Source organism: Methylobacterium sp. Leaf112 (assembly GCF_001423295.1).
Classification (GTDB): Bacteria; Pseudomonadota; Alphaproteobacteria; order Rhizobiales; family Beijerinckiaceae; genus Methylobacterium.
The window spans coordinates 1-44,412 of sequence record NZ_LMNG01000014.1 but is presented as its reverse complement, the minus strand read 5'-3'; the positions used below and the strand labels follow the sequence as shown (position 1 = coordinate 44,412).

The following is a 44,412-nucleotide window of genomic DNA, read 5'->3' as shown; positions in this document are numbered from 1 at the left end:
TGTGCGTCCGTCAGCCAAAACTCGTCCATCCGATCCTCCTTCGTCACAAAGGAATCACGGACACTCCTGACAAGCCAAATTTATGGGTCAGGAGCCTAGTACGCGACGGGCCTTGCGGGCCGCGCCGGGGCCTCACGGGGTCGGGACCCCCAGGGCGGCGGAGCGATACTCGCGCGGCGTCAGGCCGAAGCGGTCCTTGAAGCGACGGCTGAAATGGGCGGAATTGGAGAAACCGCAGCCATACGCGATCACCGCGATGGCGAGGTGGCCGCAGGCGGAATCGCTCAAGCGCTGTCCGGCGGCCCTGAGCCGGCGCTCCCAGATCCAGTCCGAGATGTGCTGCCCCTGCCTGTGGAACAGCTCCTGCAGCCGGCGCAGGGAGAGGCCCATCGCGGCGGCGAGCTGGCGGGGGTCGAGGGTCGGATCCGCGAGATTCTCCTCCACGTAGGCCTTGGCGCGCTGGATGATGACGGTGCCGTAGAGATCCTGCGGCAATTCCTGTGCGAGACGTTCGGCCAGGCTCGCCACGATGAGATCGACGCCGATCTTGGAGAGGCGACCGGCCGTCTCGGGGGCGAGATCGTCGGTCATCTCCGACAGGCCTTGGAAGAAATTCGCGGCCAGCAGGGCGCCCGGCGATGTCGGCCCGACCGGAAAAGCCGTGTAGACCTTCGTCGGGCCGAGAAAGTCTTCGAGGCGCTCCCGCGGCAACTCCAGGACGAGCGACCGATCCGTGTGGCTCGACAGGTGGACGTTGGGTCGCCCGCCGAGCACCATGATGTCGCCGGGCCCCTGCACCGCGTCGCGGCCATCCTGCGAACTCTTCGACCGGCCCGCGAGCTGGATCAGGACGAACACCGTCCCGGCGTCGTCCCGCCGTCGCAGCGTCGCCGGCGTCACCTCGGTCCGCAGCCCGCTCTCGGCGACCCGGGTGATCCGAATGTCCCCGACATCGGCGGTCTCGATCCGTCCCTGGAACGGCCGATCGTCGATCTGTTTCTGCTCGACCGGACCGATGCGGTCGAGGAGCATCTCCTGCCACAGCCGAAACCTCAGATGCGGCGCGATGGTTTCCGTCGTGAGCACCGTCCGCATCAACACGTCATTCCGGAAAATTCCCGCACACGGTGCTGAGAATCCTTCGCCGCGCGGATGAGATCCAATCGAGCGGCCAGCCGGCGATAGCACCGACCGCCCCCAAACCACTGGCGGACGCCCGGCCGATGATTGCGGCACGGACAAGACGTTCCTCCGGCCCACGACCGAAGGACACACGGATCGCTCACCGCTATTGGACCGGATCTCGTTAAATCATCATCGCGGCGAAAGTTGCGCGTCATCGAACTTATGTATCAGAAATTGAGTCCAGATTCATGCGGAAGCTGATCACTAGGGGATCGTGATCTTCCCCGCATCATAAAAATCGATCCGCACCTGCACAGGGGCGATCCTTCCCGGGCCGGAGACCGGAGAAGCAGCCCGCGAACCCGCCGGGAGGACCGGCCCCGGGCCGGCCCGAAGCCACGCACGCCCGCGCCGGGACAGCCGCGCGGCAGGTCTCCGATCGATCCGAGGCCGGTGGAGCCGAGGCCAGGCGACCCCGTACGCGACACCACCCCACAAGCACAGCCACACTGCGTCGAGGCTACAATAGTTCACGTCTCACGCATCGAATTAATCCCGCACGACAGAAGCGCGATCATAAGAAATATTCTTCCCCATTCAGCCGATTCTTTGCAAATCGATAGGGCATTGATCGGATTGATTTAGCCTCGCAACGCATCTAACTCCTTTGCCGTCGCATGGCCAGATCGTGGAATCGGCCTTCACGAGGCCGGGGCGCGCGACGATCCTATGACCCGTCTTGGATTGCAGACCGTCTTGGGTTGCAGACCGTCTTGGGTTGCAGACCGTCTTGGGTTGGACCGCACGGGACAGGGCATGACACGCGTACGAACGAGCCTGCTCGCGGGCGTGGTGGGGATGATCGGGGTCCCGGCGGCGGCGGCGGAGCGGCCGGGCCGGGAAACGGACGAGGGCAGGACGGGCACGGACGCGCATGTCCGGATCTGCCCGACCCCCGGGACGGGGTTCTTCGTCATTCCGGGCACGGACACCTGCCTGCGGGTCTCCGGCCGGGCGCGGTTCGAGTATGCCTTCCAGAACGCCTACAGCCGCAATTCGGCCGGCGACATCAGCGGCTACCAGGCCCGCGCCCGCATCAACTTCGACGCCCGGACCCAGACCGATTACGGGGCCCTGCGCGGCTTCACCCGCATCGATGTCGGGAGCCGGACCGGGTTCGCCACCATGCATGCCGGGGCGTTCAACCGGATCGGCAACGCGTTCCCGGCCACCGGCGTCGACACCGCCGGCCGGGTCCAGCAGCAGGTGGCCCTGGACAAGGCCTTCGTGCAGTTCTCCGGCCTCACCGCCGGGCGGGCCTCGTCGTTCTTCGACTTCTACGCCCACGATTTCGAGTTCATCGTCGCGTCCATGGGCTCGAACATCCCGTCGACCAACCTCGCGGCCTACACGGCGAAGCTCGGCCGGGGCTTCTCCACCACCCTGTCGGTGGAGGATCCGCATTTCCGCCAGACGGCGGTCTATTCGACCCAGAACGCCCGGCCCCTGGTGCCGGGCCTCGACGGCGGGTTCGCGCCCCGGGCCGTGTCGCCGGTCTTCGTCGGGGCGAACCCGGACGGCACGCCCACGGGCATCGGCTTCGTCGAGTCGGCCCAGCGCAGCCGCGTGCCCGACATCGTCGGCGTGCTGCGCTACGACGACACCTGGGGAGCGCTGCAGGGCTCCGCCGCCCTGCACGAGGTCAGCCCCGGCGTGCTCGCCCGCGACGCCTATCTCGGCACCCATCTGGGCGCGCCCGCCACCGCCCTCAACAGCCGCGACGCCGGCCGCGCGCCCTCGGCCTATGGCTGGGCCGTGCAGGGCGGCGTGAAGGTCAACCTGGCCGCACTCGCCCCCGGCGACACGGTCTATCTCCAGGCCGCCTACGGCGAGGGCACCGCCCTCTACACCGGCCTGCCGGCCTATGTCGGCCCCTACGCCCAATCGGCGACGGCGATCCAGGGCGCGCCGTTCACCCAGTTCCTCAATGACGCGGTGCTGAACCCGCTCACCAATCGCCTCGAACTCTCCACGAGTGTCTCGGTGACGGCGGCCCTACTGCATTACTGGACGCCGTCCGTGCGCTCGGCGGCCTTCGGCTCCTACGGCGCCATGACGTTCGCGCCGGGCGCACGCGCCGCGCAAGGCCTCGCCTCGGGCGTCACCGGCACCGGGCCGGGCCTGCCCGGCACGCGGTTCTTCGAACTGAACCAGGTGCTGCGGGATTCCTACCGCTTCGTCGTCGGCGCCAACCTGATCTGGTCCCCCGTCAAGGAATTCGATATCGGCGTCGAGGCGATCTACACCCGCTACGGCATGCAATCCGGGCGCGTCCTCGACCTCAGCCGGTCCCCGGCCCAGAACGCCGCCTTCGTCAACAACCCGGCCAACCCCGTCGCGACCATCTCCAGCGTCGACGCCGTCCAGGTCCGGGCCCGGGTGCAGCGGGACTTCTGATACTGTCTCCGGATGATCCATTCGGGGACAGTATCAGGCAGCCCGCGCGGCGCCTGAGCGAAGCCCAAATCCGCATTGCGAAGCGATCAACCGGATTTGGTATGAGGCGGGAGTTCCGGGGCGCGTCCCGCAGGCCAGTCTTGTCCATGTGCGGTCCAGCACACGCTGCCGGAACCGGGCACCCCTGTGCTTGTTGAGCAAGCACAATCGAGACGGGCATCGGGTCTGTTCTTGACCGGGAGCCTGGAACTCAAATGAAGACGCGTCTTTCCGCCCTCGTCGCCGGCGCTGCTCTGGGTGCCGCCGCGATGTCGCCGGCGCTGGCCCATGACGGACAGTCGCGCTTCATGTCGTCTTCGCCCTACGCACCCGAGACCACCGGCTCCCTGTACGTCGACGAGCGCGGCCCGACCTTCCTCGGCTGCCCCGTGAGCTCGGCCGCCGACGGCAACGCCAACCAGCAGACCCGCCCGGTGATGCAGTACGGCCAGACCGCGGGCGGCTCGTCCTGCTGAACGAACGGGTTGCCGTACGCGGACCCCGCTTGATCGCGCAAGAGCGATAGGACGAGAGCGATAGGACGAGAGCGCTAGGACCGGACGGCCGTGGGAGAACTCGCGGCCGTCTTCGCGTGGGCCGCCTTACGCTTCGTCGCGCAGCTGCCGGCGGATGATCTTGCCCGTGGTGGTCATCGGCAGGTGATCGCGGAATTCGAGCAGGCGCGGATACTCGTGGGCCGAGAGCCGGGTGCGGACGAAGGCCTGGATCTCGGTCGCCAGGACCTCGGAGGGGGAAAAGCCTTCGCGCAGCACCACGTAGGCCTTCACGATCTCCGTGCGCAGGGGATCGGGCCGGCCCACCGCCGCGGCCAGGGCCACGGCGGGGTGGCGGCTCAGGCAATCCTCGATCTCGGTTGGGCCGATGCGGTAGGCGGCGGACGTGATGAGGTCGTCCTCGCGCCCGACGAAGTGGACATAGCCGTCTGCATCCCGCCGCGCCGTGTCGCCGGTCAGCATCCAATCGCCGCGAAACTTGCTTGCCGTCGCCTCGGGCTGGTTCCAGTACCGCAGGAACATCACCGGGTCGGGCCGCGCGATGCAGATCTCGCCGGGCTCGTCGGCGTCGCACTCGGTGCAGTCGGGCCGCCGGATCGTCACCCGGTGGCCGGGCACGGGCCGCCCGGTGGAGCCGGGCCGCGCCACGCCGGCCGAGGGGCAGGCGGCGAGCACGAGGTTGCACTCCGTCTGGCCGTAGGCCTCGCCGATGGTGAGGCCGAGGGCGGCTTGCGCCCAAGCGTAGGTCTCGGGGCCCAGCGCCTCGCCGGCCGAGGCGATGTTGCGGAGCTTCGACAGGTCGAAGCGGCCGCGCGGATCCGGCACCGTGCGTAGCATCTTCAGGGCGGTGGGCGGCAGGAACGCGGTGGTGACGGCGTGTTCCGCCATGAGCCGCAGCGCCGCCTCGGGCTCGAACCGCGCCGCCGGCTGCGCCACCACGGGCACGCCGAGGCGCAGGGCCGGCAGGGTGGCGTTGAGGAGGCCGCCGGCCCAGGCCCAGTCGGACGGCGTCCACAGGCGGTCGCCGGGGCGCGGCGGGAAGTCGTGCATCATCAGGAAGCCCGGCATGTGGCCGAGCAGCACCCGGTGTCCGTGGAGGGCGCCCTTGGCCTGCCCCGTGGTGCCGGAGGTGTAGATCATCAGGGCCGGATCGTCGGGCCCGGTGTCCACGGGGGTGAATGTCGCGTCCGATGCGTCGGCGAGCAGGTCGGCATAGGCGAGCGCCCCCTCGCCGGCGCCGTCGAGGCTGAGGACGAGTTCGAGGCCCGGCAATCCGGCGCGCAGGGGCGCGACCTTGGCGAGGCCCGCCGCGTCGGTGATCAGCGCCCGGGCGCCGGAATCGGCGAGGCGGTAGGCGAGCGCGTCGGGCCCGAACAGGCCAGCCAGCGGCAGCGCGATGGCGCCGAGCTTGTAGGCGGCGGCATGCGCCACCACCACGGCGGCCGATTGCGGCAGGAGCACCGCCACCCGGTCGCCCGGCTCGACGCCGCGTCGGCGCAGGGCCGCGGCGAGGCGGTCGGACTCCGCCTTCAGGGTGCCGAACGTGGTGGTGGCGACGCCCGCCGCCGTGACCGCCAGGATGGCGGGCCGGTCCGGCTCGCGCGTCCCCCAGACGTCGCAGACCTCCACGCCCATGTTGTACCGGGCGGGAATGTCCCAGGAAAAGCCCGCGACGAGGCCGGCATAGTCGGAGGCGGGCGCCAGCATGGCTGGGTTCAGAGCTTGTGGCCGGGGAAGCCGCCCGCATGGATGAAGTCGCCGATGGGGCGGCGCCCGTTCGGCACCTCCTTCTCGCGCTCCTCCTCGGTGAGGTCTTCGCGGGGCTTGGCGCGGCCGACCGCGTAGGCCGCCTCGACGTGGTTGCCCTCCGGCACGGCGAGCAGGGTCGCGGTGCGGGGCTTGTCGAACCCGCCCATGCCGTGGACGTGCCAGCCCTGGCGGATGGCCTGGAGCTGGAAGTTGGCCGAGGCCGCGCCGGTGTCCAGGGAATGGCTCGGCGTGGGCTTCAGGACATCGCCGACCTTCATGTGCGTGTTCGACACGAGGATGACCAGCGCCCCCGCATCCTTCGCCCATTTCTGGTTGCCCGGCACGAGAAGGTCGAGGAACGGCGCCCAATGGGGCGTGTCGCGCAGGGCATAGAGGAAGCGCCAGGGCTGGGAATTGTAGGAGGACGGCGCCCAGCGCGCGGCCTCGAACATCCGCAGCAATTCGGATTCCGGCACCGCCTCGCCGGTGAAGGCGCGCGGCGACCAGCGCTCGGTGAACAGGGGATCGATGGCATGGTCGGGCTGGCGCGGATTCACGGCAAAACTCCGGGGCGCGGGGAGCGCCGTTTCGCCTTTGCACCGGATGGGGGCCGGGTGCAAACCCCGGCCCCGTGGCCTTTGGTCCAAGGACTCCGCGGAGAGTCCGATCGAGGAGCGGCCTATTCGACGACCTTCGCGACGGGGCGGTCGTTGCCCTGCGCCGTCTCGTCGTGCCAGGCGCCCGCGCCGTCCTGATAGCGGATGCCTTCGGTCGAGCCCGGCACCTGCTGCTCGGCCGCCGCGGCCTGGGCCGCCTGGAGCGCCTCGTCGTGGCTCGGGAAGGTCTCGGAGAACACGTCGCCGACCTTGTAGGCGTAGCCGCCGTCGTGCTCGACGATGCGATAGGTGACGTCCGTCATGGGGTTGGTCCTCGTGTTGTCGGGGGCGAACCGATGCGGGCCGCGGGTGGTTCCCGGTCGGGCCTTTCCCGGCGGGTAGCCGGCGCTTCGGGTTTCGGCGAGGGCCTTCGCCGTCCGGGTGGCCGGATTCACACGGCGGATTCGCGAACTCCGTCGAAGTCACGGAGCCCAACCCCACCGGCGGAGCCGTCGAAGCTGCCCCATCGGAGCGTGTATTCAAAAGGCGCGAATCTTGCGTTGTCGAATTTCGATAGGCGTCGGGCGCGTCCCATGGACCGCCCGGTGCCCTCTGCGAGCCGCGCAACGACGCGTGGTGGCGGGCCGGATCGTTCGCGACGAATCCGGCGGCCCCGCAGGAGCCTCGAACTAGAAGAAGGACAAGCAATGGCCTATCTCGCGCCCGCGGAGTTCGTCACCAAGATGGTGGACGCCGGCGAATCCAAAGTCTTCATGTCGACCCGCGACACCGTGATCCGCGCCTACATGGCCGGGGCGATCCTGGCGCTGGCCGCCGTCTTCGCCGTCACCATCACCCAGCAGACCGGCATCCCCATCCTCGGCGCGGCCCTGTTCCCCGTCGGCTTCTGCATGCTCTACCTGCTCGGCTTCGACCTGCTCACGGGCGTGTTCGTGCTCGCGCCCCTGGCCCTGCTGGACCGCCGCCCGGGCGTCACTTGGCGCGGCGTGCTGCGCAACTGGGGCCTCGTGTTCGTCGGCAACTTCCTCGGTGCGCTCACCGTCGCCCTGATGATGGGCTTCGTGTTCACCTTCGGCTTCACCGCGCCGCCCGATCAGGTCGGCACCTTCATCGCGGGCATCGGCGAGCGCCGCACCGTCGGCTACGCCGCGCACGGCACGGGGGGCTGGTTCACGATCTTCATCCGCGGGATGCTGTGCAACTGGATGGTCTCGACGGGCGTCGTCGGCGCGATGATCTCGACCACGGTCAGCGGCAAGGTGATCGCCATGTGGATGCCGATCATGCTGTTCTTCTACATGACCTTCGAGCATTCCGTGGTGAACATGTTCCTGTTCCCGTTCGGCCTGCTCATGGGCGGCCACTTCTCGATCATGGACTACCTCGTCTGGAACGAGATCCCGACGGTCCTGGGCAACCTCGTCGGCGGCCTCGCCTTCACGGGCCTCACCCTCTACACCACCCACGTCCGCACCGCCCCGAAGCGGAACGTGGTCGGGATCGAGCGCCGCCACGCGGCCTGAGCGTGCCTCACAATACTCCCGGTCACGACCGGTTCTCGCGCCGAGCCCTTCGGTGCAGCGGGAGTTTTGTGAGAGACACCGAATCCGGCACGACCGTCCGGGCCTCGCAGCGCGGGGCCCGGCCCACCGTTCCTCGATGATTCCCGGACGATGCCCCAGGACCTGACGCTCTCCCTCGGCCAGCACAGCGAACGCGGCCGCAAGGAGACCAACCAGGATTTCCACGGGGCCGCCCTCCCCGCGCGCCCCGCCCTCGCCCTCAAGGGCGCCGTCCTCGCCATCGCGGACGGGATCGGCAGCAGCCCCGTCAGCCACATCGCCAGCGAAACGGCGGTCAAGAGCTTCCTGTCGGACTATTACGACACCCCCGACACCTGGTCGGTGAAGACCTCGGCGCAGCGCGTCATCGCGGCCACCAATTCGTGGCTCCACGCCGAGACCCGGCGCAACCGCCAACGGCACGACCCCGAGGGCGGCCGGGACCGGGGCTACGTCACCACCTTCAGCGCCCTCGTGCTCCGGTCGCGCACGGCCCACATCTTCCACGTCGGCGACGCCCGCGTGTCGCGGGTGTCGGGGCGCTCCCTCGAAGACCTCACCGAGGACCACCGCGTGGTCCTGTCGGCCACCGAATCCTATCTCGGCCGGGCGCTGGGCGCCGCCGCCCACGTGGAGATCGACCATCGCCGGGTCGGCCTCGAGCGCGGCGACGTCTTCCTCCTGACCACCGACGGCGTGCACGAGCACGTGCGGCCCGAGGCCATGGCGGCGGAGGTGGCCCGGCACGGCGACGATCTCGACCGGGCCGCCCAAGCGATCGTCAGGCGTGCCTACGAGAACGGCAGCGGCGACAACCTCACCGTCCAGATCGTGCGCATCGACGCCCTGCCCGACGGCGATCCGGCCGAGCATCTCGGCCGGAGCGCGGACCTGCCCCCGGCCCCGCTCCTCGACCCGCCGGCCCTGTTCGACGGCTACCGCGTCCTGCGCACTCTGCACGCGAGCCACCGCAGCCACGTCTACCTCGCCCTCGACGGGGAGACCGGCGCGCAGGTCGCCCTCAAGATGCCCTCGACGGACCTGCACGGCGATCCCGCGGGTTTGCGCCGGATGGTGATGGAAGAGTGGATCGCCCGGCGCATCGACAGCCCGCACGTGCTGACGGCCCCCGTGCAGACCCGCCCCCGCAGCCACCTCTACACGGTGATGGACTACGTCGAAGGCCAGACCCTGGCCCAGTGGCTGCGGGACAACCACGCGCCGGGCCTCGAAACCGTGCGCGGCCTCGTCGAGCAGATCGCCCGCGGGGTGCAGGCCTTCCACCGGCGCGAGATGGTGCACGGCGACCTGCGCCCCGCCAACATCCTCCTCGACAGCGGCGGCACCGTCCGCCTCATCGATTTCGGCTCGACGCGGGTCGCCGGCATCGCGGAGGATGCGGAAGGGGGCGAACCCGCCCTCGGCACGATCCAGTACACGGCGCCCGAGTGCCTCGCGGGCCACCCGGCGACGCCGGCCTCGGACCTGTTCTCCGTGGGCGTCATCGCCTACCAGATGCTCACCGGGCGCCTGCCCTACGGCGCCAAGGCGGCGCAGGCCGTCACGGAGGCGCGCGGGCGGCGGCTGAACTATGTCTCCGTCGCCGCCGCCCGCGCCGGGCTGCCGCCCTTCGTCGACGCCGCCCTGCGCAAGGCCGTGCATCCGAACCCGGCGCTGCGCTACGACGCCGCCTCGGCCTTCGTGGCGGACCTGCGCGCGCCGAACGCCGCCCTGCCGGGCCTGCGGCCGGCGGCCCTGCTGGAGCGCGACCCCGTCCTGTTCTGGAAGCTCGTCGCCCTGGCCCTGGCCGTCGCGGTGGTCTGGCTGCTGGCCCACCGGGCCTGAGCCCATCGCCGCCCCCCTAATGCCGGGTGACGGCCGCCCAGGGGAGGTTCGGCACCGCCGCTTCGCAGCCGGCGATGAGGGAGGCGCGGACGTCGTCGGAATCGTAGCCGCGCCCGTGCGGGAAGGCGACGATCTGCGCCGTCGCCTCGCCGGCCCGGCGGATCCGGGCGATCCAGGCCTCGGCCTCGCGGGTGAAGCGGACCTCGTAGGTCACGCCGTCCTGCTCGAAGGTGTGGGGCTCCATGCGGCGTCTCCTGTCCCGGATCCTCGCTGTCGCGCGTGCGACGTCCCGCGGGGCCTCGCCCCATATGGGCGGCCGGGGTATGGGGTCCAAGCCGTCGTCGCCGTTCGCCCCCGAGGTCCGCCCATGCGCCTGTCCGCCTTTCGTGCCCTGATCCTCGCGGGGCTGGCCTGCGGCTCGGTGTGCGGACCCGCGAGTGGACCCGCCGGAGCGCAGGGCCGCGGGCGCGCGCCGGCCCCCGACACCGTGCCGCCGAACCCGTTCGCGTCGAACTACCCCTCGCGGCCGCCCGAGGCGGCCCGGCCGCGCCCGCGCCGGGACCGGGGCGGCGAAGGCCTGCGCCCGCCGCGCGACATCCCGCTGCGCTGAGCCCCACCCTCCTCACCCCTTCCCCCCCTTGCGAGGCACCCATGCATCGTTCCCTGAAATCCGCCCTGCGGGCCGCCGTGATGACCGGGGCCGCCCTCCTCTCCCTCGGCATCGGCTCCCTCGGCCTCGGGCCCGCCGAGGCCGCCGACCGGACCCTGCGCATCGGCTACCAGCGCTCCTCGACCCTCATCGCCCTGCTGCGCCAGGATGCCGGCCTGGAGACCGCCCTCAAGCCGGCGGGCGTCACGGTGTCCTGGCACGAGTTCACCAGCGGCCTGCCGATCATGGAGGCCCTCAACGCCGGGCAGATCGACGTCTCGGCGGATGTCGCCGACACGGTGCCGCTCTTCGCCCAGGCGGCGGGGGCCAAGATCACCTACATCGCCCAGGAGGCGCCCTCGCCCGAGGCCCAGGCGATCCTGGTGCCGGGAGATTCGCCGCTCACATCCGTGGCCGACCTCAAGGGCCGGCGGGTCGCCGTGACCAAGGGCTCGGGCAGCCACTACCTGCTGCTGGCGGCGCTCGCCGAAGCCGGCCTCTCGTTCAAGGCCATCACCCCCGCCTACCTCACCCCCGCCGACGGCCGCGCGGCCCTGGCGAGCGGCGGCGTCGAGGCCTGGGTGGCGTGGGACCCGTTCCTGTCGGCGGCCCGCCAGCAATCGGGCGCGCGGGTCCTGCGCGACGGCGCCGGCCTGTCGCTCTACACGCGCTACTACCTCGCGGCCGACGATTACGTGGCAAAATCCGGCGACGTCCTCGGCATCCTGTTCGCCAAGCTCGCCGAGACCGGCACCTTCGTGAAGGCCGAGCCGGAGGCCGCCGCCGCCCGCCTGGCGCCCCTGTGGAAGATCGACGCCGACGTGATCGTGCGCGCCAACGCCCGCCGCAGCTACCGGGTCGAACCCGTCACCCGGGCGGCCCTGGGGGAGCAGCAAAAGATCGCCGACGCCTTCCGGGCCGAGGGCCTGCTGCCCCGCCCCGTCGACGCCTCCGCCCTCGCCATCTGGCAGCCGCCGGCCCGGTAGGCGGGGGGCCTCACACGGCGAGGCCGAGCTGGCGCGGGGCCTCGCCCGCGCCGGTGTCGAGGCCCGAGAGCGACACCCCGATCAGCCGCACGCTGCGGCGCAGGGGGAACACGTCGCGCAGGAGGCCGAGGCTGACCTGCGCCATCGCCTCGCGGCTGGCGACCGGCGCGCCGAGGGAGCGCGCCCGGGTGATCTGTTCGAAATCCGAGAACTTCAGCTTCAGGGTCACGGTGCGGCCGGCGACGCCCTTGCCCGCGCAGGTGGTCCAGACCTTGTCGAGGAGCGGCTGAAGCCGCTCGGCCAGCACGTCGAACGCGGTGGTGTCCTCCGAAAACGTGGTCTCGGCCCCCACCGACTTGCGGATGCGGTGCGCCCGCACGGGGCGCTCGTCGATGCCCCGGGCGACGCCGTGGTAATACCCGCTCGCGCTGCCGAACACGGCCTGCAACTCGGCGAGCGAGCGCGCCCGGAGGTCGCCGCCCGTGAGGATGCCGAGGCGCTTCATCTTGGCCTCCGTCACCGGGCCGACCCCGTGGAAGCGCCCGATGGGCAGGGCCTCGACGAAGGCCGGGCCCATGGCGGGGGTGATGACGAACAGGGCGTCGGGCTTGCGGTAGTCGGACGCGACCTTGGCCAGGAACTTGTTGTACGAGACCCCCGCCGAGGCGACGAGGCCGGTGCGGGCCAGGATCTCGGCCCGGATGGCGCGGGCGACCGCGGTCGCGGTGGGCAGCCCCCGGAGGTTCTCGGTCACGTCGAGATAGGCCTCGTCGAGGGAGACCGGCTCGACGATGGGCGTGTGCTCGGAGAACACCGCCTGGATCTCGGCCGACACCGCCTTGTAGACGTCGAAGCGTGGCTTGACGAAGACGAGGTCGGGGCAGAGCCGCCGGGCCGTCACCGAGGGCATCGCCGAGCGCACGCCGAACACCCGCGCCTCGTAGCTCGCCGCCGCGACGACGCCGCGCTCCCGCGACCCGCCCACCGCCAGGGGCCGCCCCCGCAGAGCCGGATCGTCGCGCTGCTCCACGGAGGCGTAGAACGCATCCATGTCGATGTGGATGATCTTCCGGGTGGGCGCGGTGCTGGCGTCGGTCGTGGCTTCGGTCTCGCGCGACATCGGCCCTCGCGTCTCGGGCGCGGCGAACTGTTCGGTCTTTGTTCTCTTGTTGTGGATCGGGGGGCGAGGGTCAAGGGTGGGGCGCGGGGGTCCCCGACCCACATCCTCATCCTGAGGTGCTCATCGCGAAGGGATAAGCCTCGAAGGAGGGCTCCAAAAGCCAGAGCGACCCTTGGAGCCCTCCTTCAACGCCGCCGACGCGGCACCTCAGGATGAGGGGGTTGAGAAGAATCAGGCCAAAGCCCCATCTGGGATCGCCATAACTCTCAGGATTGGGACTTTTCGCGGCCGCGCGATCCAAAGCAATCCCCCGCCTCCACCCCAAACATCACACCGGCGCCGGTCCAGGCGTACCCACCGTCCCACACGAATAACAGAACCGGTCGAAGGTGCTCTTGCGGTGGTCGCAGGCCGGGCAGCGTTCGAAGACGCCGATGCCGCAATGCGGGCAGAAATTGGCGGCCGGGTTGGCGAGGTCGATGGGCCGTTCACAGCCGGGGCAGACCTTCTTGGCGAGGCGGAGTTGGGCCTGGTCGGTGGCGATCTCCGTGCGGCGCTCGGCGTCGGGGCGGGCTTCCGCCGCCTTCTGGCGCTCGTTGTAGGCGTGGAGCGCGTTGATCGCCGTGCGGCCGACGAGGAACGTCACGATTACCCCGACGCCGTAATGCACGTAGCCGCCGTAGCTCGGCAGGTAGGGCACCAGCTCCACGAAGAACGCGAAGGCGGCGGCGAGGGCGAAGCCCCAGACGTAGGGCCAGTTGCGGGTGTGGCGGCGCCGGGCGAGCAGCCATCCGGCGAGCGCCAGCAGGGGCAAGGTGAGGGCGAGGCGGTAGCCGAACACCCGCAGCTCCTGGCCGTGCTCGGCCGCGTCGAGCTTTGTTTGGGCCGCGCCCCGCAGCTCGGCCTCGACGGCGTCCTGCGCGGATTCGCGCTCGGAGAGGTCGAGGGCGGTGCGGTTCAGGGCCTCCAGGCGCTCCTCCACGGCGCGCTCGGCCGCCTTCAGGGCGTCGAGCCCTTCCGTGCGGGCGATGAGGGCCGGGTCCTGGTCGACGCGCCGGGTGGCGTCGCGGGTCTTCAGCCAGTTGGCGAAGGTTTCGCGGGCGGCCTCCGAGGCCGAGCGCGCGGCGTCGAGGGCGAGCTGCGCCTGCTCGGCCTGCCGCCGGGCGTCGTCCTGCGCGCGGCGGATCGCCTTGAGGGCGTCCGTCGAGGCTCGGGCCTGCTCCCGGTCGAGGAACTGTTCGAGGGTGAAGCGGTGCTCGACCTGCGGCAGGTCGCCGACCACGAGGGCGCCGAGGCCGATGAGGAACACCGCGAAGGCGAGGGCCACGAGCCACAGCACGAAATTGAACCACCGTTCGGACAAGCGACGACCGGAACGCATGGGGAGACCTCGCGGGTTTTGGTGGGGGATGCGCGTCCGGCCGGGTTTCTAACCCGGCCGGACGCGCGCCTCGTTGCGGTGGCAGGATTCGAGGTCGCGGACCGAGCGGTTGTAGGTCTCGCCGAAGAGCTGGGCCGGCTGGCTCGGATCGCCCTTGGCGCGGATGTCGCGGGCGACGTCGCGGCCGTGCCCGATCACGCGGGCGACGGTGTCGGTGTAGCCGGTGCAGGACGAATTCGCCTTGGGGCTCAGGGCGTCGAGGGTCGCGCCGAGCTGCGCGTTGGCCGTCGACACCGCCGCGAGGGCGGCGAGGAAGGGCGCCACGTCGGCCTTCGGCCCCAGGGCCTCGAACCGCCGCACCGCCCGGCGCAGGGCGAGGCTGGTGGACAGGAGCCGGCGGGCGGGCGCGTCCTCGGGCAGCGCGGCGAGGCGCGCCTCGTCCCGGGCGATCTCACGCTCGAACAGGGCGGTGCCATAGGCGTCCATGGCCTTGGCGGCGGCCTCGACGCGGGGCACGAGGATCGGATGCTGCTCGCGGGCGAAGCGGTAGCCGTCCTCCTTGAACTCGCGGGTGGTCTGGTAGCGGGTCAGGGCCTTCAGGGTCGGGTTGAGGGCGCGCAGGGCGTCGCGCAGGCGCGCGGCCTCGGCGTCGATCTCCGGCACGGTCCCGGGCAGCGCGATCGCCGTGTCCAGTTCGTCCAGGACCCCGTCGAAATCGACGATGCCGAAATGGTACCAGGCGTTGGTGCCGAGCTTGGTCCCGAGCTTCAGGACCCGCTCGTTGTCGCGGCGGTAGTCCGCGAGCTGCCGCTCCAGGGGGTGGGAGCGGACGAGGTGGTTCTGCACCTCCGTGTAGGCGTTGGCCTTGGCCAGGACTTGGGCCAGGACTTGAGCCTCGGGGTTCGGGGGCGCGGGCGCACGGGCCGGCGCCCGTCCGGAGGGCGGCGCGGGCGGGGTCTGCAGCAGGGCCTGCGCGGCCGGGGCCAGGGCCGGGAAGTCGCACCGGAAGGCCTCGGTCAGGCTCCGGCGTACGGCCTCGTGGGCCTGGGCGCATTGATACGCCACCGTCGGGCGAGCGGACGCATCGCGCGCCACGGCACTCCGGAAGCTCTCCCGCAGGGTGTTGATGCCCTGGCGAATGCCGGGCCGGGCCGCCTCGGGCACGCCCGGGCTCGCGGCGCATCGCGCATACGCGTCGAGGAAGGCGTCGCAGCTCTCCACGCCCACGACGTCGACCGGCGTGATGGCCGCCGCAGGCCGGGCCGCGAAGCCGGCCAGGATCGCCAGCCCGCCCGCCACGGTTCGGGCCACGCGGCTGCTTGTCCGTCCGGGTCCGTGCATGCGTGGTCCTTGGATTGGGGGGCCCGGGGTCGGGGGCCCGGGGTGGGCGGCTTCGCCTGTCATGCGGACCCGGACCCGCTTGCGCAAGCTGTCGCACGCGCGGGGCATCGCCATCCGGTCGCCGATCCCTATTTCCCGAAGGGACTCATCACCGTACCGGACGAACCGTCGTTCGACCGAGCCGGCCCCGGCCGGCGGGCGGGCGCGGTCGCCCAGCAGGCGCCGCGACCATGCCCCTCCCCTCGCCGTCCCCCGCCGCCGCATCCCCGCCCCGCCTGTGGCGGCCCCAGCGCGTCCTCGTCACCCGCGCGGCCCGCGGGTTCGCCCATGGCCGGGCCATCGCCGAGCGCGCCGCCGCCCTCGGCGCCGAGGTGGTCGAACTCGCCGGCGATCGCCTGGTCGCCCCGAAGCACGACGACCCGCGCGCGGCCTACCGCGCCGCCAAGGGTACCCTCGCGGTGGTGGTGGCGCCCCCGAGCAAGCGCCGGCTGCAGCCGATCCCGCCCTCGGCCGACTGGCGCTTCGACCTCGCCGAGGGCTGCCACGCCCATTGCCAGTACTGCTACCTCGCCGGCTCGCTCAGCGGCCCGCCGATCACCCGCGTCTACGCGAACGTCGACGAGATCCTCGCCGTGCTGCCGGCGCATCTCGGCAGCGGCGGCGTCACCTCCGTGTCGCCCGAGCGCGCGCACGAGGGCACCACCTTCGAGGGCTCCTGCTACGCCGACCCCCTCGGCATCGAGCACCTCACCGGCAGCCTGTCGGAGGCCGTGCGGTTCTTCGGGCGCTGGGACGCGCCGGTGCAGCTGCGCTTCACCAGCAAGTTCGGCGACGTCTCGCCCCTCATCGGCCTGCCGCACGGACGGCGGGTGCGGGTCCGCATGTCGGTGAACGCCCAAGCGCTGATCCGCTTCGAGGGCGGCACCAGCCCGCTCCAGGCCCGCCTCGACGGGCTCGCGCGCCTCGCCCGCGACGGCTACCGCGTCGGGCTCACGGTGGCGCCGATCCAGCCCTTCGCCGACTGGCCGGCGGGCTACGACGATCTGTTCGCCCGCATCGCCGCGGCGCTGGCCGGAATCCCCGACCTCGATCTCACGGCGGAACTCATCACCCACCGGTTCACGCCCGGCTCGAAGACCGTCCTGCGCGACTGGTATCCGGGCAGCGACCTCGACCTCGACGAGGCGGCGCGCACCCGCAAGCTGACGAAGTTCGGCTCGACCAAGTACGTCTTCCCCGCCGAGACCATGCGGACCCTGCGCGCGTCCCTTACGGAGATGCTGGGGCGTCACCTGCCCATGGCGCGGGTCCTGTACTGGACGTGACCCGGGCTTTTCTTCCGGAACGCGCGGCTTTGCGGAAGGCCGCCGCTTGCCTGCGGCGAATCCCGTCATATAACAAGAACATATCATGAACTCGTGCGTTGTCCGACGCGATCACGACAGGGAGGGACCTCCATGGCCCGCTACCGCTTCCATGCGATGAACGGCTCGGACTTCGTGTTCGACGCCGTCGGCAAGGACATCCGCGCACCCGGCCGCGTGACCCGCTGGGCGGAAAGCGTGGCGCAGGACCTGATGGGCCGCCTCGACGGGGAGACGGACTGGTCCGCCTGGTACGTCAGCGTCCACGACCTCAGCGGCCGGCGCGTCCTCGTGCAGCCGTTCGTGCCCCCGCACGGGGATGCGCTCCCACGGGGGGCTTCACGCCGATCCCAGCCCGCCCCCCAGATGACGGCCTGACCCCCCGGGACGCCATGCGGCATCATGGGGGAGGCCGCCCGTCGAACCCGGGGCCGGGGCCGCCGGTTGGAACGCCATGAGCCAGCACAGCGCCGACCCCGCCCAGCAGATCATCGACGCCCGACGCCGCGAGATGGCCGTCGAACACCTGTTGTTCGGAACCATCCGGTTCCTCGCCCAGCGTCATCCCGAACTGCTCGACGATCTCGAATGCAGCCTCGATCATCTCTGGGACAAGGGTCCGGCGGACGAGCGCGACGACGAGGCCGTGCGCGAGGTCGCGCGGCGCTTCGTCGGGAGCCTCCGGGTCGAGCGCTGAGGGCGATTGGCTCCCCGAACGGCCGCACGTTCGAGCCGCCAAGATAATCCTTCATGAAACCAAGGGTTTTGGGGCGATAGACTTGCTGCACCCGAACGTAATACAGAACAGCATTCCTTTGACTTGATGCATGCGGCAAGGCGACATTGTCGATGGTTCGCCGCCGCACTGCTGGTCCGATCAGTGATCCTCCCATCGCGAAATCAGGCGTCCGGCGGCGAGGCCGATCCTGACCTTGCAGGTCTCGAATCTCCCGGTCGCACCGGGGGGTTCGGGAGACTGTGTGCGATCCCGGAGTGTCTCCCGTGCTGCGAAAATCCGCCTGCCTGTTCGCGTTCGCCCTGACCGTGCTCACACCCGCGTTCGGGGTCGCCGCGCAGGAGCCCGTGGCCGCGACCCAACCGAACGCCGCGCAGTCTACGGCGAGCCCCCTGGTCTCCACGGAATGGCTGGAGAAGAACCTCGAGGCGAAGAAGCTCCGCATCGTCGAGGTCAGCGTCGATCCGGGCGTGTTCGAGCGCGGGCACATCCCCGGCGCCCAGAACGTCGCCTGGCACACGGACCTCGTCGAGACCGTGAGCCGCGACATCGCCGGGCCGGACAAGTTCGCCGCCCTGGTGCGGCGGCTGGGCATCGACCGCGACACCACCGTGGTGCTCTACGGCGACAACAACAACTGGTTCGCCGCCTGGGGCGCCTGGGTGTTCGCCCAGTACGGCCTGACCGACAACGTCAAGCTGCTCGATGGCGGACGCAAGAAGTGGGAGGCCGAGAAGCGCCCCCTCGACACCCGCAACCCCGAGGTCGCGGCCTCGGCCTTCGCCGTCACGCCGGCTTCGCCGGCCCTGCGCGCCCGCCTCGCCGACGTGCTGGCGGTGGCCAAACGCGAGCGCGACGAACAGATCCTCGACATCCGCTCGCCCGACGAGTTCAGCGGCAAGGTGATCGCCCCGGCCGGGGTGCAGGAACTCGCCATCCGCGCCGGCCACATCCCCGGTTCGGTGAACGTGCCCTGGGCCAAAGCGGTGAACGCCGACGGGACGATCAAGTCTCCGGCGGAACTCAAGGCCCTCTACGCGGCGGCCGGCATCGACGGCACCAAGCCGATCATCACCTCCTGCCGCATCGGCGAGCGCTCCAGCCACTCATGGTTCGTCCTCAGCCGCATCCTCGGCTACCCGACCCGCAACTACGACGGCTCGTGGACCGAGTACGGCAACACCGTCGGCGTGCCCGTGGTGAACCTCGCCGGGACCGTCTGGGGCGGCAAGTGAGCGACGGCGTCGCGGCGCGCCCCCTTGCGCCGTCCGCCCCATCGAACGTCTCCGTCCGGACGGACGGGGGCGCCCCCCTGCGGGTCGCCGGGGCGCTCGCCATCGCGGGCGGCCTCGCCCTTGCGGCCCACACCCTCGCGGGCGAACCGGGGGGCGGGCGGCTCGCCCTGTCCCTGACCTTCGGCGCCCTGTTCGGCTTCGTGCTCCAGCGCAGCCGCTTCTGCTTCTACTGCCAGTGGCGCGACCTCCTCGTCACGGGCGATCCGCGCGGGATGCTCGGCATCCTGGCCGCCCTCGCGGCGGGAATCGCCGGCTATACCGTGGTGCTGGGCGCCTGGATGCCGGACCCGTCCGGCGCGCGCCTGCCGCCCGACGCCCATATCGGCCCGGTGGGACCGGTGCTCGTGCTCGCCGGCGCGGTGTTCGGGGCCGGCATGGCGATCTCGGGCTCCTGCATCGGCGCGCATCTCTACCGCCTGGGCGAAGGCTCGCCGACGGCGCCGTTCGCGCTGCTGGGCACCGGCCTCGGCTTCGCCCTCGGGTTCGCCACCTGGAATCCGCTCTACCTCGCCAGCGTCTCGGAGGCGCCGGTCCTGTGGCTGCCGCGCCACCTCGGCTACGCCGGGAGCCTCGTCGCCGCCCTGGCGGTGCTCGGCGCCCTCGCCCTGCTCCTGCTGCGCCGCCTGCCGGCGCCCGAAGCCGTGGCGCCACCGGGCCACCTGTCGCAGAGCCACCTGTCGCAGAGCCACCTGCCGCAGAGCCACCCGCCGCCAACGAGCCCCTGGCACGCGGTGTTCGTCGTCCGCTGGCCGGTCTGGCTCGGCGGGTTGGCGGTGGGGGCGCTGGCGACCCTCGCCTACCTGCGGGTCGGCCCCCTCGGGGTCACGGCCGAGATCGGCGGACGCAGCCGGCAGGCGGCGGGGGCCTTCGGGCTGCTGCCCGAGCGCCTGGAGGGGCTCGATACGTTCCGGGGCTGCGCCACGGCCGTGCGGGACGCGGTGCTGACGCCCAACGGCCTGTTCGTCGGCGGCCTCGTGCTGGCCTCCCTCGCGGCGGCCCTCGCGGCGGGCCAGTTCCGCCCGGCCCTGCCGACGCCGGGCCAGATCGGGCGCGGCCTCATCGGCGGGCTCCTCCTCGGCTGGGGCGCCATGACCGGGCTCGGCTGCAGCGTCGGCACCCTGCTGTCGGGGATCATGGCCGGCGCCGTCTCCGGCTGGGTGTTCGGCCTCGCCCTATTTGCGGGTGCGGCCGGCACCCTGTGGGTCGGGCGACGGGCACGTCTTCTGGCGTAGACGCGGATCAGCGCCCGAAGACGGGTCGCAACGGGGCGGCCTCGGCGTCCTTGTAGATCGGCACGATGGCGCGCAGCCAGCCGCGGGTGTCGCGGCCGCCGTAATTGCTCTGGACCACGTCGCGGGTGACATAGGCCTGGAGGTTCACGGGGCCGAAATCGTAGCCGACGAGGCCGCCCACGGCGACCTGACCCTGGCGCTTGTAGGCGGGGTTGCGCGTCGGCAGATCCGTAGAGCCGAAGGCGACGGGGCCGACCTCCCACTTCCCGAACTTCTTCGTCGCCGTGAGGTCGAGGTTGAGGAAGTCGGGGTAATACGCGGTGCCCAGCGGCGAGACCGTCTCCAGCACGGTGCCGTAGAGGGCGTGCGCCGTGAGGTTGAGGCCGTCGCCGTTGTAGGTCACGGCGAAGCGCTGGTGCAGCACCGCGTTCTGGATCACGATCCGGGTGTCGCTCGGCAGGTAGGCGCCGAGCAGGTAGCTCGCATGGACGTGTTCGCCGAGGGTCCAGGCGATCTGGCCGGCCAGCAGGGTCTGGCCGAAGCCGCTCTGGTAGGCCGCACCCCGGGTGCTCGAGGCCGCGATGGGCTGGAGCACGACGAATTGCAGGCGCCCGCCCGCCACGGTCCAGGGCGTCGCCCAGATGAAGCTCGGCAGGTTGATGTTGAGCTCGGTGCCGCGCGGCTCGGTGCTGCGGATGCCGAAGCTCGACGTGTTGACGAAGTACAGGCCGACCGCGAATGGCGCGCCGGCCGGCAGGCCCACGGTCTGGCCCGGCTGCGCCGACGACCCGGCCCGCACCGGCGCCGCCATGCCGGCACCGCCCAGGGCGAGCGCCGCCATGGCCCCGGCCTTCACCCCACTCGTTCGTCCCATCGTGCTCCCGATCGTCCGCCGCAGCCGCGCCCCTCGCGGGCGACATAGCATCTGGCGACATGGCATCGGGCGAACGCACGCGCCGCATGGCGTCCTGCCGCAGGTGCGGCCTCCCGGCGCGACCGTGGCGCGAAGGCAACAATCCGGCGCCACCGACGCGGCTTCGACCGGGCGAGGGATTAAGACATGTGAAAAAGCGTGACCGGCCGATACAATCCCGGCACCCTTCCCCGACACCCTTCCACACCGGTTCGATTTCGCGTCCCCGCCCGACATGCGGGGGTCATTCGGCCGGGGTAATGCGGCGGGGCCTGCGATCCAGCCCGTCCGAGACACCCCCGATGCCGTTCCTTCCCCGTTCGTTCCGCAGGCTCCCGGGGGCGACCACGCTGGCGGTCGGCCTGAGCTTCGCCCCGGCGGCCGGAGCCGCCGATCTGGCCGCCGCACCCCGCGTCGCGCCCGCCTTCGTCGATTGGAGCGGCGTCTATCTCGGGCTCGAGGGCAGCGCCGGGGCCTCGTTCGGCGCCTTCGATTTCGGCCGGACCACCGTCGGGGGCCGGGGCGTCCCGGCCTTCCGGACCGGGGACGCGACGGGGCGCTCGGACCGCAGCCGCGAGGCCACCACCGCCGTCGGCGGCGCCTTCGCGGGCTACAACTGGCAGACCGGCCCGTGGCTCGCGGGCGTGGAGGCCGACCTCTTCGGGAGCAACCTCAAGCGACCCGTGGCCTCGACGGCGCCGGGCTTCGGCACCGAGGCCGTCGATCCGGCCTTCAGCCTCATCCGGGTCAAGTCCGACGTGCTGGGCGCCGTGCGCGGGCGCCTCGGCGTCGCCTTCGAGCGGTCGCTGATCTACGCCACCTTCGGGCTCACGGGGGCCGAGGCGCGGTTCCTCGCGACCTATCCCGACCCCGCGACGGGCGCGGTCGGCACCGCGCGGCGCGACCGCACCTATCTCGGCTTCACCCTCGGGGCCGGCGTGCAGTTCGCCGTCTCCGAGCATTTCAGCCTCGGGATCGACTACCGCTACAACGATCTCGGCGGCAGCGGCCGGTTCGACCTCGGCACGGTGCCGGGGGCGGCGGGCGGCCCGGTCTCGACCCGGGCCGGTTTCATCGCCAACGAGGTGATGGCGCGCCTGAGCTGGCATCCGGGCGGCCTGCGCCTGCCCGACGAGGCGGAAGAATCCGGCCCGGTGCTCGGCGAGCGCTTCTCGCTCCACGGCCAGACCACGTTCTTCAACCAGGCCGTGGCGGGGTTCCGTGCGCCCTACAGCGGCCCCAACAGCCTCGTGCCGCACCAGGCGCAGGCGACGACCACGGCGACGCTGTTCCTCGGCCTGAAGCTCACGGACAGCACCGAGCTCTACTACAACCCGGAATTCTCCCAGGGCTTCGGCCTCAGCCGCACCCTCGGGGTCGCCGGCTTCACCAACGGCGAGGCGCAGAAGGCCGGGGCGCCGTTCCCGAAGCTGCGCTCCGCCCGCTACTTCGTGCGCCAGACCTTCGGTCTCGGTGGCGAGACCGAGACCCTGCCCGACGGCCCAAACCAGATCGCCAACACCTACGACGTCGAGCGGATCACATTCATCGCCGGCAAGTTCGCCATGGGCGACTATTTCGACGGCAACCGCTACGCCCACGACCCGCGCGTGGATTTCGCCAATTGGGGCCTGTGGAGCTCGGCGGCCTGGGACTTCCCCGCCAACCTGCCCGGCTACACGCAGGGGATTCTGGTCGAGTACAACCGTGCCGAATTCGCGTTGCGGGCCGCCTACACCCAGGTGCCGAAGGAGCCGTCCAGCGACGTGCTCGACCCGCGGGTGTTCGAGCGCGGCGGCTTCACCATCGAGTTGGAGGAGCGCCACGTGCTGCCGTTCCTCGACCGGCCGGGCAAGCTGCGCCTCGGTGCCTTCTCCAACGTCGGCAACAGCGCGCGCTACCGCGAGGTGGTCGGCCTCGCCCAGGCGGGCACCTTCGACGACATCAACGACGCCGTGGCGGCGACCCGGCGCCCGCGCCGCAAGAGCGGGGTCTACGTCAACCTCGAACAGGCGGTCACCGACGATCTCGGCGTGTTCGCCCGCGCCAGCGCCGCCGACGGGCGCAACGAGAACCTGTCCTTCACCGACATCGACCGGAGTTTTTCCGGCGGCGTCTCCCTGAAGGGCAGCCAATGGGGCCGCCCGAGCGACACCGTCGGCCTCGGCACGTCCATGAACCAGCTCTCGCCGTCCCACCGCGACTACTTCGCCAACGGGGGGCTGGGCCTGCTCATCGGCGACGGGCGGCTGACCTACGCGCCCGAGCGGGCGGTGGAGGCCTACTACGCGCTGAGCCTCGGCAAGGCCCTGGTGCTGACGGCCGACTACCAGTTCGTGGCGAACCCCGCCTACAACCGGGACCGCGGCCCGGCGCACTTCTTCGGCACCCGCCTGCACGCGGATTTCTAGACGTGGCCCGCACGACGCCCGGCCGGAACCGGCAAGACACGGCCGAAGACACAGTCGGCGCCGGCCCGGAGGCTAACATGGGTTAGCCGCTGGCGATCACGGGCTTTTGTCCGTGCCCCCATTCCGGCGTCATTGCGCCGTCATGAATCCCGTCCTTGGGATACGACCCGGCAACGGGACGAGCCCCCCTCGAGAACGCCTTCGCGCCGACCGCCGGAAAGTGCCGCCATGTCCACAGGTCCCCGGAAGGGCATCTCCAAACTCATCGTCCTGCTCGGGCTGGTGATCTGCGCCGGTCTCGGCGCCGTCGCCTGGTCGGAGCGCGACTCGGCCTTCGCCGGATGGGTGCTCACCACGGTGCGCGAGCGCATGGCCCAGATCTCCGGCCCGTCCGAGGAGGCGGCCGACACCGTCGGCGGCCGCGCCGACACCGTCGCGCGGGTGTTCCGCCCGAACCCGGCCCAGCGCACCGCCCTGGAGATCGCCCCCGTCCGGGCCGTGACGTTCCGGCCCGAGGGCACGGCCGAGGGGCGCATCGCCCTCAACGACGACGACAACGTGCCGGTCACCTCGCCCTATGCGGGCCGGGTCACCAAGGTGCTGGTGCGGGCGGGCGACGAGGTGAAGGCCGGCGACGTGCTCCTGACCATGGAGGCCACCGACATGGTCCAGGCCCAGAGCGACTACCAGGCGGCGCTGAACACCATCGCCAAGACCACCGCCCTGCTGAAGCTCGACGTGACCATCGCGGCCCGCCAGCAGGAGCTGTTCCAGGCCAAAGCCGTGGCTCTGAAGGACTACCAGTCGGCCCAGAACGACGTGATCGGCGCCCAGAGCGACCTCAAGACCGCCGAGGCGAGCCTGGAGGCGGTAAAGAACCGCCTGCGCATCCTCGGCAAGTCGGATGCCGACATCGCCGCCTACGAGAAGAAGGGCACCCTGAGCGCCGAGACGCAGTTGCGCGCGCCCATCGCTGGCACCATCGTCCAGCGCAAGGTCGGCATCGGCCAGTATCTCAGCACCTCGGCCGAGCCGGTCTTCGTCATCGGCGACCTCTCGACGGTCTGGCTCGTCGCCAACGTGCGCGAGAGCGAGATCCCGAAGATCCGCCTCGGCCAGGACATTGAGGCCCGGGTGGCGGGCTTCGGCCAGCGGGCCTTCAAGGGCAAGGTCGACTACATGGCGGCCTCCCTCGATCCGGCGACCCGGCGCCTCGCCGTGCGCAGCGAGGTCGAGAACCCCGACCGGGTGCTCAAGCCCGAGATGTTCGCCGCCTTCACGATCTTCACCGGCCCCGGCCAGACCGCGCCGGCGATCCCGCCCTCCGCCATCGTCTACGAGGGCCGCCGCGCCCAGGTCTGGGTCGCCCGGCCCGACGGCGCCATCGAGGCCCGCGCCGTCACCCTCGGCCTCGCCGGCCAGGGCATGGTGCAGGTGGTGGAGGGGCTCAAGGCGGGCGAGGAGATCGTCACCCGCGGCGCCCTGTTCATGGATCGCGCCGTCAGCGGCGACAAGGCGTCCTGAGCCGGACCGCACGACCCTTACCGTCCCCCAAGAAATTCCCAGCCCCGATCGGCCGACCATGACCCGCGCGCGATGAACAGCCTGATCGTCTTCGCCCTGCGCCAGCGCGTGCTGGTGTTCCTCATGTTCCTCGCGATGCTGGGGCTGGGTTACGCCAGCTACACGCAGCTGAACATCGAGGCCTATCCCGATCCGGTGCCGCCGCTCGTCGACGTAATCACGCAGAATCCCGGGCAATCGGCCGACGAGATCGAGCGCTACATCACCATTCCCCTGGAGGTGCAGCTCGCCGGCATTCCCAACGCCACGGTGGTGCGGACCATCTCGCTGTTCGGCCTGTCCGACGTGAAGGTGCAGTTCAACTACAACTTCACCTACCAGGAAGCCCTGCAGCGGGTGCTCAACCGCCTGTCGCAGCTGCCGCCCCTGCCGGGCGGGGCCCAGCCGCAGATCTCGCCGACCTCCCCCGTGGGCGAGATCATGCGCTACAAGGTGACGGGGCCGGCGGGCTACTCGTCCACGGAGCTGAAGACCCTGCAGGACTGGGTGCTGCAGCGCCGGTTCAAGGCGATTCCGGGCGTGGTCGACGTCACGGCGTTCGGCGGCAAGACCAAGGAATACGAGATCGCCGTCGATCTCAACCGCCTGCAGGCCCAGGGCCTGACCCTGGTCCAACTCGTCACCGCGCTCAACAATTCGAGCATCAACGTCGGCGGCCAGACCCTCAACGTCGGCGAGCAATCGGCGGTGGTGCGGGGCATCGGCCTCATCCGCGACATGGACGACATCCGCGACACCATGCTGACGCAGGTGGCCGGCGTGCCGGTCCTCGTGCGCGATGTCGCCGACATCCGCGTCTCCAACGCGCCCCGTCTCGGCATCGTCGGCCATGACGGCCAGAACGACATCGTCGAGGGCATCGTGCTCATGAGCCGGGGCGGCAAGAGCCTGCCGACCCTGAAACTGGTGGAAGCCGAGATCGACAAGATCAACGCCAGCGGCCTGCTGCCCCCCGACGTGAAGGTCGAGCGGATCTATGACCGCAGCGGGCTCATCCACACCACCACCCACACGGTGATGCACAACCTCGTCTTCGGCGTGATCCTGGTCTTCGTGGTGCAGTGGGTGTTCCTTGGCAGTTTGCGCAGCGCCATCATCGTGGCGGCGACGATTCCCTTCGCCCTCGGGTTCGCCATCCTCATCCTCGTCCTGCGCGGCGATTCGGCCAACCTCCTGTCGCTGGGCGCCATCGATTTCGGCCTCATCGTCGATGCCACCGTGATCATGGTCGAGAACGTGTTCCGGCACGTGGCCGAACCCGAGCACAGCGAGGGCCAGGAGGCGCCGGGCGGCCTCACCGGGCGGCTCGGCACCATCGCCATCGCGGGCGCGGAGGTGAACCGGGCGATCTTCTTCTCGGCCACCATCATCATCGTCGGCTTCCTGCCGCTCTTCACCCTGACGGGCGTCGAGGGCCACATCTTCGGCCCCATGGCCAAGACCTACGCCTACGCGCTCATCGGCGGCCTGCTCGCCACCTTCACGGTCTCGCCCGCCCTCTCGGCCCTGATCCTGCCGAAACACGTGGAGGAGCGCGACACCCTGGTGGTGCGCCTGCTGCGCTTCGGCCACGTGATCATCCTGCGCTTCGGCCTGCGCAACAAGGTGCTGTCGCTCCTCGTGGTGGCGGCCATGCTCGGGGCCTCCGCCATCGCGGCCAGAACCCTCGGCCTCGAATTCCTGCCCAAGCTCGAGGAGGGCAACCTCTACATCCGCGGCACCATGCCGGCCTCGATCTCGCTGGAGGCCGGCAACGCCTACGTCGAGCGCCTGCGCAAGATGGTGTCCGACGTGCCGGAGGTGGTCACCGTCCTGTCCCACCAGGGCCGCCCCGACGACGGCACCGACGCCACCGGCTTCTTCAACGTCGAGATCCTGGCGCCGTTGAAGCCCATCGACCAGTGGCGCGCCGGCCTCGACAAGGAGACCCTGGTGCGCACCCTGTCGAAGCAGCTCGACGACGCGTTCCCCGGCATCGAGTTCAACTTCTCCCAGTACATCGAGGACAACGTGCAGGAGGCGGCCTCGGGCGTGAAGGGCGAGAACTCCGTCAAGATCTACGGCAGCGACCTCACCGAACTCACCCGCACCGCCGAGGCCGTGAAGGCGTCGCTCGCCAAGATTCCCGGCATCGCCGACCTCTCGGTCTTCGCCTCCCTCGGCCAACCCACGGTGCGCATCGACATCGACCGGCGGAAAGCCGCCCGCTTCGGCCTGACGCCCGGCGACGTGAACACCACCGTCCAGGCGGCCATCGGCGGCCAGACGGCGGGCGACCTCTACGAGTACGGCTCGGACCGGCATTTCCCCATGCGGGTGCGCCTCGCATCCGAATACCGAAGCAGCCTCGCCACCATCCGCAACATCACCATCGGGGCGCCGAATCCCGCCGGCGGCGTGATCCCCGTGCCGCTCTCCGAGATCGCCACCGTGGAGCTGACCTCGGGCGCGGCGTTCATCTACCGCGAGAACCAGGAGCGCTACATCCCGGTGAAGTTTTCCGTGCGCGGGCGCGATCTCGGCGGCGCCGTGCTGGAGGCCCAGAGCCGGATCGCCCAGGAGGTGCCCCTGCCGGCGGGCTTCCACCTCGAATGGGTCGGCCAGTTCACCAACCTGCAGGACGCCGTGGCGCGCCTCAGTGTCGTGGTGCCCATCACCATCGCGCTCATCGCGCTCCTGCTCTACGTCAACTTCGCCTCCCTCACCGACATGCTGCTGACGCTCAGCGTGATTCCCATGGCGATGATCGGCGGCATCTTCGCCCTGGCCCTGACGCTGACGCCGTTCTCCATCTCGGCGGCCATCGGCTTCATCGCGCTGTTCGGCATCTCGACCATGGAGGGCGTGATCCTGCTCTCCTATTACAACCAGCTCCTCGACGAGGGCTGGGAGCGGGGCGCCGCCGTGTGGCACGCCGCCAACGTCCGCATGCGTCCGGTGATGATGACCTGTGTCGCCGCCTGCGTCGGCCTCCTGCCGGCGGCGGTCTCCACGGGCATCGGCTCGCAGGTGCAGAAGCCCCTGGCGCTGGTGGTGGTGGGCGGCATCATGCTCGCGCCCAACCTCATCCTGGTGATCGTGCCGATCCTCATCGGGCTGTTCTCGCGGCGCAAGCCGGCCCCGGGAATGCGCCCGCCGGAGGCCGCGCACGCGGCGGCCCGGGAGGCGTACGCGTGATGCGCGCGACACAGGGGCGTGAAAGCGTCGATCCCGCACGAACCGTCGCGTTGACTCGCGCGGGTCTGCGTCGCCTCTACGGGCGTCGGACGTCCGGCGGGATCGGCCACATCATGCGACGCACCACGAACGGATCCGGGATGGCGCTCCTGCGTACGGCCCGCGCCGCCGCCCTCGTGGTGGGCCTGGCGACGGTCTTGGCGGCGGGCCTCGGCGGCTGCATGGTCGGCCCGGATTTCGTGCCCCCCGCCGATCCGCCGGTGACCCGTTACACCCGCGAGCCCCTCGGCAACCCGACGGCCACCGACAAGGTGGTGACCCGCCAGGGCGGCTCGGCCGACCAGAACTTCATCGCCGGGGCCGACGTGCCGGGCCAGTGGTGGACCCTGTTCCACTCCAAGGCGCTCAACCGCCTCGTGGAGGAGGCGCTCGCCAACAACCCCAACCTCGACGCCGCCCAGGCGGCCCTGCGCATCGCCCAGCAGAACGTCGAGGCCCAGCGCGGCACCCTGTTCCCGCAGGTGGGGTTCAACGGCCTCGGCTCGCGCCAGAAGGTGCCGGGCGGCGAACTCCAGAGCCCGCTCAACGACCAGCGCCAGCTGTTCTACAGCCTCTATACCCCGCAGGTGACGGTCTCGTTCACCCCCGACGTGTTCGGCGGCAACCGGCGCCAGATCGAATCGCTGGAGGCCCAGGCCGAGAACCAGCGCTTCCAGCTCGAGGCCGCCTACCTGTCGCTGACCGCCAACGTGGTGCTGGCGGCGATCCAGGAGGCGTCCCTGCGCGCCCAGATCGACGCGACGAAGCGGGTGATCCAGGCCCAGACCGAGGTGCTGACCCTCTACAACAAGCAGCTTTCCCTCGGGCAGATCGCCGGAGCCGACGTGGTGGTGCAGCAGGCGGCGCTCTCGGTGTCGATGCAGCTGCTGCCGCCGCTGGAAAAGCAGCTCGCGCTCCAGCGCAACCTGCTCACCGCCCTCGTCGGGCGCCTGCCCAGCGAGGAAGTCACCCAGACCTTCACCCTCGCTTCGCTCCGCCTGCCGACCCGGCTGCCCGTCAGCCTGCCCTCGCACCTCGTGCAGCAGCGCCCCGACGTGAAGGCGGCTGAGGCCAACGTGCAGCAGGCGAGCGCGCTCGTGGGGGTCGCCGTCGCCAACCGCCTGCCGCAGTTCAACATTACGGCCAATGGCGGGTCGAGCGCCGTGCGGATCGCCCAGCTCGCGAGTTCGGCGGCGAGCTTCTACGGCATCGTCGGCACCGTGGCCCAACCGATCTTCGACGCCGGCACCCTGTTCCGCCGCCAGCGCGCCGCGGAGGAGACCCTGGACCAGGCCCAGGCCCAGTACCGCGCCGTGGTCATCGGCGCGTTCCAGAACGTCGCCGACGCCCTGCGGGCGCTGCAATCCGACGCTCAGGCCGTGGCGGCGGCGGCCGCGGCCGAGAAGGCGACGAGCCAGAGCCTCGACCTCATCCGCAAGCAGTACACCGCAGGCGCCATCAACAGCACCCAGGTGCTCATCGCCCAGCAATCCTACCTGTCGGCCATCGTCACCTCGGCGGGGGCCCGCGCCAACCAGTACGCCGACACCGCGGCCCTGTTCCAGGCGCTCGGCGGCGGCTGGTGGAACCGCAACGACGTCCGGCCGCCCAAGCCGGAACGGGACCCGGCGCCGTTCCTGTAGGGGACGCGCGCCCTGGGCGGAGTTCCACGAAAAAGGGCGCCGGAGACCGGTGCCCTTTATCGTTTCAGCGAACCGGCGAAACGGTTCGGCGCTCGTCGCCTGTCAGCGCTTGCCGGCGTGGTCGCCGTCGCGCAACTGGCCGGTGGGCTCCTGGACATGGGCCTCGAGGAACCAGAGTTGCTTGTCGACGCCACGCGACACCTCGGTGAAGAGATCCGCCGTGCCGGCATCCCCGGCCTCGTCGGTGTCGTCGATGTTCTGGCGCACGGCGTTGGCGTAGACGGCGTAGCGGTCGATCAGCGCCGCGACGTGGTCGGCGATGGCGTAGGCGTCGAGGGGATAGGGGGCGAGCTGCGACGAACCCGCGACGGCCGCCGCCGTGCCCCGGGCGGTCCCGCCGAGCTGGGTGACGCGCTCGGCGACCTTGTCGTTGTAGTCGTCGAGCTCGGCGCGGAAACTGTCCAGCATCTCGTGGATGCCGATGAACTGCGGACCCTTCAGGTTCCAGTGCGCCTGCTTCACCGCCAGCGCCAGGTCGATGCCGTCGGCCAGACGGGCGTTGAGGGCGTCGGTCGAGACCTGCTTGGCGTTGGACTTCGTGCCGTTCTGGGTCTCGTGGAGCCGCTGGCCCGAGGTGGAATTCGTGTTCGCCATGATCAATCCTTTGCGTTTTGAGGAATGAAATCCCATTCCTCCGCCACGTGATGCACGGCCCGAGGCGATCGCCCCGTGCGTCACGCACATACCTCCATCAAGACGGCGAACGCCTGAGGGTTCCTTGGCCGCGACGCGAAGTGCCCGTGCCGGTCACGGTCGATGGCACGACGCCCCGTCGCGGAGCATCGCGGACCCGGCCTCAACCGTCGATGAGGTGCGGCACGAACCGGGCCCGGTCGGTGGTGATGCGCGACGCGCCCTCGCGCAGGCACAGACCGGCGGGTTCGTCGCCGACGATCCAGCTGCCGACCAGGGCGTGGCGGCCGTCGAAGACCGGGAGTTCGGCGAGCGCCTGGCGCACGTAGCCCTCGCCGCCGTAGGGCCCCTCGTCCCGCTCCAGCAGCACGCCGTCGCGCACGAGGAGGATGTTGGCGCCCTCGCGGGAGTAGAGCGGCTTCTTCACGAACGAAGTGCCGAGAGCCGCCTTGGCGGGGTCGGACTCGAAATAGGCCGGCAGCAGGTTCGGGTGCCCGGGCGCCAAGGCCCAGAGATGGGCGAGGAGCCCCTTGTTCGAGAGCACGGCCTTCCAGGGCGGTTCGAGGAAGCGGGTGGGCGACGCGCCGATGGCGGCGCCGAAGGCGTCGGCGAACATCCACTCCCACGGGTAGAGCTTGAACAGGGCGTCGAGGGGCCCGCCCCCGGCCTCGACGAAACGCCCGTCCTCGGCGAGGCCGATGGCCTCGATGGGCACGAAGGGGGCGGTGAGCCCGGCCTGCACCGCGCAATCCTGCAGGTAGGCCACCGTGCCCCGGTCCTCCAATGCGTCGGGAAAACACGTGAACGCCAACCGGCCCGGCAGCCCCATCCCGGCAAGCCGGGCGATGAGGCGCTCGTGCAGCGCGTTGAACTGGTCGGCCCCCGCGGGCAGGCGCCCCGTCGCGAGGCCGTCCTCCAGCCAGAGCCACTGGAACACCGCGCTCTCGTAGAGGGCCGTCGGCGTGTCGGCGTTGTATTCGAGGAGCTTCGCCGGCCCCGTGCCGGCCCCGCCGTAGCGGAAGTCGAGGCGCCCGTAGAGGGACGGGTCGCGCCGCCGGAAGCTGTCCGCAATGGCGTCCCAGGCATGTTCGGGGATCGCCAGGGAGGCGAGGATCGCCGCGTCCGCCACCGCCCGCTCGGCGAAGGCGAGGCAGAGGGCGTGGATCTCGCGGGTCGGCGCCTCGAGGTCGTCCTCGATCTCCGCCAGGGTGAAGGCATAGTAGGCGCCCTCGTCCCAGTAGGGCGCGTCGTCGAAGGTATGGAAGGTGAAGCCCGCCCGGGCCGCGTGCGCGCGCCAGTCCGGCCGCTCGGGCAGCGTCACCCGGCGCATCAGCCGCCCCCGAACCCGCCCGAGCGGCTGCCCGAGGCGGAGGAGAACGCCCGCCCGGTCGCGCCGAAGCCGCCGGATGTCACCGTGCGGGGTGACGATGGCGTCGCGCGCGCCACCCGCGACGCCACATGGGTCGCCCCGCCGCCGCGGGCGGCGAAAACCCGTCCGCCCGCGCCGGTGCAGTAGCCCCCGCCCCCGCCCGTCGCCTCGTCCGCGTGCCGGTAGAGGGGCTGGGGCGGCAGGGCCTGCTCCACCGTGCGGCCGAGGAGGTAGGCCGCCATCACGGGCACGAAGAACCCGGCCGCGTCCGCCACGACGGTCTCACCCGCGACGCAGCCGTCCGGGCCGTGATGCCCCCGGCACTCGTCCAGGGTGCGGTAGCGCGGCGCGCTCGACGCGTAGGCGGCCAGAGCCGCCGCGTGGTCGGTCGTGCAGGCCTCGGCGCTGCGCAGGCCCTGCGCGGCACAGGCGGCGGGGTTCTCGTACACGAGGGCGTCCTCCTCCTTCTGGGAGGGATCGAGCCCGGCCAGCACCAGGGCGGCGGTGCCCGCCCCGGCGACGAGGACGAGGGAGATGGCGACGGAGCGCTTGCGGCGGCGCGCCTCGGCGGCGGCGTCCGGTGTCCCCGGGGGCGGCACCACCATCTCAGGCGGTCATCGAGGCGGCGTTGACGATGCCGCCCGCGAAGGACGCGGCACCGAGGAGCGTCGCGGCGGCCATGCTGCCCGCCTCGATGCGCCGGGAGAGGTCGGGCACGGCGAGGCGCACGAGCCAGTAGATCGCGATCTGCACCACGAGGGCGACGAGGCCCCAGACGATGCAGTCGAGGAGGGATTGCGCGTTGTAGATCGCCACCGAGAGCGGCAGGGCGAAGCCGACGAGGCTGAAGCCGAGGGCCACCGCCGCCGCCGCCACGTCCTGGCGGATCAGCGCGACCTCGTTGTGGGCGGTGGCGAGGGTGTAGACGAGGAGATACGTCCCGATGAGCCCCCCGGCGGTGGCGAGGTAGAGCAGGAAGGCGGGCAGCCCCGAGATCGAGGTCACGCCGGCATCCCCGAGCCGGGGCGCGGCGCTGCCGTAGGCGATTCGTCCATGGCACCGTCTCCCGTCTGAGCCCGTCCACACGGCGTACCATGCGGCCCCGCGCGATCACAACCGCGTGACGGCGTCCTCAACCGGCCTTCGCGTCGGCGGGCGCGTTCATCGGGGCCAGCCGAAGTAACGCGTGGCGGCGCCTCCGCCTTCCGCCAGCGGCCGCGTCAGCCGGCCGTGCCGGTCGATCAGCCCCCAACGGCCCCCGACCATGGCGGACGGCTGGCGCCCATCCGAGCGGCAGCCTTGGCAGACCAGGGCCTCCCCGCGGGCGTTGAACGGGAACGACCAGTCGAAATCCGTGGCCAGGACCCGGCGCAGGCGCCGGTCGTGGAACGCGACCTTGCCGGCGTGACGCGCGCGCACCAACCCCTGCGCGAAGGGGTCCGGCCCGTTGTCGAGGGGGAACACCGCCAGCGCCAGCCCGTCGCGGCGCGCCCAGAGCCAGCCGATTTCGTCGACGACGATCTCCGTCACCCCGCCCCGGAACGGCATGCGCGCGAGGCGGGCGGGATCGATGCGGACGAAGTCCCCCGCGCGGCGGGCGCAGTGCTCCGTGCGGGCGAAATCCGCGTGGACGTCGCGGCAGGCGAGCGGGTAGGCGCCCCCGTCGCGCGCCCGCACGGCCTGGGGCGCGAGGCCGGCCGCGAGCCCCAGGAGGGCGAGCGAGGCGAGCGCTCGTCCCCGTACCGCCCGGCTCACCGGAGGCCCCAGCGCCCGACCGGGCCGGGCGCGCCCGTGGCATTGTCCACGCACACGCGCCAGCCGCTGCCGTAGGCGACCTCGCGGACGTCCCAGACGAGGCCGGTGTCCGTCCGGGTCGGCACGGCCGTGCCGGTGGTGGCGAGGCCCGTTCCCGCCGCGGCGCGCGCCGCGATTGCCGCCGCCCGCTCGGGCGTGAGGCGGCCCGTCGCGGGTGCTTGCGCGCCGGATGGGGAGAACAGGCGGTCCAGGATCACCAGCACGGCTCGGGCTCCTCGCATCGACGGGCGAGCATGGGCGTCCGGCCCCGAGATGTCACCCGCCCCGGCGCCGGTTGCGGGGCGGGCGTCCGTCGGTCACACATCCCGGACCGTATCAGGCGGGAAGAACCGCATGGGAGGAACCCGGATGTCCCTGACGCTCGACCACTCCTCCGTGGAGGAACTCAACCTGGCCCTGCGCCTGTATCGGCGCCTGCTGGTCCGCCTGCTCCTGATCCTCGTCCTGGGCTTTGCCGGGGTGATCGGTCTGGCCAAGCTCAGCACGATCCTGTCGCCGCCCTACGGCGTCTATCTCCTCGGGCAGGGCCTGGAGACCTGGGGGCTGCTCGGCCTCCTCGCCCTGCTGTTCGCGGAATTCTGGTGGGAGGGCCGCCAGATCGGCAAGGCCCTGAACCATCCGGGCCTGCTGGATTCCCCTGTCGCCGGGCTGCTGAGCGGCCTCGCGGTGATCGGTGAGCGCGCCGCCGCCATCGGGATGGAGCCCGGCTTCTTCCACGGCCCCCTGCGGCCGATCCGCCAGCGCTGACGGGTCCTTGGCGCTCAGCGCGCCGGCCCCTCGCGGGCGACCAGACTGTCGCGGTGGACCGCGAGGCTCGCTCCGGCGCTCGCGAGGGTGACGGCGAAGCCGAGGGCGGGCAGCGTCCAATCCTCCGCCCGCCACAGGGCCGCCGCGAGGCCCGCGCCGGCGCCGAGGCAGGCCAGGGCCAGGGCGGCCCGCCAGCACCGCACCGCACGCGGCTCGAACCGCACCAGGCCGTTCGCCCACCAGACCAGGGGCAGCATCGACAGCCAATAGAGGGGTTGGGCCCGGGCGGCGCCGTGCGGTCCCGGCACGAGGCAGGCGGTAACCGAGACGGTGGCGGCGAGGCCCGCCACGACGGCGAGCCCGGCCGCCACGTTCGAGGGACGGTCCTTGCGCAGGCGCTGCCAGTAGGCCGGGTCGCGGCGGATCAGGGGGCTTCCTCCCGGGCCGGCGCCGGACGCTTCCAGGCCGCGAGGCGGGCCAGGACGTAGGCCGGCACGCGGTCGGCCACGGCCAGATTCTCCGGGCGCAGGGAGAAATCGTAGGTGAGGCCGTCGCGGTGGACGAGGTAGGTGCAGGTGGAGACCTCGCGCTTGTCCGAAGTGTCCGAGGCGAGGCAGCCGGGCGGGGCCTGGTCGGCCGGCCGCGCCGCGTGCCGGGACGGGAGGCGGTAGAAGCGCCGGTGGTCGACGCCCTCGGAATGGACGAGGCGCTCGCCGCCGGACGGGTCGGGCCGCCACGGCGCGCCCTCGGCGAGCCGCGCATCGAAAATGCCCCATTGCCGGGCGTGGAGGGGTGCGAAGCGGCGCCCGTCCGGGTCGCCGACGACGTGGACCACGAGGTCGGTGGCGAACGGGCCGGCATGGCCGTGGCTGAGGGGGCTGTAGCCGGGGAGGCCCGCCGCGACCTCGGCGGCGGGCAGCATCAGCCAGAGCGAATCCGCCGGTTCCCGGCCGAGCCCCGGGAGCGCGTCGAGCCAGGGCAGGCGGAAATTTCGGGAAAACTCGTAGGTGTGCGGCACGGCGTACGCGGTCCCGGCGAGGCGGTACCGCGTGATGCCGAACCGGCCCTCCGCCGCGAAGGCCGCGAGCACGAGGGGCAGGCCGAGGAGCGCGACGAGGCGCGCGACGCGACGCGAGGGACGCATGCGGGACGTTCCTATTCCGTGAGTCTGCCTATTCCGTGAGTCCGCCTATTCCGTGGGTCCGCCTATTCCGTGGGCCCGGCGCGGAGCCCGGCCGCTTCCGCCGCGAGGTTGGCGCGGGCGGCCGCCTCCAAGCGGTCGTGGAAGAGGTCGGTCTGGTAGAGGCGCGGCCGGGCGAGGAAGCGGTCGAGGATCTGGGCGCGCCCGAGCCGCCACGCCGCCTCGGGAACGGCGGCGTATTCCCGGCGGATCGCCGCCGCGTAGGCCGCGTAGACGGCGCGCGGCGCACCGAGCACGGCGAGATCGAGGTCGAGGAGGAGCCGTGTCGCCGGGTCCGCGCTCGGGCCGTGCGCCGCCGTCGCGTGGATCATCGCGATCGCGGCCCGGACGCGCGCATCCTCGGACGCCGGCCCCGCCTCGGCACGCAGAAGGTCGGCGCTGCGGGCTTCGTTGTCGGCGCGGGCGATGTCGTAGACGGCGTCGTGGAAGGCGATGGCGAGGTCGACGGCGTCGCCGTCGACGCCCGCGAAATCGGGATGCGCCCGCACGGAATCGTGCCCCGCGAGCAGCGCCGCGACGTGGGGCCAGCCGTGATAGTGCCGGTCCGCCGCGCCGTAGCCCGCGTCGAGGGCCCGCCACGCCGCCGCGCCGGGCGTGCCGACGGTCCGCGCCCACAGGGCGTCGAACCGCGCGCGAAGGGACGCGTCCGTGGCTTCCATCCTGCCGGCCTCAGTTCACGCGGTGGCAGGTCGAGGTGGTCTCGGCAGCCCCGCGCATCCCGCCCGCCGGCCGCACCTCGCAGACCACGTACTTGCCGCCCCGCTCGAGGGTGAAGCTCGGACCGGAGGCGGAGACGATGCGGTGGCCGCCGTTGAGGAGCGCGCTCATGGGCTCCTCAACCGGCACCCAGGTCGTGGCCGGGCGCGGCGGCACGGCGGGGCCCTGGGCGACGGCCGGGCCGGCCACGAGGATCAGCGGGACGAGGGTGTGGGACAGCGTTCGGCGCATGGGATCGTCCTGGGGTCGGGGGCGGGCCTTCGGGCCGTTCGGGCGGCGAGGGGGTCAGGGCGTCACCACGGCGAGGTCGGCGGCAGGCAGCCAGCCGATGACCGGCGCCTTCTCGCCCCGGTAGCGCACGCGCACCCAGGCGTCCCGCCGCTCCAACACCGCGACGGGATCGAGCCGGACGAGGTAGGGCGGCCGGGCCAGAGCCGGGCCGGGTTCCGGCCGGAAGGCCGTGCGCTCGGCCGTCACGAGGCCGACGCCGATCCATCCGTCCGGGGTCGACGCCGCACGCCGCGAGAGCGCGTAGGGGGTCCCCACCATGGTGCCCGTGGTCATCGAACACCCGCCGTGATCCTCCGCGAGGGTCAGGGCGGCGCCGTCCGGGGTGAAGGCGAGGTCCCCCGGGATGCGCTCCGGCTCGTCGGGAAACCACGTCTCGACCTTGGCCCGGTCGCCCGCGAGGGTGCCGCGCAGGAGGAACACGCAGGCGAATTGAGGGCTCCCGGCTTCGGCCGCCCCCCGCTGCTCGGCGAAGACCCCCGCCACCGCATCGCCGGAGACCGCCAGGGTCAGGCTGTCGTAGGTGCCGGACCGGGCGGCCGGCTCGGCCGCCGCCGCGCCGCAGGCGGCGAGCAGGGCGGCGAGGCCCAGGGCGGTGCCACGCACCGTCAGAGGCCCTTCTCCAGCAGCTTCACCACGGCCTCGACCCGGTCCTTCGAGTCGGCGACGTTGGTGAACGGCCGCCAGTTCACGTCGAGGACCCCGCCGTCGAACGTGAGGCGCTTGGCGTAGTTCGAGGCGGGCGCGGTGTTCTCGTCGAAGCGGACGCGGATGGTCTTGAGCTTCGCGGCCAGGGCGTCGCGGCCCATCTTGTCCTTGGCCACCTCCTTCAGCCCGGCGGCGAGGGGCTCGAAGATCGTCTTCTCGAAATAGTCCGGGTCGGAATAGTACTTGGCGTCGCCCGGGAGCGTGAGGTCGTCCCACGCCACCTCCACCGGCACGGCGAAGCCCGCCGCCTCCTGGATCGCCTTTTCCTGCGCGGGGTAGCGGTCCTGGCGGTAGGCCGCGATCGCTCGGCGCTCGGCGAGGCCGATGGTCGGCTCGGCCATGGCCGAGGGGGCGGACAGGACCGACAGGGCGAGCGCGGCGGCGAGGGCGTGGCGGCGTGAGATCATGCGGTGGTTCCTCGGTAGGACGGCCCCGGATGCGGGCTTGGCGTGACGGTTCGATGACGGGGCGGGCACGCTGTCAAAGTGAGAGCCGCCCTCACGGGGAGATCGCCTTCACGGTGTCGGGGCGCAGCGCACCGGGCCGCCGGCCTCGACGGTGGGCGGGGCGGTCCCCGTGAGGCGTACGGGAAACGAGACGATGCTGGGCGTGTCCTTCGGGGCCTTTCCGGCCCGATAGCTCCCGGCGCAGGCCTTCACGGGTGCCGGCAGGGCCGCGACGGCGGGTGGAAGCGGCCCGTCGCGGGCGATCCGCGCCCAGCACCCGGCGCCGTGCTTCGGGATCGAGCAGGCCCCCTGCACGCCGCGGAGGAACCCGAGCCGCAGGGTCCCGTCCGCGACAGCGAAGGTGTCGATGCCGGCCTCGGCGGTCGTGTCCCGGATCAGGGTGCGGCCCGTGCCCGCGTCGAGCACCGCGAACGGGACGGTGCCGTTGGTGCTCGCTTGCTCGAAGACGAGGAACCCGCCCGTGCGGCCGAGGAAGCGCTGGCCGGCGGTCGCCAGGATGCGCGCACCCGGCCCCGGCGCGGCGGCGCAGGCGGGGGCGGCGCCGTTCACGAGCGGCACGAGGCTCGCGTCCTCGGGGTCCGGCGTGTCGGTGTCGCTCTCGCGCACCATGAGATCGCGGTAGGTGGTGCAGGTGATCTGCTTGCCCTCCCCCGACATCTTGCCCTCTCCAGACGTCGCGGTCTCGGTCTTCGCGGGCGGCTCGAACCGCGCCGCCTCCCATCCCGCCGCCACTGACGGGGCGGGGAGGCACGCTGCGAGGAGCGCGAAGCGGGCGGCGGGGAGAAGGCTGCGTCTCATGCGGGTTCCCTGTATACGGCGCGGGAGCCCCGAGGAAAGGCAGGATGGAGTGCCATGCGGACCGTTCTCGCCAAGGTCGCCAAGGGTTCTGCCGGGCCGCTCGCAACGCTTCTCGCCGCGCCGCTCCTCGGACCGCTCGCCGTCCGGGCCGAGCCCGCTCTGCCGGGCGACGTGACGGCGTACGTGACGCGGCTGCGGGACTGCAACCATTGGGGCGGGGAGGAGGCCACGGACGCGGCGCGCGGCCGGGCCATCGCGGCGGCCGTGAAGCGTCTGCGCTGCGACGCCGCCGAGGCGGACGGGCGGACCCTGCGACGGCGCCACCGGGGCGACCCCGCCTTCCTGAAGGCCCTCGACGGCGCGCGCGATGCGGACGGTTGAGCGGGGGCCCGACGCCGGCGATCCGGTCCGCCGCCCCGTCCTGCGCCTGCTGCACGTTCCGCTCCTCGGGCTGCTGCTGGCACTCGGCCTCGCCCCGGTCTTCCTGCTGTTTCCCCTCCTGCCCGCGGAGCCCGGAACCGATCCGACCCTGCGGCCCGTCGAACTCTGGCTCGGCACGGCCCTCGTCGGCGGCCTCGTCGGCACCGTGGAGGGCGCGGCGCGGCCCCTCTACCGGGCGGCCGGCCTCGTCCTCGCCGTCGGCCTGCTCTCGATCCCGGTCCTGCGCGTCCTCCTCTGGACCGACCTTCCGGTCCCGCACGGGCTCGCGCGCTGGCTCGGCCTCGACGGGGAAGCCGCCCTCGACGGCCACCTGTACGAGATCTGGCTCGCTGCGTGGCTTTCGGCCTGGGTTTTGGCTTGGGTTTTGGCTTGGCTCGGCCTCGCGCTCCTGGGCCGGCACCTCCCGGCGCGACGCGCCCGCATCGGCCGGACCGCCGTTCGATGACGGCGCCGGTCGGGGATTCTGGTCCGGGATTGTCGGCGATGATCGTCCCGCCATGATTGCCCCTCGGTCCGACGGGACGCGAAGGGCGGCCCTCGTCGTCGGCGGCTGCGGTGTCGTCGTGTTCGGCTGGGCCCTCGTCGCCTACGCGCCGGTCCCGGGGATCGCCGCGGCCGTCGTCGCGGTGCCGGCGTTCGCCCGCGCGGCGACGCACCGGGTCGCGGTCTTCCTCGCCCTGGCGGCCGTCGGCGGCGGCATGACCTGGGCGGCGTTCGGAACGACGACGGGCTACTTCGTCCTGAACCGATCGCGGCTCGACGCCGTGGTGGCCGAGATCGCGACCATGCCCACCCTGGTGTCCTTCGAACGCGGGCGGGACGATCCTCCGGCGGAGGCGGAGCGTACGGCGTGGTGGGAGAGCACCCGCCTCGTCAACGGCCGGCGCGTCACCCCGTACCGTCCGCAAGGCGCGCGCGACACGGACAGCCTGCGGGAGATCGACGTCCTGCGGGACCTCGGGGTTCCCTACGCTCGCTACCGCGCCCTCTGCCACGCCCTCGAACGCCTCGGGCTCGCGGGGTTCACCCGCGGTCCCGGCGGCGAGATCGCCCTGGACGAACCGATCCCGGGGGGCACGCCCTGGGGCACGTCGTTCGTGTACCGGCCGGACGATGCGTTTCCGGCCGGCTCCGGGGCCGAGAGCGACCGCCGCCTCGCGCCGAACTGGTTCTTCGTGACGCGGGGCTGAGATTCACCGGACGACGCCGCCGGATTCCTGGAAGGAAGAGCGGGCGCGCGGAGCCTCCGCCGTGGTGATGGTACCGGTCCCGAGCAGGGCCGCGAACACGAGCATCGGCACGGCCCAGACCTGCATCGGCAACCCCCAGAAGGCGTGGTCGCGCCCGGCCGGCCCGAAGGTCGTGCCGCGGTTCCAGCGCAGGCCGAGGCCGAGGACGGCGAGCGCCGCGAGACTCATGGTGAGGCAGACCGCCCGGTCCACTTCCGGCCCGTCGACCTGCCGCAGGACGATCAGGGGCAGGAACATCGCCAGCGCCACGAAGAAGACGACCCAGTAGCCCCGCCCGGTCCAGAACACGATCATGCGGCGCCCCCCTCGCGCGGTGTGTGGAGCGATCCGTCCCGCCGAAGCCGCGATCGCATCAGCCCATGGCCCCCGCGCCGGCCCGCCGGTTGCGCACCATCGCGGCGAGGGCCGCGACGATGATGGCCGCCAGCGCTCCCGCAATGACCAGAAGCGTGACGGTGCGGTTCCACAGGCGGTCGAGGGCGAGATCGGTGGTGACGAGGTCGGGCCGGGCCGGATCGGCCATCACCCGGACGCTGTAATCGCCCGCATGCACGCCCGTGAACACGGTGTTGATCCGGCGGACCACCGGGCCCGACGGGGTGGGCAGGGTGAGGGTCATGTCGCAGAGGTGGAGCACGATCTTGGTGCTGCACTTGCCGTCGCTCACCCGCGCGGCGGCGACGGGACGCGCCGTGTCGCGGATCTGCCAATCCGTCACCACCGGCGGGGCCGTGTAGACGGCGCAGGCGACGAGGAGGGCACCCAGCGCCACGAGGCCGAACAGGGTCCAGAAGATGTTGCCCCAGCCCTGGCGGGGCGGCGGCAGGCGCAAGGATTCCGTACGCGAGGGCTCGGGGCGGTTGGGGGCGGTGTTCATGGTCGGAACCTCACGGGATCACGGGGGTCTGGGAGGATTCGGAAGCCGCCGCGGTCTCGGCCAGGACACGGCGCGCCTGCGCCGCAGTCTCGGCCAGGACACGGCGCGCCTGCGCCGCCTGCCGGTAGCGGCCGATGAGGTCGGCGAAGTCCTGTACCGACATCCGGTACGGCAGGCCGGCCGTGACGGTGACGATGCCGCGCCCTGCGTCGAGCTTCACCTTGCGGCCGCCCGGCACCGCCTGCGGGAACGGCGCCTCCGGCGGCAGCAGCAGGCGGGTGACGACGCCGTTCTGCCGGGTCGTCATGTCGAGGTCGGCGATGCTGTCCCAGAGGATCGGTCGGTCGAGGCCGGGCACCGCCAGGGCCTCGGGGGTCAGGATCATCGTCGTGCGCTCGCCCCGCCACAGCCGAAATCCGCCGAAGCCGCCCAGGACCGCCCCGCACGCCAGCGCTACCCCCACCACGGCCCCCGCCTGGCTGGCGGACAGGCCGGGCAGGCCGGCGGSGAGCCACAGGAGGGCGACCCCGATGAAGAAGCCGCCCGCCACCAGGAGGGCGATGGCCCCCGGGCGGGTGCTTTCGCGCAGCTCCCGCGCCTCGGTGCCGATCTCCGCCGCCGTCGCTTCGAGATGAGCGCGGAAGGCCGCATCGTGGGCCCGCACCGCGTCGAGGAAATCGTGCGTCGCCGCGCGGCAGAGGCCGGCGGGATCGGCGAAGTAGGCCGCGAGCTGGCCGAGCGCGTGCGGGGGCGGAACGGCGGCGGCGGCGGCCAGGAGTTCGGCGTCGAGGGTCCGGCCGAGGGCCGCCACGCGCTCGCGGGTCGGCGGATGGGTGTCGGTGGGGTGGGCCTGCTCCGCCTCGAGATGCGTCGCCGGATCGTCGAGGCCGCGCGCGATGGCGTGGTCGAGGCTCGCCGCCACGAGGTCGGCCGGGGCGGACCCGGGCGCCTCGGCGGCGGCGTCCAAGGTCTCGGCGATGCGGGGGGCCACCGCCCCCGTGCGCAGGAGCGCCCGCGCGGCGGCGTCCACGGAGGCCGGGCCGGCACCCGCCGCATCGGCCGCGAACTCGCGGGTCCGGCTCCAGTGGCGCACGGCGAGGTGGAAGTTCTCCATGACGAAGACGCCGAGGCGCAAGGACGGGCCGAGGAGCCCGAAGGACCCGGCATGCCCCTCCGCCACCGCGTCGAGGGAGCGGCCGACGCCGGCATAGATCGGCAGGAAGCGCTGGCTGTAGACGGTGTCGCCCCCGGCGTAGTGGGCGAGTTCGTGGCCGATGATCGCCGCCACCTCGTCGCCCCGCAGTAGGGCGAGGTAGGGCAGCGGCAGGTAGAGGATCCGGCCCGTCAGCGGCGCGCCGCCGGGCTCGACCACGGCCGGGCCGGCGCTGACGAAGAAGCCCCCCGTGAGACCGACCACTACGGCCTCGGGCTTCAACGCCCCGAGCCGGTCGGCCAGCCCCTCGGTGAGCCGCCACAGGCCCGGCGCCTCGGCGGGCGAGACGACCCGGCCGAAGATCGACAGGGGGTCGGGCTCGAAGGCGGACAGCGCCCGGCGCAGGCCCAGAACCGTGGCGCCCGCCGCGATCAGGACCGCCCCGACGGCGACGGCGGCCAGGAACAGCATCTTGATCTCGCCGCCGCCCAGCCCGGGCCGCGCCAGCAGCCCGGCCTCGAAGACCACGGCCGCGACGAAGCCCGCCGTGGTGAGGAGAACCTGGAGGGCGAGCACCGGCGGCAGCAGGCGGCGCATCCACGAGAAGCCGGCCACCAGCGCGTCGCGCGAGGCCCGCCCCAGTCGCCCGAGGGCGGCGCCGGCCAGGAGCACGAGGATCGACAGGAGGGCGGCGGCGCCCCCGGCCGCGACGACCACGGGCGGGAGCAGGCGGCGCCAGTCCATGATCGTCATCAGGGTCGCGACCTCGTCCCGGGCCGCCCGAGCCTGAACCAGGGCGAGGGGACCGCCGTAACCCTTGCCGTTGCGGCGGAACTGCATCCGGAAATCGGGGCGCCCGTCCGGCGGCGCCCGCGCCTCCAGATCCGCGACGATCCGGGTCAGGTGCTCCCGCTCGGCGGCGAGATCGGCCCAATCGGCGCCGGCCCGCTCCTGCTCCCACAGGCCGAGGAGCAGGATGCCCAGGGGCAGCAGGACGGTCGCCGCCACGAGGCGGGCGAGGGCATTCAGGCGCGACGGCGCGCGCGGGGTCTTCGTATCGGAGATGCTGGCCTCCTCAGGTCATCGGCCCGAAAGGTGGACACCGGTTTCTCGGGGATGCCGGTGCCCGCACGCGGCTCCGGCCCATCGCCGGGCCGCTGCCGATCGCCGTCGGGCGTTCGCTTCGAAAGGGGGAGCCCCCCGACGGGACGCGACGCGATCAGAACTTGTTCGCCGCCGGCACGTCCGCCGGGATCGGCAGGTGGGTTTCGTGCTTGGCGCAGGGAATCCGGTCGACCCGGCGGGTCTCGCCCTTGATGAGTTCCATGGCTCCGGTCTTGCGGTCGATGTTGAAGTACCCCCCGGGGTTCTTCAGCTTGATGATGTCGCTGGATTCGGCGGCGACGGCCTGCGGCTTCGAATCGAGCGCACCGTTCGCCTTCATCAGCGCCCAGCGCCGGGCGGGAAGATCGATGCTGAAGTAGATCGTCTTGCCACCGGTGTTGACGCAGGCCAGCGTGAACGGCTGCGCCGTCTCCTGCGCACGTGCAGGCTGCTGCGCGAGCGCGGCGCACACGCCGAAGGGGAGTAGAAAACGGCGCGCGTGTTCGTGCCTGTTTCCCCGCATTCGCCCCGCTCCCCCTGACTGCGCCGGCATGATCGCGGCGTTCGGTCATAAGCACGCGGACCGCGATCGGCAAATCCATCGCCCGTGCGCGACGGCCCTGCCTCGCGAGGCGGATCAGGAGACCATGCGTGCTTTTGCCCGCCGGCCGTCGCGGATCCGCACGTCACTTTGGAGCTTATCCAAGGTGATCGTGTTTCCCCTCGGCACCCCGTCCGGCGCGCCGGACCTCGCCCGGCCGTTCGCCGGCGACGGGGCGGCGCCGCAACGGGACCAGTTGGAGCCCTCGAAGTGAATCGGAGAGACTTGATGGTGGGAGCATCCGCCACGGCGGCCCTGGCGGCCGTGCCCGCAGCGGGCGCCACGCCGGCGGCCGACCGGCCGACCGGGACCGACAAGCCCGTCCTGGCGAAGGTGTCGCTGACGGTGAACGGCCAGCGCCGGGACCTCGAACTCGACACCCGCACCTCGCTCCTCGACGCGG

The 44,412-nt window shown here is 71.9% G+C and carries 46 protein-coding genes; 20 read left to right on the top strand and 26 right to left on the bottom strand.

Annotation, left to right across the window (positions count from 1 at the left end; translation table 11 throughout):
* Positions 1-132 precede the first annotated feature (132 nt).
* Entirely contained in the window at positions 133-1,095 is a 963-nt protein-coding gene (locus tag ASF52_RS09155) for a helix-turn-helix domain-containing protein (RefSeq protein ID WP_056171031.1), read from the bottom strand.
* Between the two features lie 846 nt (positions 1,096-1,941).
* Between ASF52_RS09155 and ASF52_RS09150 the strand changes: the two genes are divergently transcribed.
* Complete coding sequence (locus tag ASF52_RS09150) at positions 1,942-3,582, top strand: porin (protein ID WP_244473756.1); 1,641 nt, start codon at positions 1,942-1,944, stop codon at positions 3,580-3,582.
* Positions 3,583-3,836: 254 nt separating this feature from the next.
* Complete coding sequence (locus ASF52_RS09145; protein WP_056171026.1) at positions 3,837-4,097, top strand: hypothetical protein; 261 nt, start codon at positions 3,837-3,839, stop codon at positions 4,095-4,097.
* Between the two features lie 126 nt (positions 4,098-4,223).
* On the opposite strand, the gene ASF52_RS09140 is transcribed toward ASF52_RS09145, so the two are convergent.
* The 3 genes from ASF52_RS09140 to ASF52_RS09130 all read right to left on the bottom strand — a co-directional run bounded on the left by ASF52_RS09140 (position 4,224) and on the right by ASF52_RS09130 (position 6,804).
* The gene (locus ASF52_RS09140) at positions 4,224-5,843 is read right to left on the bottom strand and encodes an AMP-binding protein (RefSeq protein ID WP_056171023.1); all 1,620 of its coding nucleotides are present in this window, start codon (positions 5,841-5,843) and stop codon (positions 4,224-4,226) included.
* An 8-nt stretch (positions 5,844-5,851) separates the two neighbouring features.
* Positions 5,852-6,442, bottom strand: a complete 591-nt coding sequence (locus ASF52_RS09135; RefSeq protein ID WP_056171021.1) for a nitroreductase family protein — start codon at positions 6,440-6,442, stop codon at positions 5,852-5,854.
* Positions 6,443-6,564: 122 nt separating this feature from the next.
* Positions 6,565-6,804, bottom strand: coding sequence for a hypothetical protein (locus tag ASF52_RS09130; RefSeq protein WP_056171051.1), 240 nt, complete (start codon positions 6,802-6,804; stop codon positions 6,565-6,567).
* Positions 6,805-7,188: 384 nt separating this feature from the next.
* On the opposite strand from ASF52_RS09130, the gene ASF52_RS09125 reads away from it, so the two are divergent.
* Both ASF52_RS09125 and ASF52_RS09120 read left to right on the top strand, forming a co-directional pair.
* Positions 7,189-8,025 carry a formate/nitrite transporter family protein gene (locus tag ASF52_RS09125; protein ID WP_056171018.1) on the top strand — a complete coding sequence of 279 codons (837 nt, stop codon included), beginning with the start codon at positions 7,189-7,191 and terminating at the stop codon, positions 8,023-8,025.
* Positions 8,026-8,175: 150 nt separating this feature from the next.
* Positions 8,176-9,909, top strand: coding sequence for a bifunctional protein-serine/threonine kinase/phosphatase (locus tag ASF52_RS09120; protein WP_056171016.1), 1,734 nt, complete (start codon positions 8,176-8,178; stop codon positions 9,907-9,909).
* A 16-nt stretch (positions 9,910-9,925) separates the two neighbouring features.
* On the opposite strand, the gene ASF52_RS09115 is transcribed toward ASF52_RS09120, so the two are convergent.
* Positions 9,926-10,153: a hypothetical protein gene (locus tag ASF52_RS09115; protein WP_056171013.1), complete on the bottom strand. Its 228-nt coding sequence runs from the start codon at positions 10,151-10,153 to the stop codon at positions 9,926-9,928.
* A gap of 123 nt (positions 10,154-10,276) precedes the next feature.
* On the opposite strand from ASF52_RS09115, the gene ASF52_RS09110 reads away from it, so the two are divergent.
* Positions 10,277-10,519, top strand: a complete 243-nt coding sequence (locus tag ASF52_RS09110) for a hypothetical protein (protein ID WP_056171012.1) — start codon at positions 10,277-10,279, stop codon at positions 10,517-10,519.
* An 80-nt stretch (positions 10,520-10,599) separates the two neighbouring features.
* Positions 10,600-11,544 carry an aliphatic sulfonate ABC transporter substrate-binding protein gene (locus tag ASF52_RS09105; RefSeq protein WP_443136668.1) on the top strand — a complete coding sequence of 315 codons (945 nt, stop codon included), beginning with the start codon at positions 10,600-10,602 and terminating at the stop codon, positions 11,542-11,544.
* Between the two features lie 10 nt (positions 11,545-11,554).
* On the opposite strand, the gene dinB is transcribed toward ASF52_RS09105, so the two are convergent.
* The 3 genes from dinB to ASF52_RS09090 form a co-directional block, all read right to left on the bottom strand.
* Positions 11,555-12,664: a DNA polymerase IV gene (gene dinB / locus ASF52_RS09100; protein WP_056171007.1), complete on the bottom strand. Its 1,110-nt coding sequence runs from the start codon at positions 12,662-12,664 to the stop codon at positions 11,555-11,557.
* A gap of 328 nt (positions 12,665-12,992) precedes the next feature.
* Entirely contained in the window at positions 12,993-14,045 is a 1,053-nt protein-coding gene (locus tag ASF52_RS09095; protein WP_056171004.1) for a double zinc ribbon domain-containing protein, read from the bottom strand.
* A 48-nt stretch (positions 14,046-14,093) separates the two neighbouring features.
* Positions 14,094-15,356, bottom strand: a complete 1,263-nt coding sequence (locus tag ASF52_RS09090) for a DUF3829 domain-containing protein (protein ID WP_244473755.1) — start codon at positions 15,354-15,356, stop codon at positions 14,094-14,096.
* Positions 15,357-15,616: 260 nt separating this feature from the next.
* On the opposite strand from ASF52_RS09090, the gene ASF52_RS09085 reads away from it, so the two are divergent.
* From ASF52_RS09085 to ASF52_RS09065, 5 genes are all read left to right on the top strand, one after another.
* A complete protein-coding gene (locus ASF52_RS09085) occupies positions 15,617-16,711 on the top strand; it encodes a spore photoproduct lyase family protein (protein ID WP_056170998.1) in 1,095 nt (364 codons plus the stop codon).
* Between the two features lie 132 nt (positions 16,712-16,843).
* Positions 16,844-17,128 carry a DUF6894 family protein gene (locus tag ASF52_RS09080; RefSeq protein WP_244473754.1) on the top strand — a complete coding sequence of 95 codons (285 nt, stop codon included), beginning with the start codon at positions 16,844-16,846 and terminating at the stop codon, positions 17,126-17,128.
* A gap of 76 nt (positions 17,129-17,204) precedes the next feature.
* Positions 17,205-17,447 (top strand): hypothetical protein, encoded by a 243-nt coding sequence (locus ASF52_RS09075; protein WP_200937390.1) that lies wholly within the window; start codon positions 17,205-17,207, stop codon positions 17,445-17,447.
* A gap of 305 nt (positions 17,448-17,752) precedes the next feature.
* Positions 17,753-18,721, top strand: coding sequence for a sulfurtransferase (locus ASF52_RS09070; RefSeq protein WP_082502957.1), 969 nt, complete (start codon positions 17,753-17,755; stop codon positions 18,719-18,721).
* Positions 18,718-20,013 carry a YeeE/YedE thiosulfate transporter family protein gene (locus ASF52_RS09065; RefSeq protein ID WP_082515257.1) on the top strand — a complete coding sequence of 432 codons (1,296 nt, stop codon included), beginning with the start codon at positions 18,718-18,720 and terminating at the stop codon, positions 20,011-20,013. The genes ASF52_RS09070 and ASF52_RS09065 overlap by 4 nt, the downstream gene beginning before the upstream one ends.
* Before the next feature lie 7 nt (positions 20,014-20,020).
* Here the strand turns inward: ASF52_RS09065 and ASF52_RS09060 are convergent, their stop codons facing one another.
* The gene (locus tag ASF52_RS09060; RefSeq protein WP_056170995.1) at positions 20,021-20,887 is read right to left on the bottom strand and encodes a transporter; all 867 of its coding nucleotides are present in this window, start codon (positions 20,885-20,887) and stop codon (positions 20,021-20,023) included.
* A 341-nt stretch (positions 20,888-21,228) separates the two neighbouring features.
* Here ASF52_RS09060 and ASF52_RS09055 point away from each other — a divergent pair, with 341 nt between their 5' ends.
* The 4 genes from ASF52_RS09055 (at position 21,229) to ASF52_RS09040 (ending at position 29,780) form a co-directional block, all read left to right on the top strand.
* Entirely contained in the window at positions 21,229-23,337 is a 2,109-nt protein-coding gene (locus ASF52_RS09055; protein WP_082515256.1) for a carbohydrate porin, read from the top strand.
* A 228-nt stretch (positions 23,338-23,565) separates the two neighbouring features.
* On the top strand, positions 23,566-24,861 hold the full coding sequence (locus tag ASF52_RS09050) for an efflux RND transporter periplasmic adaptor subunit (RefSeq protein ID WP_056170991.1): 1,296 nt from the start codon (positions 23,566-23,568) through the stop codon (positions 24,859-24,861).
* 72 nt (positions 24,862-24,933) lie between these two features.
* On the top strand, positions 24,934-28,098 hold the full coding sequence (locus ASF52_RS09045; protein WP_056170989.1) for an efflux RND transporter permease subunit: 3,165 nt from the start codon (positions 24,934-24,936) through the stop codon (positions 28,096-28,098).
* Between the two features lie 113 nt (positions 28,099-28,211).
* The gene (locus tag ASF52_RS09040) at positions 28,212-29,780 is read left to right on the top strand and encodes an efflux transporter outer membrane subunit (protein WP_274533788.1); all 1,569 of its coding nucleotides are present in this window, start codon (positions 28,212-28,214) and stop codon (positions 29,778-29,780) included.
* A gap of 102 nt (positions 29,781-29,882) precedes the next feature.
* On the opposite strand, the gene dps is transcribed toward ASF52_RS09040, so the two are convergent.
* The 6 genes from dps to ASF52_RS09010 form a co-directional block, all read right to left on the bottom strand.
* Positions 29,883-30,434: a DNA starvation/stationary phase protection protein Dps gene (gene dps, locus ASF52_RS09035; protein WP_056171037.1), complete on the bottom strand. Its 552-nt coding sequence runs from the start codon at positions 30,432-30,434 to the stop codon at positions 29,883-29,885.
* A 202-nt stretch (positions 30,435-30,636) separates the two neighbouring features.
* The gene (locus ASF52_RS09030) at positions 30,637-31,803 is read right to left on the bottom strand and encodes a glutathionylspermidine synthase family protein (RefSeq protein WP_056170984.1); all 1,167 of its coding nucleotides are present in this window, start codon (positions 31,801-31,803) and stop codon (positions 30,637-30,639) included.
* Positions 31,803-32,447, bottom strand: coding sequence for a DUF1190 domain-containing protein (locus ASF52_RS09025; RefSeq protein ID WP_056170981.1), 645 nt, complete (start codon positions 32,445-32,447; stop codon positions 31,803-31,805). Before ASF52_RS09025 ends, ASF52_RS09030 begins: the two co-directional genes overlap by 1 nt.
* A gap of 1 nt (position 32,448) precedes the next feature.
* Complete coding sequence (locus tag ASF52_RS09020; protein WP_056170978.1) at positions 32,449-32,847, bottom strand: DUF350 domain-containing protein; 399 nt, start codon at positions 32,845-32,847, stop codon at positions 32,449-32,451.
* A gap of 156 nt (positions 32,848-33,003) precedes the next feature.
* Positions 33,004-33,597 (bottom strand): hypothetical protein, encoded by a 594-nt coding sequence (locus tag ASF52_RS09015; protein WP_056170975.1) that lies wholly within the window; start codon positions 33,595-33,597, stop codon positions 33,004-33,006.
* Positions 33,594-33,860, bottom strand: coding sequence for a hypothetical protein (locus ASF52_RS09010; protein ID WP_056170971.1), 267 nt, complete (start codon positions 33,858-33,860; stop codon positions 33,594-33,596). The genes ASF52_RS09015 and ASF52_RS09010 overlap by 4 nt, the downstream gene beginning before the upstream one ends.
* Positions 33,861-34,005: 145 nt before the next feature.
* On the opposite strand from ASF52_RS09010, the gene ASF52_RS09005 reads away from it, so the two are divergent.
* Positions 34,006-34,404, top strand: coding sequence for a hypothetical protein (locus tag ASF52_RS09005; RefSeq protein WP_018042895.1), 399 nt, complete (start codon positions 34,006-34,008; stop codon positions 34,402-34,404).
* A gap of 14 nt (positions 34,405-34,418) precedes the next feature.
* Here ASF52_RS09005 and ASF52_RS09000 read toward each other — a convergent pair whose 3' ends face one another.
* The 7 genes from ASF52_RS09000 to ASF52_RS08970 form a co-directional block, all read right to left on the bottom strand.
* Positions 34,419-34,775 (bottom strand): hypothetical protein, encoded by a 357-nt coding sequence (locus tag ASF52_RS09000; protein ID WP_018042896.1) that lies wholly within the window; start codon positions 34,773-34,775, stop codon positions 34,419-34,421.
* Positions 34,776-34,828: 53 nt separating this feature from the next.
* Positions 34,829-35,548 carry a hypothetical protein gene (locus ASF52_RS22495; RefSeq protein WP_056170968.1) on the bottom strand — a complete coding sequence of 240 codons (720 nt, stop codon included), beginning with the start codon at positions 35,546-35,548 and terminating at the stop codon, positions 34,829-34,831.
* A gap of 62 nt (positions 35,549-35,610) precedes the next feature.
* Positions 35,611-36,264: an HD domain-containing protein gene (locus ASF52_RS08990; RefSeq protein WP_056170964.1), complete on the bottom strand. Its 654-nt coding sequence runs from the start codon at positions 36,262-36,264 to the stop codon at positions 35,611-35,613.
* 10 nt (positions 36,265-36,274) lie between these two features.
* Complete coding sequence (locus ASF52_RS08985; RefSeq protein WP_056170961.1) at positions 36,275-36,553, bottom strand: hypothetical protein; 279 nt, start codon at positions 36,551-36,553, stop codon at positions 36,275-36,277.
* Between the two features lie 54 nt (positions 36,554-36,607).
* Positions 36,608-37,216 (bottom strand): hypothetical protein, encoded by a 609-nt coding sequence (locus ASF52_RS21935; protein WP_082515254.1) that lies wholly within the window; start codon positions 37,214-37,216, stop codon positions 36,608-36,610.
* 2 nt (positions 37,217-37,218) lie between these two features.
* Positions 37,219-37,725 carry a hypothetical protein gene (locus ASF52_RS08975; protein ID WP_056088179.1) on the bottom strand — a complete coding sequence of 169 codons (507 nt, stop codon included), beginning with the start codon at positions 37,723-37,725 and terminating at the stop codon, positions 37,219-37,221.
* A gap of 108 nt (positions 37,726-37,833) precedes the next feature.
* Entirely contained in the window at positions 37,834-38,583 is a 750-nt protein-coding gene (locus ASF52_RS08970) for a hypothetical protein (protein WP_056170956.1), read from the bottom strand.
* Positions 38,584-38,637: 54 nt separating this feature from the next.
* Between ASF52_RS08970 and ASF52_RS08965 the strand changes: the two genes are divergently transcribed.
* Genes ASF52_RS08965 through ASF52_RS08955 form a run of 3 tightly spaced genes read left to right on the top strand, consistent with a single transcriptional unit; the run spans position 38,638 to position 40,214 of the window.
* Entirely contained in the window at positions 38,638-38,964 is a 327-nt protein-coding gene (locus ASF52_RS08965; RefSeq protein ID WP_056170953.1) for a hypothetical protein, read from the top strand.
* Positions 38,951-39,469: a hypothetical protein gene (locus ASF52_RS08960; protein WP_056170949.1), complete on the top strand. Its 519-nt coding sequence runs from the start codon at positions 38,951-38,953 to the stop codon at positions 39,467-39,469. The genes ASF52_RS08965 and ASF52_RS08960 overlap by 14 nt, the downstream gene beginning before the upstream one ends.
* A 52-nt stretch (positions 39,470-39,521) precedes the next feature.
* Entirely contained in the window at positions 39,522-40,214 is a 693-nt protein-coding gene (locus ASF52_RS08955; protein ID WP_056170946.1) for a hypothetical protein, read from the top strand.
* 3 nt (positions 40,215-40,217) lie between these two features.
* Here the strand turns inward: ASF52_RS08955 and ASF52_RS08950 are convergent, their stop codons facing one another.
* The 4 genes from ASF52_RS08950 to ASF52_RS08935 all read right to left on the bottom strand — a co-directional run bounded on the left by ASF52_RS08950 (position 40,218) and on the right by ASF52_RS08935 (position 43,961).
* Positions 40,218-40,568 carry a hypothetical protein gene (locus tag ASF52_RS08950; protein WP_056170943.1) on the bottom strand — a complete coding sequence of 117 codons (351 nt, stop codon included), beginning with the start codon at positions 40,566-40,568 and terminating at the stop codon, positions 40,218-40,220.
* A 58-nt stretch (positions 40,569-40,626) separates the two neighbouring features.
* Complete coding sequence (locus ASF52_RS08945; protein ID WP_056170939.1) at positions 40,627-41,151, bottom strand: hypothetical protein; 525 nt, start codon at positions 41,149-41,151, stop codon at positions 40,627-40,629.
* A 10-nt stretch (positions 41,152-41,161) separates the two neighbouring features.
* Entirely contained in the window at positions 41,162-43,312 is a 2,151-nt protein-coding gene (locus tag ASF52_RS08940) for a M48 family metalloprotease (RefSeq protein WP_056170936.1), read from the bottom strand.
* Positions 43,313-43,523: 211 nt separating this feature from the next.
* Positions 43,524-43,961: a hypothetical protein gene (locus tag ASF52_RS08935; protein ID WP_156369077.1), complete on the bottom strand. Its 438-nt coding sequence runs from the start codon at positions 43,959-43,961 to the stop codon at positions 43,524-43,526.
* Between ASF52_RS08935 and ASF52_RS22865 the strand changes: the two genes are divergently transcribed.
* Complete coding sequence (locus ASF52_RS22865) at positions 43,960-44,223, top strand: hypothetical protein (RefSeq protein WP_056170928.1); 264 nt, start codon at positions 43,960-43,962, stop codon at positions 44,221-44,223. The two genes, ASF52_RS08935 and ASF52_RS22865, sit on opposite strands and share 2 nt — an antisense overlap.
* Positions 44,224-44,412: the final 189 nt, after the last annotated feature.

What these genes read in the sequence shown, in the direction of transcription:
- ASF52_RS09155 (WP_056171031.1), bottom strand. Translation starts at nt 1,095, where the DNA reads ATGCGGACGGTGCTCACGACGGAAACCATCGCGCCGCATCTGAGGTTT.
- ASF52_RS09150 (WP_244473756.1), top strand. Translation starts at nt 1,942, where the DNA reads ATGACACGCGTACGAACGAGCCTGCTCGCGGGCGTGGTGGGGATGATC.
- ASF52_RS09145 (WP_056171026.1), top strand. Translation starts at nt 3,837, where the DNA reads ATGAAGACGCGTCTTTCCGCCCTCGTCGCCGGCGCTGCTCTGGGTGCC.
- ASF52_RS09140 (WP_056171023.1), bottom strand. Translation starts at nt 5,843, where the DNA reads ATGCTGGCGCCCGCCTCCGACTATGCCGGCCTCGTCGCGGGCTTTTCC.
- ASF52_RS09130 (WP_056171051.1), bottom strand. Translation starts at nt 6,804, where the DNA reads ATGACGGACGTCACCTATCGCATCGTCGAGCACGACGGCGGCTACGCC.
- ASF52_RS09125 (WP_056171018.1), top strand. Translation starts at nt 7,189, where the DNA reads ATGGCCTATCTCGCGCCCGCGGAGTTCGTCACCAAGATGGTGGACGCC.
- ASF52_RS09120 (WP_056171016.1), top strand. Translation starts at nt 8,176, where the DNA reads ATGCCCCAGGACCTGACGCTCTCCCTCGGCCAGCACAGCGAACGCGGC.
- ASF52_RS09115 (WP_056171013.1), bottom strand. Translation starts at nt 10,153, where the DNA reads ATGGAGCCCCACACCTTCGAGCAGGACGGCGTGACCTACGAGGTCCGC.
- ASF52_RS09110 (WP_056171012.1), top strand. Translation starts at nt 10,277, where the DNA reads ATGCGCCTGTCCGCCTTTCGTGCCCTGATCCTCGCGGGGCTGGCCTGC.
- ASF52_RS09105 (WP_443136668.1), top strand. Translation starts at nt 10,600, where the DNA reads ATGACCGGGGCCGCCCTCCTCTCCCTCGGCATCGGCTCCCTCGGCCTC.
- dinB (WP_056171007.1), bottom strand. Translation starts at nt 12,664, where the DNA reads ATGTCGCGCGAGACCGAAGCCACGACCGACGCCAGCACCGCGCCCACC.
- ASF52_RS09095 (WP_056171004.1), bottom strand. Translation starts at nt 14,045, where the DNA reads ATGCGTTCCGGTCGTCGCTTGTCCGAACGGTGGTTCAATTTCGTGCTG.
- ASF52_RS09085 (WP_056170998.1), top strand. Translation starts at nt 15,617, where the DNA reads ATGCCCCTCCCCTCGCCGTCCCCCGCCGCCGCATCCCCGCCCCGCCTG.
- ASF52_RS09080 (WP_244473754.1), top strand. Translation starts at nt 16,844, where the DNA reads ATGGCCCGCTACCGCTTCCATGCGATGAACGGCTCGGACTTCGTGTTC.
- ASF52_RS09075 (WP_200937390.1), top strand. Translation starts at nt 17,205, where the DNA reads ATGAGCCAGCACAGCGCCGACCCCGCCCAGCAGATCATCGACGCCCGA.
- ASF52_RS09060 (WP_056170995.1), bottom strand. Translation starts at nt 20,887, where the DNA reads ATGGGACGAACGAGTGGGGTGAAGGCCGGGGCCATGGCGGCGCTCGCC.
- ASF52_RS09055 (WP_082515256.1), top strand. Translation starts at nt 21,229, where the DNA reads ATGCCGTTCCTTCCCCGTTCGTTCCGCAGGCTCCCGGGGGCGACCACG.
- ASF52_RS09050 (WP_056170991.1), top strand. Translation starts at nt 23,566, where the DNA reads ATGTCCACAGGTCCCCGGAAGGGCATCTCCAAACTCATCGTCCTGCTC.
- ASF52_RS09045 (WP_056170989.1), top strand. Translation starts at nt 24,934, where the DNA reads ATGAACAGCCTGATCGTCTTCGCCCTGCGCCAGCGCGTGCTGGTGTTC.
- ASF52_RS09040 (WP_274533788.1), top strand. Translation starts at nt 28,212, where the DNA reads ATGCGACGCACCACGAACGGATCCGGGATGGCGCTCCTGCGTACGGCC.
- dps (WP_056171037.1), bottom strand. Translation starts at nt 30,434, where the DNA reads ATGGCGAACACGAATTCCACCTCGGGCCAGCGGCTCCACGAGACCCAG.
- ASF52_RS09030 (WP_056170984.1), bottom strand. Translation starts at nt 31,803, where the DNA reads ATGCGCCGGGTGACGCTGCCCGAGCGGCCGGACTGGCGCGCGCACGCG.
- ASF52_RS09025 (WP_056170981.1), bottom strand. Translation starts at nt 32,447, where the DNA reads ATGGTGGTGCCGCCCCCGGGGACACCGGACGCCGCCGCCGAGGCGCGC.
- ASF52_RS09005 (WP_018042895.1), top strand. Translation starts at nt 34,006, where the DNA reads ATGTCCCTGACGCTCGACCACTCCTCCGTGGAGGAACTCAACCTGGCC.
- ASF52_RS22495 (WP_056170968.1), bottom strand. Translation starts at nt 35,548, where the DNA reads ATGCGTCCCTCGCGTCGCGTCGCGCGCCTCGTCGCGCTCCTCGGCCTG.
- ASF52_RS08990 (WP_056170964.1), bottom strand. Translation starts at nt 36,264, where the DNA reads ATGGAAGCCACGGACGCGTCCCTTCGCGCGCGGTTCGACGCCCTGTGG.
- ASF52_RS08985 (WP_056170961.1), bottom strand. Translation starts at nt 36,553, where the DNA reads ATGCGCCGAACGCTGTCCCACACCCTCGTCCCGCTGATCCTCGTGGCC.
- ASF52_RS08975 (WP_056088179.1), bottom strand. Translation starts at nt 37,725, where the DNA reads ATGATCTCACGCCGCCACGCCCTCGCCGCCGCGCTCGCCCTGTCGGTC.
- ASF52_RS08970 (WP_056170956.1), bottom strand. Translation starts at nt 38,583, where the DNA reads ATGAGACGCAGCCTTCTCCCCGCCGCCCGCTTCGCGCTCCTCGCAGCG.
- ASF52_RS08965 (WP_056170953.1), top strand. Translation starts at nt 38,638, where the DNA reads ATGCGGACCGTTCTCGCCAAGGTCGCCAAGGGTTCTGCCGGGCCGCTC.
- ASF52_RS08960 (WP_056170949.1), top strand. Translation starts at nt 38,951, where the DNA reads ATGCGGACGGTTGAGCGGGGGCCCGACGCCGGCGATCCGGTCCGCCGC.
- ASF52_RS08955 (WP_056170946.1), top strand. Translation starts at nt 39,522, where the DNA reads ATGATTGCCCCTCGGTCCGACGGGACGCGAAGGGCGGCCCTCGTCGTC.
- ASF52_RS08950 (WP_056170943.1), bottom strand. Translation starts at nt 40,568, where the DNA reads ATGATCGTGTTCTGGACCGGGCGGGGCTACTGGGTCGTCTTCTTCGTG.
- ASF52_RS08945 (WP_056170939.1), bottom strand. Translation starts at nt 41,151, where the DNA reads ATGAACACCGCCCCCAACCGCCCCGAGCCCTCGCGTACGGAATCCTTG.
- ASF52_RS22865 (WP_056170928.1), top strand. Translation starts at nt 43,960, where the DNA reads ATGATCGCGGCGTTCGGTCATAAGCACGCGGACCGCGATCGGCAAATC.
- ASF52_RS08935 (WP_156369077.1), bottom strand. Translation starts at nt 43,961, where the DNA reads ATGCCGGCGCAGTCAGGGGGAGCGGGGCGAATGCGGGGAAACAGGCAC.